This is a genomic window from Cupriavidus consociatus, assembly GCF_017814975.1.
GTDB classification, from domain to species: Bacteria; Pseudomonadota; Gammaproteobacteria; order Burkholderiales; family Burkholderiaceae; genus Cupriavidus; species Cupriavidus consociatus.
In genome coordinates this window covers 6,802-60,840 of the sequence record NZ_JAGIQA010000027.1, presented here as the reverse complement: position 1 = coordinate 60,840, position 54,039 = coordinate 6,802, and the positions used below count along the sequence as shown (strand labels likewise).

At 63.0% G+C, this 54,039-nt stretch carries 45 protein-coding genes; 28 read left to right on the top strand and 17 right to left on the bottom strand.

Translation table 11 applies throughout. The features are described from left to right. Positions 1-296 precede the first annotated feature (296 nt). Positions 297-884, top strand: a complete 588-nt coding sequence (locus J8I82_RS29030) for a TetR/AcrR family transcriptional regulator (protein ID WP_209762686.1) — start codon at positions 297-299, stop codon at positions 882-884. On the opposite strand, the gene J8I82_RS29025 is transcribed toward J8I82_RS29030, so the two are convergent. The 12 genes from J8I82_RS29025 to J8I82_RS28970 all read right to left on the bottom strand — a co-directional run bounded on the left by J8I82_RS29025 (position 870) and on the right by J8I82_RS28970 (position 14,740). Continuing rightward, positions 870-1,622 carry an alpha/beta fold hydrolase gene (locus J8I82_RS29025; RefSeq protein WP_209762681.1) on the bottom strand — a complete coding sequence of 251 codons (753 nt, stop codon included), beginning with the start codon at positions 1,620-1,622 and terminating at the stop codon, positions 870-872. The genes J8I82_RS29030 and J8I82_RS29025 overlap by 15 nt on opposite strands. A 16-nt stretch (positions 1,623-1,638) precedes the next feature. Then, positions 1,639-2,664 (bottom strand): M14 family zinc carboxypeptidase, encoded by a 1,026-nt coding sequence (locus J8I82_RS29020; protein WP_209762679.1) that lies wholly within the window; start codon positions 2,662-2,664, stop codon positions 1,639-1,641. Beyond that, positions 2,661-3,575 (bottom strand): LysR substrate-binding domain-containing protein, encoded by a 915-nt coding sequence (locus J8I82_RS29015; protein WP_209762834.1) that lies wholly within the window; start codon positions 3,573-3,575, stop codon positions 2,661-2,663. Before J8I82_RS29015 ends, J8I82_RS29020 begins: the two co-directional genes overlap by 4 nt. Positions 3,576-3,775: 200 nt before the next feature. Next, positions 3,776-5,428: a glucosamine inositolphosphorylceramide transferase family protein gene (locus tag J8I82_RS29010; protein WP_209762676.1), complete on the bottom strand. Its 1,653-nt coding sequence runs from the start codon at positions 5,426-5,428 to the stop codon at positions 3,776-3,778. 214 nt (positions 5,429-5,642) lie between these two features. Next, entirely contained in the window at positions 5,643-7,796 is a 2,154-nt protein-coding gene (locus tag J8I82_RS29005) for a phosphocholine-specific phospholipase C (protein WP_209762673.1), read from the bottom strand. 71 nt (positions 7,797-7,867) lie between these two features. Next, positions 7,868-8,056: a hypothetical protein gene (locus tag J8I82_RS29000; RefSeq protein WP_209762670.1), complete on the bottom strand. Its 189-nt coding sequence runs from the start codon at positions 8,054-8,056 to the stop codon at positions 7,868-7,870. Between the two features lie 122 nt (positions 8,057-8,178). Further along, a complete protein-coding gene (locus J8I82_RS28995) occupies positions 8,179-9,738 on the bottom strand; it encodes an alkaline phosphatase family protein (RefSeq protein WP_245180230.1) in 1,560 nt (519 codons plus the stop codon). Between the two features lie 593 nt (positions 9,739-10,331). Next, a complete protein-coding gene (locus tag J8I82_RS28990; RefSeq protein WP_209762668.1) occupies positions 10,332-10,706 on the bottom strand; it encodes a hypothetical protein in 375 nt (124 codons plus the stop codon). A gap of 250 nt (positions 10,707-10,956) precedes the next feature. Next, a complete protein-coding gene (locus tag J8I82_RS28985) occupies positions 10,957-11,679 on the bottom strand; it encodes a hypothetical protein (protein ID WP_209762665.1) in 723 nt (240 codons plus the stop codon). A 487-nt stretch (positions 11,680-12,166) separates the two neighbouring features. Beyond that, entirely contained in the window at positions 12,167-12,295 is a 129-nt protein-coding gene (locus tag J8I82_RS28980; protein ID WP_209762662.1) for a DUF2474 domain-containing protein, read from the bottom strand. Continuing rightward, positions 12,295-13,302 (bottom strand): cytochrome d ubiquinol oxidase subunit II, encoded by a 1,008-nt coding sequence (gene cydB / locus J8I82_RS28975; RefSeq protein WP_209762660.1) that lies wholly within the window; start codon positions 13,300-13,302, stop codon positions 12,295-12,297. The genes J8I82_RS28980 and cydB overlap by 1 nt, the downstream gene beginning before the upstream one ends. Before the next feature lie 4 nt (positions 13,303-13,306). Then, positions 13,307-14,740 (bottom strand): cytochrome ubiquinol oxidase subunit I, encoded by a 1,434-nt coding sequence (locus J8I82_RS28970; protein ID WP_209762657.1) that lies wholly within the window; start codon positions 14,738-14,740, stop codon positions 13,307-13,309. 409 nt (positions 14,741-15,149) lie between these two features. Between J8I82_RS28970 and J8I82_RS28965 the strand changes: the two genes are divergently transcribed. Further along, positions 15,150-15,902, top strand: a complete 753-nt coding sequence (locus J8I82_RS28965; RefSeq protein WP_209762654.1) for a sulfite exporter TauE/SafE family protein — start codon at positions 15,150-15,152, stop codon at positions 15,900-15,902. Here the strand turns inward: J8I82_RS28965 and J8I82_RS28960 are convergent. Continuing rightward, positions 15,899-16,834 carry a LysR substrate-binding domain-containing protein gene (locus J8I82_RS28960; RefSeq protein WP_209762651.1) on the bottom strand — a complete coding sequence of 312 codons (936 nt, stop codon included), beginning with the start codon at positions 16,832-16,834 and terminating at the stop codon, positions 15,899-15,901. The genes J8I82_RS28965 and J8I82_RS28960 overlap by 4 nt on opposite strands. Positions 16,835-16,978: 144 nt before the next feature. Between J8I82_RS28960 and J8I82_RS28955 the strand changes: the two genes are divergently transcribed. The 22 genes from J8I82_RS28955 (at position 16,979) to J8I82_RS28850 (ending at position 45,983) form a co-directional block, all read left to right on the top strand. After that, positions 16,979-17,995, top strand: a complete 1,017-nt coding sequence (locus J8I82_RS28955; protein WP_209762648.1) for a tripartite tricarboxylate transporter substrate binding protein — start codon at positions 16,979-16,981, stop codon at positions 17,993-17,995. A gap of 83 nt (positions 17,996-18,078) precedes the next feature. Next, complete coding sequence (locus J8I82_RS28950; protein WP_209762645.1) at positions 18,079-19,602, top strand: UxaA family hydrolase; 1,524 nt, start codon at positions 18,079-18,081, stop codon at positions 19,600-19,602. 35 nt (positions 19,603-19,637) lie between these two features. Further along, positions 19,638-21,113 (top strand): NAD-dependent succinate-semialdehyde dehydrogenase, encoded by a 1,476-nt coding sequence (locus tag J8I82_RS28945; protein ID WP_209762642.1) that lies wholly within the window; start codon positions 19,638-19,640, stop codon positions 21,111-21,113. Positions 21,114-21,185: 72 nt separating this feature from the next. After that, on the top strand, positions 21,186-22,001 hold the full coding sequence (gene hpaI, locus J8I82_RS28940; protein ID WP_209762639.1) for a 4-hydroxy-2-oxoheptanedioate aldolase: 816 nt from the start codon (positions 21,186-21,188) through the stop codon (positions 21,999-22,001). Between the two features lie 60 nt (positions 22,002-22,061). Continuing rightward, positions 22,062-23,459: an FAD-binding oxidoreductase gene (locus J8I82_RS28935; protein WP_209762831.1), complete on the top strand. Its 1,398-nt coding sequence runs from the start codon at positions 22,062-22,064 to the stop codon at positions 23,457-23,459. A 167-nt stretch (positions 23,460-23,626) separates the two neighbouring features. Further along, on the top strand, positions 23,627-24,709 hold the full coding sequence (locus J8I82_RS28930; RefSeq protein ID WP_209762828.1) for an MBL fold metallo-hydrolase: 1,083 nt from the start codon (positions 23,627-23,629) through the stop codon (positions 24,707-24,709). Positions 24,710-25,818: 1,109 nt separating this feature from the next. Then, the gene (locus tag J8I82_RS28925) at positions 25,819-26,610 is read left to right on the top strand and encodes an ABC transporter permease (RefSeq protein ID WP_209762636.1); all 792 of its coding nucleotides are present in this window, start codon (positions 25,819-25,821) and stop codon (positions 26,608-26,610) included. Next, the gene (locus J8I82_RS28920; RefSeq protein ID WP_209762634.1) at positions 26,607-27,269 is read left to right on the top strand and encodes an ABC transporter ATP-binding protein; all 663 of its coding nucleotides are present in this window, start codon (positions 26,607-26,609) and stop codon (positions 27,267-27,269) included. The genes J8I82_RS28925 and J8I82_RS28920 overlap by 4 nt, the downstream gene beginning before the upstream one ends. Beyond that, complete coding sequence (locus J8I82_RS28915) at positions 27,266-28,399, top strand: KpsE/RkpR family capsule polysaccharide export protein (protein WP_209762631.1); 1,134 nt, start codon at positions 27,266-27,268, stop codon at positions 28,397-28,399. The genes J8I82_RS28920 and J8I82_RS28915 overlap by 4 nt, the downstream gene beginning before the upstream one ends. 2 nt (positions 28,400-28,401) lie before the next feature. After that, positions 28,402-30,150, top strand: coding sequence for a polysaccharide biosynthesis/export family protein (locus J8I82_RS28910; RefSeq protein WP_209762629.1), 1,749 nt, complete (start codon positions 28,402-28,404; stop codon positions 30,148-30,150). 129 nt (positions 30,151-30,279) lie between these two features. Continuing rightward, positions 30,280-32,598, top strand: coding sequence for a glycosyltransferase (locus J8I82_RS28905; RefSeq protein ID WP_209762626.1), 2,319 nt, complete (start codon positions 30,280-30,282; stop codon positions 32,596-32,598). Further along, positions 32,585-33,562 carry a hypothetical protein gene (locus J8I82_RS28900; protein ID WP_209762623.1) on the top strand — a complete coding sequence of 326 codons (978 nt, stop codon included), beginning with the start codon at positions 32,585-32,587 and terminating at the stop codon, positions 33,560-33,562. Before J8I82_RS28905 ends, J8I82_RS28900 begins: the two co-directional genes overlap by 14 nt. Further along, positions 33,549-34,220 (top strand): motility associated factor glycosyltransferase family protein, encoded by a 672-nt coding sequence (locus J8I82_RS28895; protein ID WP_209762620.1) that lies wholly within the window; start codon positions 33,549-33,551, stop codon positions 34,218-34,220. Before J8I82_RS28900 ends, J8I82_RS28895 begins: the two co-directional genes overlap by 14 nt. 58 nt (positions 34,221-34,278) lie before the next feature. Continuing rightward, the gene (kdsA, locus tag J8I82_RS28890) at positions 34,279-35,121 is read left to right on the top strand and encodes a 3-deoxy-8-phosphooctulonate synthase (RefSeq protein ID WP_209762617.1); all 843 of its coding nucleotides are present in this window, start codon (positions 34,279-34,281) and stop codon (positions 35,119-35,121) included. A 13-nt stretch (positions 35,122-35,134) separates the two neighbouring features. Beyond that, positions 35,135-36,424 carry a 3-deoxy-manno-octulosonate cytidylyltransferase gene (kdsB, locus tag J8I82_RS28885; protein ID WP_284183207.1) on the top strand — a complete coding sequence of 430 codons (1,290 nt, stop codon included), beginning with the start codon at positions 35,135-35,137 and terminating at the stop codon, positions 36,422-36,424. A 60-nt stretch (positions 36,425-36,484) separates the two neighbouring features. Further along, entirely contained in the window at positions 36,485-37,447 is a 963-nt protein-coding gene (locus tag J8I82_RS28880; protein ID WP_209762615.1) for a KpsF/GutQ family sugar-phosphate isomerase, read from the top strand. Beyond that, the gene (locus J8I82_RS28875) at positions 37,416-39,551 is read left to right on the top strand and encodes a capsule polysaccharide biogenesis protein (RefSeq protein WP_245180226.1); all 2,136 of its coding nucleotides are present in this window, start codon (positions 37,416-37,418) and stop codon (positions 39,549-39,551) included. Before J8I82_RS28880 ends, J8I82_RS28875 begins: the two co-directional genes overlap by 32 nt. Positions 39,552-39,616: 65 nt before the next feature. Then, positions 39,617-41,032, top strand: coding sequence for a capsule polysaccharide biogenesis protein (locus J8I82_RS28870; RefSeq protein WP_209762612.1), 1,416 nt, complete (start codon positions 39,617-39,619; stop codon positions 41,030-41,032). Between the two features lie 385 nt (positions 41,033-41,417). Then, a complete protein-coding gene (locus J8I82_RS28865) occupies positions 41,418-41,864 on the top strand; it encodes a hypothetical protein (protein WP_245180225.1) in 447 nt (148 codons plus the stop codon). A gap of 44 nt (positions 41,865-41,908) precedes the next feature. Then, the gene (locus tag J8I82_RS28860) at positions 41,909-43,039 is read left to right on the top strand and encodes a hypothetical protein (RefSeq protein ID WP_284183206.1); all 1,131 of its coding nucleotides are present in this window, start codon (positions 41,909-41,911) and stop codon (positions 43,037-43,039) included. Positions 43,040-43,055: 16 nt separating this feature from the next. Continuing rightward, complete coding sequence (locus tag J8I82_RS28855; protein ID WP_209762607.1) at positions 43,056-44,417, top strand: cytochrome P450; 1,362 nt, start codon at positions 43,056-43,058, stop codon at positions 44,415-44,417. A 696-nt stretch (positions 44,418-45,113) separates the two neighbouring features. Next, positions 45,114-45,983, top strand: coding sequence for a hypothetical protein (locus tag J8I82_RS28850; RefSeq protein ID WP_209762604.1), 870 nt, complete (start codon positions 45,114-45,116; stop codon positions 45,981-45,983). Between the two features lie 63 nt (positions 45,984-46,046). Here the strand turns inward: J8I82_RS28850 and J8I82_RS28845 are convergent, their stop codons facing one another. Continuing rightward, positions 46,047-47,132 carry a hypothetical protein gene (locus J8I82_RS28845; protein ID WP_209762601.1) on the bottom strand — a complete coding sequence of 362 codons (1,086 nt, stop codon included), beginning with the start codon at positions 47,130-47,132 and terminating at the stop codon, positions 46,047-46,049. 198 nt (positions 47,133-47,330) lie between these two features. Between J8I82_RS28845 and J8I82_RS28840 the strand changes: the two genes are divergently transcribed. The 4 genes from J8I82_RS28840 to alaC all read left to right on the top strand — a co-directional run bounded on the left by J8I82_RS28840 (position 47,331) and on the right by alaC (position 50,742). Continuing rightward, on the top strand, positions 47,331-48,029 hold the full coding sequence (locus tag J8I82_RS28840; RefSeq protein ID WP_209762598.1) for a PadR family transcriptional regulator: 699 nt from the start codon (positions 47,331-47,333) through the stop codon (positions 48,027-48,029). A gap of 82 nt (positions 48,030-48,111) precedes the next feature. Next, positions 48,112-48,939 (top strand): siderophore-interacting protein, encoded by an 828-nt coding sequence (locus J8I82_RS28835; RefSeq protein ID WP_209762595.1) that lies wholly within the window; start codon positions 48,112-48,114, stop codon positions 48,937-48,939. Between the two features lie 78 nt (positions 48,940-49,017). Next, the gene (locus J8I82_RS28830; protein ID WP_209762591.1) at positions 49,018-49,410 is read left to right on the top strand and encodes a hypothetical protein; all 393 of its coding nucleotides are present in this window, start codon (positions 49,018-49,020) and stop codon (positions 49,408-49,410) included. A 120-nt stretch (positions 49,411-49,530) separates the two neighbouring features. Continuing rightward, a complete protein-coding gene (gene alaC / locus J8I82_RS28825) occupies positions 49,531-50,742 on the top strand; it encodes an alanine transaminase (protein WP_209762588.1) in 1,212 nt (403 codons plus the stop codon). A gap of 51 nt (positions 50,743-50,793) precedes the next feature. On the opposite strand, the gene J8I82_RS28820 is transcribed toward alaC, so the two are convergent. From J8I82_RS28820 to mmsB, 3 genes are read right to left on the bottom strand one after another with little or no spacing between them, the layout of a single operon-like run. Then, positions 50,794-51,939, bottom strand: coding sequence for an enoyl-CoA hydratase/isomerase family protein (locus tag J8I82_RS28820; protein WP_209762585.1), 1,146 nt, complete (start codon positions 51,937-51,939; stop codon positions 50,794-50,796). A 9-nt stretch (positions 51,940-51,948) separates the two neighbouring features. Next, a complete protein-coding gene (locus J8I82_RS28815; protein ID WP_209762582.1) occupies positions 51,949-52,719 on the bottom strand; it encodes an enoyl-CoA hydratase in 771 nt (256 codons plus the stop codon). Continuing rightward, on the bottom strand, positions 52,716-53,621 hold the full coding sequence (gene mmsB / locus J8I82_RS28810; RefSeq protein ID WP_029049551.1) for a 3-hydroxyisobutyrate dehydrogenase: 906 nt from the start codon (positions 53,619-53,621) through the stop codon (positions 52,716-52,718). Before mmsB ends, J8I82_RS28815 begins: the two co-directional genes overlap by 4 nt. Positions 53,622-54,039: the final 418 nt, after the last annotated feature.

Genomic DNA, 54,039 nt, shown 5'->3' with positions numbered 1-54,039 from the left:
ACGCAGCATCGACCCGTACACCGATGGCGCACGTGTCGGCAAGGCTGACCCGTACACCGACGGCGCATTCGCCTGAGGCAAGCGTCTGAAATACGGCCGGCAAGTTGCCGGCCCCTGTAACCACCGGGCTGCCAGCGTGCGGCCCGATTCATGGAGTCGATCATGCGTTGGCTTGACACTGCGCTGATCCTGGGTGGATGGGTAGGGCTCTGCCTGGTCAGCGGGTCCCTCATTACCCTTGTCGCACGCGCGCTGCCGGCCTGAGCCGGGCGGTGCGGAAAGAAGGAGTTGAAACCATGAAAACCCGGTCTGTACGTGAAGAACTGGTCGAACATGCACTAGTGCTGATCCGCCGTCGGGGCTTCAACGGGTTCAGCTATCGCGACCTGGCGGAGCTGGTCGGGGTCAAGACCTCGAGCATTCACTACTACTTTCCGTCGAAAGACGACCTGGTGCTGGAAGCGGTGCGCGAATACGGCAAACGCAGGCAGGCACGGCTGGACGCCATTGACAGCAGCCTGCCGCCGGCCGAGCAGGCGCGCCAATACCTGGCACCCCTGCGCGCCGGCGCCGGCGGCGACGAGGCTTGCCTGGTCGGCATGCTGGGGGCGGACGTGCTGATGCTGCCGGAATCCGTGCGCAGCGCGATGCGCGACTTTGTCTGCCTCAACGAGCAATGGCTCGCGCGGCTGTTCGAGCGCGCGGCGGCGCTGCGGCAGACGCCTTACCCGGCGCCACCGCAGCAGCTGGCGCAGGTGGCGTTCGGCGCGCTGCAGAACGGCCTGATCAGTGCGCGGCTGTTCGGCACCACGGACCGGCTCGACGCCGCCGCGGGGATGCTGACCAGCCTGATGCCGGCGGAGCGGGCGCTAGCCGTCGCCTGACCCCATGCGCGACACGGCTTCGCACAACCAGCGCGGATCGTCGTGTGGCAGGTCGTGGCCGGCCCAGTGATGCGTCAGCACCGGCGCGTCCCAGGCTTGTCCGATGCGTGCGGAGCAGGCCGGGTCGACCAGCCGGTCCGATGACGATGCAATCAGCAGCAACGGGCAGCCAGGCGCGCTCGCCGGTGCCCGATAGCGTGCCGCGGCCACCAGTTGCGCCAGCGCTGAGGCGCGGCTGACCGGCGCGTCGGCGGCAATGGCTTGCCAGGCGGCGATGTCGGCAGTGAGCGTATCCGCGCGCGCGCAGGTGATGGCGTGAATGGTGCGCTCGCAATAGGCGCGGTCGTGCCAGCGCTGCGCGATGCGCAGCAGCTTGCCCCAGTTGCGCGGCCGCAGCCGCTGCATCGGCGTGCAGAAGGGCCGCATGCTCGTATTGACAAGCACCAGCCCGCGGACTTCGTCCGGATAGCTGCTGGCCCATTCGGTGGCCACCATCGCGCCCAGCGACATCGCCAGCACGCGGTACGGCCCGCGCGCGCCGGCCGTCGACAGCTGCCGGCGCACGGCGCTGACCATGTCGCGCACGCTCCAGGGTGATGGCTGCACCGACAGCGCACCATTGCCCGGCAGGTCGGGCAGCAGCGGCCGGCCCAGCCCGGCCGCTTCCCATTGCTCAGGCAGGTGCCCCCAATGGCGCGTCTCGCGCGTCAGCCCCCGCAGGAATACCCATCGGCTCATGCCATTCCTCACCAGCTTATGGCGACGCTTGCGTCTGCCAGTGCGCGTGCGCCTGCTGCAGCAGCGCCTCGCGCTGCAGCCCGCGCGGCAGCCAGCGTTCCGGCGCAAACGCGACGCGCCCGAGGAAATCGAACAGGCTCACATGGCGGCGCAGCACGCGCGCGGTGCGGTGCGCCTTGATCGGATTGAAGATCCCCTCGCGCGAGAACAGCTGGCGCGGGTTCTTCTTGATCCACAGCCACGAGCCCAGTTCCAGCGTCATCGGCAGGAACATGCTGCCGGCCGGCGCGAGGTCATACGCATGGTCCCACAGGTCGCCGTGCAGCAGGTACTGGTGGCTTTGCGGCTCGAAGGTGTAGCCGTGGTGCGGATGCGCCTGCTCGAACAGCGTCTTGAGCAGGAACATCTCGGGCAGGTGCGCCATCGGCCGGCGCGTGCGCGCGTAGGGGAACCAGATGCTGTCGCGCCAGCCATAGCCGGAGTGGCAGTCCACCGCGAAGCTGAGCGGGCGCGGCAGCAGTTCTTCCTGCACCACGCGCAGCAGCGCGCGGCTCTCCAGCTCCATCGGTCCGCCTTCCGGGCCGCGATACCAGGGCAGCCAGGCGCCAAGGCGCTGCCCGCCGGCCAGGAACGGCACGCGCGCGTCGGCGTCCTGCGGGCCGTTGCGCATCAGGTCGACGCCGTTGGGATTGGCCCGGGTGCCGGCCCACATGCCGCCGGGATTGACGATCGGCATGAACACCAGCCGCACGGCCTGCAGTTCGCGATGCAGCAGCTCATCCCACGCCAGCCGGCCCAGCACGGAACGCAGGTAGTCCAGCACCAGCTGCGTGCCGATCCGCTCCAGCCCGTGGATGCCACCAAAGATGCCGATGGCCGGCGACTGCGGGTCGCGGCTGCCGAGGGTGGCCACATGCACGCCGAAGCGGTGTCCCTGCACCACGGCTTCGCACACCACGCGACAGTCGAGTACATGGCTGGCGGCGTCGAGCAGCGCCAGCAGCTGGTCATATTCAGGAAAGGCGTCGGCGCGCGCGGTCATGCCGCCCGCGGCTCGGCGGCGGCATCGGCCAAATCGGCCAAATCGGCCAAATCGGCCGCCGTCACGCAGGCCAGGAAGGCACCCACCAGGCGCGTGCCGCGCCGGCTCTGCAGGCAGTAGAGGTATTCGTTCAGCACAGGCGCCCCGTGCGCGAACGGCACCACCCGCAGCAGCGGGTCTTGCGGCACTTCGCCCAGCGGCATCACGCTCGCGCCGAGGTTCTGGCGGATCGCTTCGTAGATGGCCTCGCGGCTGCCGATCACGGTATGCCGTGGCAGTTGCTGCGCGCAGGCGGCGAGCGCATCCTCGGTCGCCTTGCGTGTCATCGAGCCGTGCTCGCGCACCAGCAAATGGCAGCCGCGCAACTGGGCCAGGTCCACCTGGGGCAGGCGCGCCAGGGCATGGTCCGGATGCGCCACCAGCACCATCGGCGCCGAGGCCAGGCGGATGCGTGCAAGGCGGTCGTCTTCCACCGGATGCGACGACACGGCCGCGTCGATCCGGTACTCGAACAGTGCTTCCAGCATCTGCTGCGAATTGCCGATGTCCAGGCTTACCTCGATTGCCGGATAACGCTGCCGGAACGCGGCCACCGCGCGCAGGATGTAGTAGGGACCCGTGGCGCCGAGTCGCAGGCTGCCGAAGCGCAGGTCGCCAGCGTTGCGCAGCAGGTAGTCGGCCTGGCCTTCGTGCTGCATCAGCTGCTCGACCACCGGCATCAGCGCCAGTCCCACGTCGCTCAGGTCGACCCGGCTGGCGCGGCGGTGGAACAGCTCAACGCCATACGACTCTTCGAGCTGGCGGATGCGGCCGGTGACGGTGGGCTGGCTCACGCGCAGCTGCCGGGCCGCCATGGTGATGCTGCCCTGGCGCGCCACTTCGAAAAAAGTCATCAGCAGGTCGCCAAGCATGGTCATCCGCAGTAGTTGAGGGAAGCGGACCGGACAGGTCCGGACGACCGCGCAGTCTAGCGGGGCAATATGACAAAACCGAGACGCCGGTGCTGGCCAGACCGTGTTAAATACCGGGGCGCAAGTCGTGCGCAAACGTCAACGGTTTGATTGACCGCATGGCTGATGAGTCGCCCGGACCAGCAACCGGCCGCACCTCACTACAATTCCAGAACCAGATGCAGCAAGGGTTCGTTGCAATGCTGGTAGATGCCAAGGCAAAGCAACCGCTGCGCCGCGCGGGAAATCCGGGACGTGATCCTGCGTCGCAGGACCCAATAGCTGATCACGGAGTGCTTGCCATCCACCAGGGTACGATCTCCCCAGGCCGACATCGTGTGGATACCGCGTGGATTCAACTGATCTCTTTCCGGGCTGACGATTCGAACCACCTCCTCTCGATAGAGGTGAGGCGTGCAATGCAGTATTCGATTGACGGCGATTGCCTGGCCGTATCCGCTCTTGCATACCTGCGCCACGCGCAACAACTGGTCGCCTTCCGTGACGACGGCGCCAGCGGAGCGCGATGACTGGTGATCGATCTTCACCGGATTCTGTGGATGCGCGTGCCATGGGCCGAGAAGATCGGATGCATAGCACAGGCAAAGGTTGTCGAACGCACCCAGTGATACGTCGGTGTACGCCAGCCAGAAGTATCCCTGGTGCCAGAAGATGGTGGGGTCGGCAACCTCGGTATCGTCAAGGAGTACCGCGACCTGTGCCCAGCGTCCGCTCTCGTCGCGCCGGTTCAGCACGCAGCGGCGGCTTTGCGCCGATTCCGCGACGCAATACAAGGCGCCGTCGTGAGGAAACAGATAGGGGTACGACAAGTGACCCGCCAGCCCGAGATCGACATGCTTGGGCGCATCCGGCTCGACAGAATCGCCGAGCTTCAACCTGACAATGCGGCCAATGTTCCGCTTGAGATCGAATTCCTCGCAATAGATTTCATCCTTGCTGCCGGGCACGCCGAACGGATCCGCCCAATACCGGGCTCCCTTGCGCTTGCCGATCCATCGCACCGGCAAGTGTTGTGAGCGCATGGCTTCGGTCAAGCGCATGTCGACGACGCCCACCATCCAATAGTCAACCAGCAGGCAGCCCCTGAGCAAGCGCAACAAGCGGTGGCCCAGCTCCCGCAATTTCCACATCATCCGCTGCAGCAAGCTCGCACGCTTGCCGTCCGGCTTCCACGCCGGACGCGGCTCCAGGGCGCCGAGCACGGCAATCTCGCGCACCGCGGACAGCAACAGCTTGGCCGCATAGCTGCACAAGCGCTGCGGCGATACGCGTTCGCCCGGACAGGCGAATGCCCCCGCCTTGTCGATCAGGGTGGCTCCCGACGCAGTGCTCGCAACAAGGTTCAGATGAATGCCGACGCCCGCCGCGATCGTTTCGAGTCCATGGTGCCCGTCACCCAGCACCACGCCGCGCCGATCGCAAAGGCGCCATACACCCTCGACAGCATCGCTTTGGGAATCCGCGCCGAGGCGGCCAGTGAGATCGACGATTGCAGAGACCTTGCGCAACCGCGCTGCAGCGTCAGCGCGATCAGCTTGCGTCGTGCCCTTGACGCTGCCATTGGACGGCTCGAGCTCCCGGACAAGGGTCTCGCAGATGCCGGACGCGTGGATCCGGTTCACCAGCTCGTGTTCCCACGACGCCGGATGGCGTGACTCGAGCACGAAGACAATGACGGGCAGCACGGCAGCGCCTGACACCTGGCTCGCGCTCCGGATACTACCCGTCGTCGGCTCGCAAACCAGATCGGATTCCGTGTGCATCACATCGAGTTCTGTGGCGATTTCTTGCATACGACCTCCCCCTTGCCGTCATTGTTCGTCATGCGGCCGCCGCGATCAAAGCGCAAACGGGTGTAAGGCCCGCCTGTTTTGTGCGCAGGCATACAAAAAACGCCGCCGTAGCAGCCGCAGGCCGCCGACAAGGCGGCCTTTCCGGAACATTGTCCTGTCCAGGAGAAGGCGTGGCCCGCTTGGAAAACCCGCCGCGGGCCGCCCGGGGCTGGCGTCAGCCGGTCACGCCCATGGCCGGATCCGACACGCTGTCCTTGCCGGTCTCGATACGCCCGGCAAAGCGCCGTGTGAAGCCGCCTTGCGACGCCGTCACGGTGAAGTCGTACCAGTTGCCCTGCAGACCCACCGGCCAGTGCTGCTGCAGCTGCTTGCCGGCCGGCACCTCGAAACTCCACGGGCCGTCATTGCGGTAGGCATTGGGCCGCACGGTGAAAGTGCAGGCGGCGCTGCCGGTGTTGATCAGGTCCAGGTAGACCGCGGCGTTGGCGATGTCATAGCAGACGCGGATCTCGGGCGCGCTGGCGCCCGCGGCGCCGGCCGCGGCAACGTCGCCGATGAAGGCGCGATGGAAGCCGTTCGGGCCGAGCACCCACAGGTCGTACTTGCCGGCGTCGCTGGCGAAGACATCCCAGCTGCCGTGCAGTTCCTTGCCCGGCTCGACCATATAGCGGCGCGGCACGCGGTCCAGGTGCAGGCGGTCATAGACGTGGTAGACCGCGGCGGCCTTGCCGGCGTTGGCGAACAGCAGCCGTACCACGCGTTCGCGGGCGTCCTCGCGGGCGCTGACATGCAGCTCGTACGGCAATGCGCGCGACGGACGCGTGCCGCGCTCCTGCGGCGGCATCGGCTGGGTGCCTGCCGCGGGCAGCGGCACCTGCGGCAGCACGCCCTGCGCGGTGCGGATGGCATCCGCGCTGGCCTTGTCGCGGTTGGGCAGCGAGGGCAGCGGGTTGGCGTTGGGGCTGACGAAGTTGAAGGCCGAGACCAGGTCTCCCGCCACCGCGCGGCGGAAGCTGCTGATGTTGCTTTCCACGACGCCAAAGCGGGCCTCCAGGAAGCGCAGCACCGAGGTGTGGTCGAACACCTGCGAGTTGACCCAGCCGCCGCGGCTCCAGGGCGACACCACATACATCGGCACGCGCGGGCCGGGGCCGTACGGCTGCTTGTCGACGTGGTATTCGGTCGCCAGTTCGCCGGTGGGCAGCGTGGTCGCGCCGGCAAGCGCATCGCCGTCGTAGGCGGGGGCGCACGGCGGCGGCACGTGGTCGAAGTAGCCGTCGTTCTCGTCGAAATTGATCAGCAGCACGGTCTTGCTCCAGACCGCGGGATTGGCGGTGAGCGCGTTGAGCACCTCCTGCGTGTACCACGCACCCTGCACCGGGCTGGACGGCCCGGGATGCTCCGAATAGGTGGCCGGGGCCACGATCCACGACACCTGCGGCAGCGTGCCGGCGGCAACATCGTCGCGCAGTGCCTGCAGGAAGCCGCCATCCGGCATGGTGTTGGCCACGCCCTTGAGCAGCGGGCTGATGGCGTCGTCGGCGCTGGTGTATGGCGGATAGGGGCTGCCGTTGGGCTGGTTGCCGCGCGCGGCGTTGGCGTCGCGATATTGCTTGAAACCCGCGAGCGGGTTGTCGGTGAAGTTGTCCGGCATGTTCTGGTAGACCTTCCAGCTGACGCCGGCTGCGTTCAGCCGCTCAGGGTAGGTGGTCCAGGTGTAGGGCGTGTTGGAGCCGGTGAAGGAGTCGCCGCTGTTGTCGATCACCGGGCCGCCATGCGTGCCGGCCGGATCGTTGGTGCCGGTCCAGTGGAACAGCCGGTTCGGGTTGGTGCCGCCGTGGAACCCGCAGTGGTAGGCATCGCACAGCGTAAAGGCATTGGCCAGCGCCATCTGGAAATCCAGCTCGGCCTCGGTGTAGTAGCCCATCGACTGGGTCTGCTTGTAGGTGGGCCACTTGTTCATGCGGCCCAGGTCCCATGCGGCCTGCGCATCGGGATAGGAGTGCGGCGTGCCGCTGACGCGCTGCGCATTGCCCGCGCTGCTGTCGAGGTGGTAGGGTAGCACGCTGCGCGTGGTGCTGCCGTTGGTATAGGTCTGCTGCCAGACGTTGAGGCCGCCTGCCAGCGGGATCGGGAAGCGGTCGCCGAATCCGCGCACGCCGCGCAGCGTGCCGAAGTAGTTGTCGAACGAGCGGTTTTCCTGCATCAGGATGACCACGTGCTCGACGTCGCGGATGGTGCCGGTGGCATTGTTCGCGGGGATTGCCAGCGCGCGGCGGATGGCCGGCGGGAACGCGGCCAGCGCGGCGGTGGCGGCGGCACTGCCGCCGGCAAGCTTGAGGAAATTGCGTCTGCTATGCGAATTCATTGGATCTGGGCCGGATGGGTTCAGGATAGGCGGCGAGGCGGGAGCCAAAGCGGGCGGCTGCCTGCGTCAGCTCAGGGCGCGCAGCGTAGTTGCGGCGTGACTGCGGGCGGCTGGCCGGGTTCGTTGCCGCCACCGCCCGGGGTGCCGCCGGGCGTGCCACCCGGCGTGCCCGTGGCCGGGCTGTCGCCGGAATCGCCGCCGCAGGCGGCAAGCGCCAGGCACAGCAGCAGGGCGGCCAGCGTGGAAGATCGGAGAGTCATGGTGTTGTGCTCCTGCAGGGGACGGGGGGCGCCGTGGCGCCCCGGTGAGTTGTCGGCGGATCAGGGGTTCAGGGTGGACAGCGGCTGGCGCGCGCCGGTGATCGTCTTCAGCTCGTCGAGCGTCAGCACCCGCGTCCACATCGCCGCGGGCTCAGCGCGATGTCGGCGCCGTTGTGCGCCAGCTTGTAGGCGTCGATATTGGAATCGACCCGCAGCGACTTGCCGGTGAAGTTGTCGTCCGCAAGCGAGCCGCCATCGGTGCCGGCAACCCACGGACCGAGCGTGGCGCCGCCCTTGCTGTCGGCAAACGGCTTGCTGTCCATGCTGAAGTACGTGGCCAGGCCATCGCGCAGCGTGGGCGCCAGCGTGACGGGTTTGACGTAGTGGATCTGCGCCAGGTACGACACCGGCACGTCATTGCGTACCAGCGTGTAGTTGAAGCGGTACAAGCCCGTGGGCATGTCGAAGGCGCTGTCGGTGAACTCGCGCGACCCGGGCGCCAGCGAAGCCACCACCACGCCGTCGCGCAGCACGCGCGTGGTGCCGAAGGATTCGGTGGGGTTCTGCCAGCTCAGCGTGATGGTGTCGCTGTAGCGGCCGACGCTGGCGCCGATCGCCCGTACGCCGGCAGCAGTCGCCTGCAGCGGTGCGCCATCGAGCCGGCTGGCGGCGGGGTCTGTGGCCACGCCGGCGTGCGCGAGCATCGTCGGCACGAGATCGGCCTCGGTCGGCAGCGCCGACAGCTCTGCCGCAGTGATGGGGGCGGCGGCGCCCGGCCGGGCCAGCGCGGCGTTCAGCGTCTTGTTGGTGGCAAGGAATGCGGTGCGGTTTTCCACGGTCGGCGCCGTGGTGGTGGTGCCGGTGGCATCGGGGCCGTGGCTGGTGGTGACCAGCACCAGCCAGTCTTCGCCCGGCTGCGCCTGGCGGCGCGTGGCGACGGCGGCCAGCAGCTCGCCCAGCGCCTTGTCGGTATCGACGAGGGCGCGCGCATAGGCGCCGCCGCCGAATCCGCCGATTTCCGCTGCCGCAGCCGGGGCGCTGTACTGGGCGAACACCATGCCATAACCGGACTGCAGCTGTCGCAGCGCGTTCTGCGTGACGCAGCTATCCACGCCGGCACAGTCAACCAGCGTATCGAGCGCGCCGGTTTCCTGTTCGGCCTTGAGCAGCGCCGGCAATACCGGCGAACTGATCGTGGCGCCTTGCTGCAGCACCGGCTTGCCGGCGTCGCGAAGGTGGCGGAAGACAGTGGGCGCCTGCAGCGGCGTGCTGCCGGTGTCATCGTCGACGCCGTGGCGGTTGACCCAGGTGCCGGTCAAGACCGTGGCCCAACTGGGCGCGCCCAGCGTCGATTGTGCGGTGACGGTGCCCGGCACGCCGCCGGTGGCGGCCGGCACCACGTTCAGCTGCGCCAGGTTGGGCAGCTCGCGCCGCAGGATCGCGCCCTGGACCTGCGCATAGGTGGCGCCGTCGATGCCTGCCAGCAGCACGCGCGGCCCGCCCTGGCCGGCGGGCGCCGGCGCCGTGGTCACGGTGTCGGCCGGCGCGGGCCCGCTGGCCGCGGTGTCATCGCCGCCGCACGCCGAGAGTGTCGCTGCCATTGCCGCCGCCAGCGCGGTCAGCGCCGCCCCGGCCCGCGCGCGCCCGTTGCCGTCGCCACGCGCTGCATGCTTTCCTGCCATGTGTCATTCCCCTGTCTGTCTGCGTTGTTCTGCGCCGGCGGCCGGTGCCGCGTGGCGGATTGCGCTCCCCGCAATGCGCTCGCAGAGTAAAAACAGGGGTTGTCACCGTGGTGACAGAGGGGGAAAGAATGCTGATGCCGCTATTCGGATTCTTGCGCGTATTGCGGGCAAAGGGGCTTTAGCTGCCGGTGGAGGCATAGCGGCGCAGCCCGACGCGCCATGCGCCCATCGCCATCAACAGGAACACGAACACATCGTCGCTAGATTGCCTCTCTGAATCGCCTCGCGAGCTTATGCAAACGCTCATCGTCCTCTGGTGTCCGATGACTTGCGGTGAGTTTCCACCATGCTACGTAGAGGCCGTAGGCAAGCCATGCGTCCCGGATATTGTTGCCGCGACCGCTTTCCGACTGGCTGAGGATAAGGCGAATCGATTTCTCGGTGGTGGCCGTAATTTCGTCGTAACACTTTCGAAGATTCGAACTCGGGTCGGTCGACGTGGCTGACTCGGCCAGGCTCGCCGCAGTGTGAAGGGAATGGCACATGCTCGCTTCCAATAACGCCGCCATCTTTAATGGCCCGGCCGCGCCTGACTATCGGCTCGCAGTTGGCAATGGAGCTGGCGCCGTCGCCGCCTGCGGTGTCGCCTCCGGGCATCGACGCAGGTCGCTGAGTGTCTGCAATTGACGCGCGCGATTGTCGGCGCTTTCCATGGCGCTACGCTTCTCGATCATGTTCCCGATGCCGAAGTCTCCCAGGAATGACAGAACTGAACGGCCACTGAACTCGCTCTCCTTCTCGACGGCCTGGGTAAAGCCATTTACCTTGGCCTGCTCAAGCTGAATCTCACGACAGGACATCGTCTGCCGCTCGAAGTCCGTCACCGTCCCGACCCGCCCGTAGTTCTTTGTCGCGCAGCCCTGAATTGTCAACAGGCCAAGACCAATCGCCAGAATTAACCGATTCATGAGGAACCCCCTCTTGTTGTAGTGTCAGATTAGTTCCTGCGGGGTTCGCGCAATATCGAGCAGAAGTATGTTTCAGACGTGAACATGCCGGAAGTCGCACCTGGTTTGGCCAGCGTCTACGAAACAGCCTTCCGTCTGCGAGAAGCGATTTGTCGGCGTAGAAAAGAGGCTAACCCTCATGGCCGATCATTGGTTCCGATAGGCGCGCCTCGCCTTGCATGATTGGCCTATGCGGTTGCTCCTGACTGGCCTACTGGAACACCAGCGTGCCCAGCGATTGCCCATTGCTATCGAATACCATGGATTTGGACGAAACAAAGCTGATGTTGCCGCTGGTGTCGATGCGAAACGTGGTCTCATCCTCGGCGATGCGGGCATTGCCGTTGTCGAACACCGTGTCGAGCAAGGTCAGCAGCAGGCTGTTTCCGGTATCGGTGGCAACGCTATAGGACTCGGAAAGTGTACCCACCTTCGTGGCCCGGGTGCTGTCCGAGTAAATAGTGGCGCTTGCCAGAGGTCCCGAGTCGCCGGCCTTCACTGTCGGCGGAATCGTATGGTCGGCGAACACCACGAAGGCATCCCCCTCGTCGATCACCATCACGGCATAGGTAACAGTATTGCGGAAGACGGTCCTGGTGTTCGAGAACGGCACCGAATTGCCATTCGCGACAAGCGTGCCGCTGAGGGTTTCAGTGGTCCTCAATACCGAAGTGTTATTCAGAAAGGTCGCAACGAAAGGGGTGGCGGTCAGTGTTCCGGAGCCTGATACCGGCACATTCTCTACCGTGCCGGAAATCGAGAAATTTGCGGTCAGCCCATTCGCAGCCAGACCTGCCATGGCTGTGCTGAGTGGCACCGTCAGAGGCTGCACCGGCGTGCTGGCTGCCTCGTTGCTGTCGTTGTCGTCGCCCCCGCCGCCGCAGCCTGCGAGAAAGAATGAAATTGCAAGCACAAGAAGGAATCTCTTGGACATCGCAGTCTCCTCGCCGAAGTGTCCCGGATTCGAAACTTGTCTTGGCATGCGACCCGGCGGAACGGGCAGGGCATGGCGCAAACCGCAATTTTTCCATACCCGCAACCCATGCGAAATGCCCTGCTGTCGGCAGGCTCGGCGCGCGAGGTCGTCACCCCAAAATAAGCCGCAACAAAGATGCCAACACTGTCTGATGTGTTGTTTTCATTATGTTATGGCAGACATATGGATTCGAGGCGCTGGTGAAATCGGTGCAATCTGTTTCGTTCAGGATACAGTCCGCAGTTCCTAAGCGGCGAGCCTGGCCAATCGCTTCGCGAAGCCGCTGAAATCGGCGTCTCAGCGGTGGAGTATCGAGTGACCGCAACCCGCACAACAGTCCTTGGGCTTCGGTCGGGACCGCCTCTTGATGGCCGGCAGCGTCCCACCCCGCTGCACGACCGCTGCGCTGCACGCCAGTCCCGCCAATTCCGGTTTCCTGCCCGCCTCAGCTGCGGAATCCCACGCTCTGCATGATCATCCGCAGCGCCCATGCCGCCACCCCCAGCGCCGCCACGCTGGCGAGCCAGATCAGCACCAGCCAGCCCAGCCGGCGCAGCCATGTCGGCGCCGTCATCAGTGATAGCCCTCGCCGTGGCGGACCTTGCCGCGGAACACGTAGTAGGCCCATACCGTGTACATCAGGATGAAGGGGATGATGAACAGTGCCCCGACCAGCGCAAAGCCCTGGCTCTGCGGCGGCCCGGCCGCGTCCCAGATCGAGATCCCGGGCGGGATGATATTGGGCCAGACGCTGATCGCCAGCCCGCTGTAGCCCAGGAACACCAGCCCCAGCGCATACAGGAAGGGCGCCATGTTCGGCTCGCGGCGCAGCGCGCGCATCAGCATCAGCATGCACAGCGCCACCAGGATCGGCACCGGCGAGAACCAGAACAGGTTCGGCAGGCTGAACCAGCGCTCGGCGATCTCGGCGTGCGTCAGCGGCGTCCACAGGCTGATCACCGCGATCACGGCCAGCAGCAGCCATGCCAGCGCCCCGGCCAGCCTGATCATGCGTTGCTGCAGGCCGCCCTCGGTCTTCATGATCAGCCAGGTGCTGCCCAGCACGGTGTACGCCACCACCAGCCCGACGCCGCAGAACAGCGGGAAGGGCGCCAGCCAGTCCAGCGGGCCGCCGGCAAAACGGTGGCCTTCCATCTTGATGCCGTCGATATAGGCGCCCAGCGCCACGCCCTGGAAAAAGCTGGCGGTGGCGGAGCCCAGGATAAAGGACGCGTCCCACACCGGGCGTTCGCGGTCGTTGGCCTTGAAGCGGAATTCGAACGCCACGCCGCGGAAGATCAGGCCCAGCAGCATCAGCATCAGCGGCAGGTACAGCGCGCTCAGCACGACCGAGTACGCCAGCGGGAACGCCGCCAGCAGCCCGGCGCCGCCCAGCACCAGCCAGGTTTCATTGCCGTCCCAGACCGGCGCCACCGTGTTCATCATCACGTCGCGGTCATGGCGGTCCGGAACGAACGGGAAGAGCATGCCGATGCCCAGGTCAAAGCCGTCCATCACCACGTACATCATCACGCCGAAGAAGATGATGACGATCCAGAGAAGGGAGAGATCGATGCCCATGGTGTCAGCTCCGGGTGCGCGCGGCGGGGTTGGGGGCAAGGACTTCGTCGTCGTCCACGGCGGAGAGCGGGCGGGCCGGCGTATGCTCGCGTCCCGGGCCGCCCTCCGGTCTTGGCGCTTCCAGCACCGGCCCCTTGCGCACCAGCCGCATCATGTAGGCGATGCCGACGCCGAACACAAAGAAGTACGCGATCACGAAGATCCCCAGCGTCAGCGCCAGCTCGGGCACGCCGTGCGGCGAGACCGCGTCGGCGGTGCGCTGCAGACCGTAGACCACCCAGGGCTGCCGGCCCACCTCGGTGGTGTACCAGCCGGCCAGGATCGCGATCACGCCGGCCGGGCCCATCCATAGCGCCATATGCAGGAAGGCGCGGGCGCGGTACAGGCGTTCGCCCCGGCGCAACAGCAGGCTCCAGGCGCCGAGCGCGATCATCAGCAGTCCCAGGCCCACCATCACGCGGAACGACCAGAACAGGATGGTCGAATTGGGCCGGTCCTCCGGGGCGAATTCCTTCAGCCCCTGGATCTGGCCGTCCCAGGTGTGTGTCAGGATCAGGCTGCCCAGGCGCGGCACTTCCACCGCGAAGCGGGTTTCCTCGCGCTGCATGTCGGGCCAGCCGAACAGCAGCAGCGGCAGCCCTTCGTTGCCATGGTTCTCCCAGTGGCCTTCGAGCGCGGCGATCTTGGCGGGCTGGTGCTTGAGCGTGTTCAGGCCGTGCAGGTCGCCGATGACGGCCTGGATCGGCGCGACGATCAGCAGCATCCACATCGCCATCGACAGCATCTTGCGGATAGCCTGGTTGTCGCGGCCGCGCAGCAGGTGCCACGCCGCCGAGGCGCCGACGAACAGCGCCGTGGCCAGGAACGCCGCCACGCTCATATGCAGCAGGCGGTAGGGGAAGGACGGGTTGAAGATGACCGCGAACCAGTCGGTCGGGACCACGCGGCCGTCGATAATCTCGAAACCCGCCGGCGTCTGCATCCAGCTGTTCGACGCGAGGATCCACGTGGCGGAAATCAGCGTGCCCAGCGCCACCATCACGGTGGAGAAGAAATGCAGCCCGGGCCCGACTCGGTTCCAGCCGAACAGCATCACGCCGAGGAAGCCCGCCTCCAGGAAGAAGGCAGTCAGCACTTCATAGGTCAGCAACGGCCCGGTGATGCTGCCGGCGAACTCGGAGAAGAAGCTCCAGTTGGTGCCGAACTGGTAGGCCATCACTAGCCCGGAGACGACCCCCATGCCGAAGTTGACGGCGAAGATCTTGGACCAGAAGTGATAGAGGTCGCGGTAATGCGGGCGCTTCGTGCGCAACCAGCAGGCTTCCAGCACCGCCAGGTAGGCGGCGAGGCCGATGGTGATCGCGGGAAAGACGATGTGGAAGGAAATCGTAAAGGCAAACTGGATGCGGGCGAGGTCAAGCGCGGTCAAACCAAACATATTGTTCTCCGTGGCGCTGGCCTGGCGCACGCCTGCGGGACGGGCGCGGCACTGCTGGGGGCAGGCCGGCCTGCCGGCGGGGGCGCGCCGGGGGCGCGGGCCGTAGGCGCGTGCGGTAAGCGTAGTGTACGCCGCGTGCAGCGCGATTGGCAGCAGGCCGGCCGGGTGACATTTCGCCGCAGCGGGCGGCGTGAGCCCAACCTGGGCCGACTGCCAGAGGTCATCCTACTCATCTGCCCTTGGCAATAACAGCATCACCTTCAAGAGAAAACACCGTATCAGTTTTGCGCGGTGCAACAGGTGCCACTGCTGACATGCGCGGCAAAGAAGTGCATAGTCACGCGCTTGCCCTGATGCCTTCCCTGATGCCTTGTCTGGCGCCCACAGCGGTGGCGCGCGTCTTGTCTCCATGGATTCCACCTTGCTGATCGTGATCACCGGCGCCGCCGTCGCCGGGTTTGTCCAGGGCCTCTCCGGCTTTGCCTTTGGCATGGTGGCGATGTCGTTCTGGGCCTGGGCCATCGAGCCACGGCTGGCGGCGGCGATGACGGTGTTCGGTGCGCTCACCGGCCAGCTGCTGGCCGCGGCATCGGTGCGGCGCGGTTTGTCGTGGCGGCGGCTGTGGCCGTTCGTGGCCGGCGGCGTGGCTGGCATTCCACTGGGCGTGGCGGTCCTGCCGATGCTCGATGCGCTGTGGTTCAAGGTGGTGCTGGGCGCCTTCCTGACGCTGTGGTGTCCGGTGATGCTAGTGGCGGGCCAGTTGCCGCGCATCGGCGTGGGCGGCCGCGTGGCGGATGGCGTTGCCGGTGCGGCCGGGGGTGTGATGGGTGGCATCGGCGGCTTCACCGGCGTGATTCCGACGCTGTGGTGCACGCTGCGCGGCTTCGACAAGGATGAGCAGCGTGCAGTGATCCAGAACTTCAACCTTGCCACGCTGGCGATGACGATGGCCGCCTACGTCGGCAAGGGCATCGTCACGCGCGACATGCTGCCGATGTTCCTGGTGGTGGCGCCCGCGATGCTGGTGCCGACGCTGCTCGGCACGCGCCTGTACCTCGGCATCAGCGAGGCCACCTTCCGCAAGATCGTGCTGACGCTGCTGACGGCGTCCGGCGTGGGCTTGCTGGCGACTTCGGTGCCGGCGCTGCTGGCGCGCGGCTAGGCGCCTTCCGCGGCGGCCTGGCGCAGGCAGGCCAGCATCTGCTCCGCGCTGAGCGACGGCGCGCGTTCGCGCAGCGTAATGATGCCAACTGGCGGCAGTTCCACCGGCACATCCATCGACAGCACCTGCAGCTTGCCTTCCGCCTGCATCGCACGCGCCACCGATTGCGCCATGAACCCGGCCGCGCCGCGCTGGCCGACGAAGGTCGCCAGCGCCAGGTAGGACGATGTCTCGATCACGTCCTGCGGCGGATGCAGCCCGTAGCGGTAGAACGCCTGCTCGATCTTCACCCGCAGCGATGCCCACGGTGGCGGCAGCACGCACGGCATTGCCGCCAGGTCGGCCCAGCCGGGGCGGGTCTTGCGCGCGAGCTTGTGGCCGCGCCTGACCACCACCACCATCGGCTCTTCGAACAAGGCCTCGGTCACCAGGTCCGGCGCCGCATAGCCGGGCTCCAGCCGCCCGACGATCAGGTCCAGCTCGCGCAGGCGCAGCTTGGGCAGCAGGTGCGTCAGGTCGCCTTCCTCTACCAGCACGGTGGCACGCGCATGGCGGTCCTTGAGCAGCCCCACCGCGCGCGCCAGCAGAACCGGCAGGGCGGCGCCCATCGAGCCCACCTGCACGCGCCCCGACGCGCCGCTCTGCACCGCCGCGATCTCGTCGCGGGTCTGCTCGTACTGCGCCAGCACCGAGCGCGCGAAGCGCACCAGCGATTCGCCGGCGGGCGTGGGCTCGGTGCCACGCGTCGAGCGCGTAAACAGCGCCAGTCCCAGCATCTTCTCGACTTCGGTCAGCACGCGTGACACGGCGGGCTGGCTCACCGACAGGAACTCCGCGGTACGTCCGAGGTGGCGGAATTCATCCAGCGCCACCAGCAATTGCAGATGGCGCAGCTTGATGTTGGAGCGCAGCGCGCGATCGATCTTGACCATGGCGGCAGTCTACCTAACAGAAACGTTATGAAGCAATGCCAGTTTTTGATTGGATTGTTATGTTCGGCGGAGACAGAATGCCTGGCATGACTGACGCCGGGCCCGCACCGGTCGCCCATAATCAAAACACGGAGACACCCGCAAATGACCCAAGGACTCCCCATCGACCTGAAGCGCCGCAACCTGCTCATCGGCGCTGCCGCCGGCGTGGCTGCTGGTGCCGCCGGCGTGCTGCTGCCGGGCTCGCGCGCGCTGGCCTCCGCGTATCCCGAGCGTCCCATCACTTTTATCTGCCCGTGGCCGGTCGGCGGCACGGCGGACCAGTCGATGCGCGCGCTGTGCCAGGTGGCCAGCGGCATTCTCAAGCAGTCGATCGTGGTGGAAAACCGCGCCGGCGCTTCCGGCATGATCGGTACCAAGGCGCTCGCGCGCGCCACGCCGGACGGCTACACCATCGGCCAGATCCCGATCTCGGTCACGCGCTTTGCCCAGCTCGGCATGCTGCAGCTGGACCCGCGCACCGAGCTGACCTACCTGGCGCGCACGTCGGGCCAGACCTTCGGCATCGCCGTGCCGACCAACTCGCGCTACAAGACGCTGCAGGACGTGGTCGCGGCGGCCAAGGCGAACCCCGGCAAGGTCACCTATGCGCACGCCGGCATCGGCGGCGCGACCCATGTCGGCATGGAGCAGTTTGCGCTGGCCGCGGGCGTGCAGTTCAACGCGATCGCCTACAAGGGCGGTGCCGCCGCACTGCAGGACGTGCTGGCGGGCCAGGTGGAACTGCTGGCCGATTCCAGCTCGTGGGCGCCGCATGTGGAAGCCGGCAAGCTGCGCCTGCTGGCGACCTGGGGCGAGCAGCGCGCATCGCGCTTCAAGGACACGCCCACGCTGAAGGAACTCGGCTACAACGTGGTGGTGGAAGCGCCCAACGGCATCGGCGCGCCCAAGGGCCTGCCGCCCGCGGTGGAGAAGACGCTGCGCGATGCGTTCCGTGCCGCGGTGGCGAGCAATGAATTCAAGCAGGTCGCGGCACGGCTGGATGCGCCGCTGATGTACCTGGACGGCCCCGACTACAAGAAGTACGTGGCCAGCGTCTATGCGCAGGAAACCGACCTGATCAAGCGCCTGAAGCTCAAGGAACTGCTGCAGCAAAGCTGAACGCAGTCGCATCGAGCGCAGTCGCACAGTCTGTCGCACCACCGTCTTTCGCACCACCAGCCGTCCATTCAAGCGAATCACAAGTGAAGCCCAATCCCGTCATCCGCCTGCACGCCAACGACAACGTGCTGGTCGCCCGGCATGAACTGTCGCTGGGCCAGCAGCTTGCCGAACCCGCGGTGCGCGTGCGCGCGCAGGTGCCGGCGGGCCACAAGATCGCGGCGTGCGCCATTGCGGCGGGCACGCCGGTGCGCAAGTTCGATACCGTGATCGGCGTGGCCGCGCGCGATATCGTGCCCGGCGAGCACGTGCATTCGCACAACCTGACGCTGGTCGATTTCTATCGCGATCCGGCGTTCTGCCAGGACGTACGGCCGGTCGACTACGTGCCCGAGGCGCAGCGCGCCACGTTCAACGGCTTCGTGCGCGCCGATGGCCGCGTGGGCACGCGCAATTTCATCGGCATCCTGTCTTCGGTCAATTGCTCGTCCACGGTGATCCGGCAGATTGCCGCGCATTTCACCCCGGAACGGCTGGCAGCCTATCCCAACGTCGATGGCGTGGTCGCATTCGCGCAGACCAGCGGCTGCGGCATGTCGTCGCCGAGCGAGCATTTCGACGTGCTGCGACGCACGCTGGCAGGCTATGCGCGCCATCCCAATCTGGCGGGCGTGCTGATCGTCGGTCTGGGCTGCGAGCGCAACCAGGTCGCATCGCTGGTCGAGTCGCAGGGTCTCGAGCCCGGACCCGCGGTGCATACGCTGGTGATGCAGGACACCGGCGGCACGCGCGCCACCATCGCGGCGGGCATTCGCGCGATCGAGGCGATGCTGCCCGCGGCCAATGCCGCGAAACGCCAGCCGGTGCCGGCCAGCCATCTCAAGATCGGTCTGGAGTGCGGCGGCTCGGACGGTTTCTCGGGCATCAGCGCCAACCCGGCTCTGGGCGCGGCCATGGACCTTCTGGTGCGCCACGGCGGCACCGCCATCCTGTCGGAGACGCCTGAGATCCACGGCGTCGAATTCATGCTGACGCGCCGCGCCATCTCGCCGGAAGTCGGGCAGAAGCTGCTCGACCGGCTGGCCTGGTGGGAGCGCTACACCGCCGGCCACAATGCGCAATTCAATGGCGTGGTCGGCCACGGCAACCAGCAGGGCGGCCTGGCCAATATCTTCGAGAAATCGCTGGGCTCGGCGATGAAGGGCGGCACCACGCCGCTGCAGGCGGTGTACGAATACGCCGAGCCGATCGATCAGGCCGGCTTTGTCTTCATGGACTCGCCCGGCTATGACCCGGTCGCCGTGACCGGCCAGATTGCCAGCGGCGCCAACCTGATCTGCTTTACCACCGGCCGCGGTTCGATGTTCGGCTCCAAGCCCGCCCCGACGATCAAGCTCGCCTCCAACTCCGCCATGTACCAGCGGCTCGAAGAGGATATGGACATTAACTGCGGACTCGTGCTCGACGGCGAACTGACCGTGCCCGAGATGGGCGAACGCATCTTCCAGCATATCCTGCGCGCCGCTTCCGGCGAGCCGACCAAGAGCGAGATGCTGGGCCTGGGCGACAACGAGTTCGTACCCTGGCACCTCGGCATCGTCAGCTGATTGCCGGCTGTTCCACCATTTTTTCCCGATTCCCGATGGCCCTGAACCTTGCCGAGCCCGCGCTGCTGCGCACCCAGAACCTGATTGACGACCAATGGCGCGATGCCGGCCTCGGCGCTCGCCTGTCCGTATCCGATCCCGCCACCGGCGAGGCCTTTGCCTGTGTGCCCGACAGCGATGCCGGCGATGCGCGCCTGGCGGTCGATGCCGCCGCCGCCGCATTCCCGGCCTGGAGCCGGCGCACCGCGCGCGAGCGTGCGCAGCTGATCAAGCGCTGGCACGCACTGATCCTGCAACACCAGGAAGACCTGGCTCGCATCATCTCCACCGAGCAAGGCAAGCCCCTCAAGGAAGCGCGCGGCGAGGTGCTTTACGGCGCCTCGTACGTCGAATGGTTTGCCGAGGAAGCGACCCGCATCTGCGGCGACATCGTCGCGGAAGCTGTGCCGGGCCGCAAACTGCTGGTTCTCAAGGAGCCGGTAGGCGTGGTCGCCGCGATCACGCCGTGGAATTTCCCGCTGGCGATGATCGCCCGCAAGATTGCTCCCGCGCTGGCCGCCGGCTGCACCGTGGTGGCCAAGCCCGCCGAAGACACGCCGCTGACGGCGCTGGCGCTGGCATGGCTGGCGCAGCAGGCCGGCATTCCGGCGGGCGTGCTCAACATGGTCACCGCCTCGCGCGAACATACGCCCGGCGTGGTCGATGCCTGGCTGCTCGACAGCCGCGTGCGCAAGATCACCTTCACCGGCTCCACGCCGGTGGGCAAGCACCTGGCGCGCGAATCCGCCGCCACGCTGAAGAAGCTGTCGCTGGAACTGGGCGGCAATGCACCGTTCATCGTGTTCGAAGACGCCGACCTGGATGCCGCGGTCGATGGCCTGATGGCTTCCAAGTTCCGCAACGGCGGCCAGACCTGTGTCTGCCCGAACCGCGTCTATGTCCATGAGGCGGTCCACGACGACTTTGTCGAGCGGCTGGCGCAGCGCGTCGGCGCGCTCCATGTCGGCCCCGCGACGGACGAGGCCGCGCAGATCGGTCCGATGATCAATGCGCGCGCCGTTGACAAGATCGCCCGCCACGTCGACGATGCCGTCACCCGTGGCGCGCGCGTGGTCACCGGTGGCAAGCGCGTGCGCACGGAAGATGGTCCGCACTACTACGCGCCGACCGTGCTGGTCGATGCCACGCCGGCGATGGAGCTGTCGTGCGAAGAGACCTTCGGCCCGGTTGCGCCGATCTTCCGTTTCCGCGACGAAGCTGAAGTCATCCGCGACGCCAACGACACGCCGTTCGGACTGGCCGCGTACTTCTACTCCAACGATGTGCGCCGCATCTGGCGCGTGGCGCAGGCGCTGGAAACCGGCATGGTCGGCATCAACGAAGGCGCGATCGCCGCCGAGGCGGCGCCGTTCGGCGGCGTCAAGGAATCCGGCTACGGCCGCGAAGGCTCGCGCCACGGCCTGGACGACTACATGCACACCAAGTACCTTTGCCAGGGCCAGCTCGGCTGAAGCGCCGGGCTATCGCCAGGCAATCGCCAGGTAATCGCCAGGCAATCGCCAGATCGAACAGGAACAATGCACATGCCCGCAGACAATCCCTTCAAGACCGCGCTGGCCGCGCGCCAGCCGCAGATCGGCCTGTGGCTGTCGATGGCCACGCCATACCTGGCCGAAGTCTCGGCCACCGCCGGCTTCGACTGGCTGCTGATCGACGGCGAGCACGCGCCCAACGACCTGCAGACCACCTTGCAGGCGTTGCAAGCGGTCGGCGCCTACCCGTCGCAGCCGGTGGTGCGCGCCGTGTCCGGCGACGTGGCCCTGATCAAGCAACTGCTCGATATCGGCGCCAGGACGCTGCTGGTGCCGATGGTCGACACCGCCGAGCAGGCGCGCGCGCTGGTGAGCGCCACGCGCTACCCGCCGCAAGGGATCCGCGGCGTGGGCAGCGCGGTGGCGCGGGCCTCGCGCTGGAGTTCGCGCACCGACTACCTCGACGTGGCCGATGACGAGGTCTGCCTGCTGGTGCAGGCCGAGACCGTCACCGCGCTGCAGAACCTGGAAGCCATCTGCGCGGTGGACGGCGTCGACGGCGTCTTTATCGGCCCCGCGGACCTGGCCGCATCGATGGGCCATCGCGGCCGCCCCGGCCATCCCGAAGTGCAGGCCGCGATCGAGGGCGCAATGCGCACCATCATCGCCAGCGGCAAGGCCGCCGGCACGCTGACCTCCGATCCCGCGCTGGCGCGCCACTACCTCGAACTCGGCTGCACCTTCGTGGCCACCGGCGTCGACGTGCTGGTCTATGCCAACGCCGCGCGCAAGCTGTCGGCATCGTTCCGCGAGCAAAAAGCGGCCGAGGCCGACGCTGCCGCCGACAAGCCTTCCGCCGCGTACTGACCCGCTCCAGGACAAACCATGCAAGCCGTCCCCCAGACCTCCGAAGCCACGTTGCGTGCGATGGAAGCCATCGTCGGCGCCAACGCCTGCCGCACCGGCGCAGCCGACACCCAGGCCTACGTCACCGACTACCGCGGCATCTACCGCGGCCAGGCGCAGGTGGTGGTGCTGCCGTCGTCGACCGAACAGGTCAGCCAGGTGCTGCAGTGGTGCCATGCCAACCGCGTGCCGGTGGTGCCGCAGGGCGGCAACACCTCGCTGATGGGCGGCGCCGTGCCCGACGACAGCGGCACCGCGGTGGTCGTCAACCTGAGCCGCATGAACCGCGTGCTGGAGGTCGACACCATCAATGACACCATGACCGTGCAGGCCGGCGTCACGCTGAGCGCCGCGCGCGGCGCCGCCGAAGCGGAAGGGCGCCTGTTCCCGCTGCGCATCGGTTCCGAGGGCTCCTGCCAGATTGGCGGCAACCTGTCGACCAATGCCGGCGGCACCGCGGTGCTGCGCTACGGCAATATGCGCGACCTCGTGCTCGGCATCGAAGCGGTGCTGCCCGACGGTCGCATCTTTTCGTCGCTGCGCGGCCTGCGCAAGGACAACACCGGCTACGACCTCAAGCAACTCTTCATCGGTGCCGAAGGCACGCTCGGCATCATCACCGGTGCGGTACTCAAACTGATGCCGCAGCCGCGCAGCACCGCCGTGGCGCTGGTCGCGGTCAAGGACCCGGCCGCCGCGGTGGCGCTGCTCGGCGAAGCCAAGCGGCTCTCCGGCCAGGCCGTCAGCGCCTTCGAGCTGATCTCGCGGCCCGCGCTGGAACTGGTGCTGGAATACCTCGGCAACGTCGCCGCGCCGCTGCAGGACCGCCATGACTGGATGGTGCTGGTCGAACTGACCTCCGGCACCGACGCCGAAAGCCTCAACGCCACGCTGATGGAAATCCTGGAGTCCGGCTTCGGCCAGGGACTGGTGCTGGATGCCGCCGTCGCCTCCAGCCTGTCCGACGTCCAGACCTTCTGGCGCATCCGCGAAGAGATCTCCGACGCGCAGACGCGCACCGGGGGCAGCATCAAGTGCGATGTCTCGGTGCCGCTGTCGCGCATCGCGGCATTTGTGGAGGAGGCTTCGGCCAGGGTGCTGGAACTGGTGCCCGACGCGCGCATGGTGATCTACGGGCACATGGGCGACGGCAACGTCCACTTCAACCCGCTGCGGCCCCGGGGTCAGGCTGCAAAGGATTTCCTGGCGCAGTGGTACGAGCCGGTGTCGACGCTGGTGGATGGCCTGGCTTATGCCGGCAACGGCTCGGTCTCGGCCGAGCATGGCGTCGGCGTGGCCAAGCGGGACGACCTGGTGCGGTACAAGTCGCAGGTCGAGCTGGAACTGATGTGGCAGGTCAAGCGGGCGCTGGATCCGATGAACCTGCTGAATCCGGGGAAGGTGCTGCCAGCGCCCTGAACCATCACTATTGGCAGATTCTGGCGATCACCGGCCGCAATGGCCGGGGAGGGCGCACGGCCGCCGTGGCAAGAATCTGCCGTCTCGGCTAAGGTGAGGGGTATCCAGAACGCCGGAACAGGCGCATGCCGGCCTCCGGCACACGCCCGGCCCCCGCCGAGACCAATATGAGCGCCCCCGCCAACGATACCGCCGCTGTCCCCACTCCCCTCAAGAAGCCCGAACTTGACTATCCCTGCGGCGACGCGCCCGAGCCCGGCCGCGCCAGCGAGATCGTCCCCGGCGTGCTGTGGCTGCGCATGCCCATGCCGCTCGGCCTGAACCATATCAACCTGTGGGCCATCCGCGACGGCTCAGGCTGGGCCGCGGTCGACTCCGGCTTGCAGACGCCTGAAACAGCGCAAGCCTGGCGCACGCTGTTCGGCGACGGCGGCGCGCTGTTTGACGGCCTGACGCGGCTTTTTGTCACCCACATGCATCCCGACCATATCGGCATGGCCGGCTGGCTCCGGCGCAAGTTTGGCTGCCAGCTGTGGATGACCCGGATGGAATACCTGATGTGCCGCGTGCTGGCCGCCGACACCGGACGCGCCGCGCCAGACGACGCCATCGAGTTCTACCGCCGCGCCGGCTGGGACGACGACGCCATCGAGGTCTACCGGACCCGCTTCGGCGGCTTCGGCAAATTCGTCCACGCCTTGCCGGAAAGCTTCAGACGGCTGGAAGACGGCGCCACCCTCCGCATCGGCGACCACGACTGGAAGGTCGTCGTCGGCACCGGCCATTCGCCGGAGCATGCCTGCCTCTATTGCCCCTCACTGAAGCTGCTTGTCTCCGGCGACCAGGTCCTGCCCAAGATCTCGTCCAATGTGTCGGTATTTCCGACCGAACCCGACGCCGATCCCATGGAAGACTGGCTGTCTTCGCTGGACAAAGTCAAGGCGGCCGTGCCGGACGATGTGCTGGTGCTGCCGGCCCACAACGAGCCGTTCCGCGGGCTGCACGCCCGCATCGACTATCTGCGGGCAAGCCAGATGCAGGCGCTGGATCGGTTGCGCGGGGCACTGGCTCAACCTAAGCGGGCAGTGGACGTGTTCGGCGAACTGTTTTCACGGCCGATCACGGGGGCGGGCGGGTTGTTGGGGATGGCGACAGGGGAGAGCATCGCGCATCTGAACTACCTGCTGCATCGTGGGGAAGCGGTGCGGGAGATGGCGGCGGATGGGTGCTATTGGTATCGGTTGGGGTAGCTGGCGACCGGGCGGGAGGCTTGTTTTGCCCCGATGGTGTTGCTGACGTACAACGACCATCGGCCCTCGCTGAGCACGCGATTGTCTACTGGAAGGCGGCAAATGTTTGCCGCTTTTTTTTTCGCGGATCGAGTCGATCGGACTGACTTCAGCGCGGAAGACGAATTGAGAAAACTCCGAATCCGCTGCGCGACTTTCAAGGTTTCCGCGCGACGCAGACAACGCGGCGACCAGAAAGTAGAAGCGTTCCCGCACGCGGCGTCTTAATCCACCTCAATCCACTGCCCCACCAGGCAGGCTGGCTTTTTTCATCCGCGGAAATAGGCCAGGGTTTCCGCCTACTTCTCAGTGACAAATTCCGGGAAGTCTGCGTCTGTGCGATTCCACACAGACGATAGGCAGGGCGGCGCACATAGGGGTTTCACCTAGCAGAGCGAGCAGGTGTCATCAAAATTTGGCCACGTGACTTATTCCGATCATCATTTATGGCTAATGGATTACACGCATTAACTCGTTTGACCTCGGTTGATTTATTTGAGCATTTTTTGTGTTTATTTTTCGGGCTGCAAATTTTTTAGTCATTCATTTATCTGACGATTATCTTGAACCTCCACCGCAGAATAGGATTGGTCTGATTTTGCAGTGCAACAAAATTGTGGTAAGCAGCCGCAAGATCCAAGCCGGGCGCGGATCTCAGCAGTGTCGAGTGGGCCACTCGTCCCCTGTTGAGTGGATTGAGATGCATCTAGTTGCAGCCAAATGTGCTGTCATCACCCTTCTGGGGGGCGGGTGTGGGAAATTGTTACCAGATGTTGCCTTCGCTGCGGCTGACCCGTATTATTGCGCGCTGCAAAAGTAGCGGTGGCGTAAAACGCCATCCGGTCAGCAAAAAAACACAAACGAATAATGCGTGGAGCAAATCGGGAAGCGGTCGCCAGCATCATGCTCGTGGCCCGTGGGTCATTGGCTTGCCGGCCGCCTCGCACCTCGCGGCTGGCGACGCCTCAGTGGGCCGCTATCCCCCCATCGTGCAAGGCTGGCGCGCGTGCAGTAATGCGCACTTTTGGCGCCCGGGGCTTTGATGCCTTCACCCTGAGCGACATCCAGCAATGAACCGGACCTCGGTCCGGTCGGACGTCTCTGTCGCGGTTTCCGTCTGGAAGGCGCTTTTCTTGCGCGAGGCCACTGGTCGCCTGGCGGGGGGGCGTACGGCCTGGCTGTGGCTCTTGCTCGAGCCTGCTGCGCATATCATTTTCATGATGGTGGTCTTTGGCGTAATCCGGCATCAGGTACGGCACGATGCAAACATAGAAGTTTTTGTGCTCGTTGGCGTCTGGGGGTTCTTTCTGGTGCGAAACGTCGCGCAACGCGGCATGGAAGCCATCAGCGCAAACCAGGCGTTGTTCTCGTACCGGCAAGTGAAGCCGGTCGATACCGTTTTAGTTCGTGCCACCGTTGAAGCGTTCCTGAACACCATCGTCGGGGCTGTGCTGTTGGCCGCGCTGGCGCTGTTGCAAATTGATGTACGACCACATGATCCGCTGCTGGTTATGTGGTCGGCGTTCCTGCTGTGGTCCTTCGGATTGGGCCTTGGTTTGATGTTTTCCGTTGTGGGCACCCTCCTGCCGGGGCTGGGCAAGCTCATCCGGATTGCCTTCACGCCGCTCTACTTTCTTTCTGCGGTCATGTATTCGGTGTCCGGGTTGCCCCGGGGCATGCGCAGTGTAGTGCTAATGAACCCGATCGCTCATGGGCTGGAAGCCATGCGTAGCGGCTGGTTCGCGGCCTACCGTGGCGAGACGCACATCAGTCTGGAATTTTTAGCCTTCTGTGCAGCGGTCACTGTTTTCCTCGGACTGGCTTTGTATATGCGTTACGCAACCAAGTTGGCGGCGCAATGATTGAGATCACCGACGTCCATAAGCGCTATCGCACCGCCCATGGTTCCAAGTGGGTGCTGAAAGGCGTGTCGCTCTGTATTCCGACACAAAGTCGGGTGGCGCTGATCGGCGCGAACGGTGCCGGCAAATCCACGCTGCTGCGGTTGGTCGGCGGTATCGATCAGCCTAACAGTGGACGCATTGAGCGCAACTGCAAGGTTTCTTGGCCACTGGGGTTGACCGGTGGGTTCCAAGGTTCTCTTAGCGGTCGGCAAAATACGAAGTTTGTCTGTCGCATCCATGGGGTCAGCGACGACCTTGCCGACAAACTCGAGTTCGTGCGCGAATTCTCGGAACTGAACGACGCTTTCGAGGACCCGGTCAAGACCTATTCCTCGGGCATGCGATCCAGGCTAGCGTTCGCCATGTCGCTTGCTTTTGATTTCGATACCTATCTGGTCGATGAACTCACGGCAGTCGGTGATGCCGCATTCAAGCACAAGTCGCAGAAGGCTTTTCAAGATCTCGCTGACCGCGCAGGACTTGTGATGGTCTCGCACAGCGAATCCACGCTTAAGAGCTTCTGCCAATCGGCAGTCTGGCTGCATCAGGGTCGCGCGCATTGGTTCGATTCCGTCGAGGAGGCCCTGCGCGAGTACAGGGAAAGCATCACAGCATGATGAAGACGATCACGTCGGGCGCCGCAGGGCAGATTGGCCGCCTGACACGCATGAACAGCCTGAACCGTATCTGGCAGGTGGCTATCGCCGCCTGCCTTGTCGCCGTTGCATACTGGAGCGTGATTGCGTCCGACCTCTATGTGTCGGAAGCGCGCGTTGTCATCGAGCGCAGCGACGGCGTGGGTGCCAGCGCGACCGACTTCACTTCGCTGCTGGTCGGCAATACCGCGCCACAGGACCTGCTGCTGCTGCGGGAATACCTGCTCTCCGCTGACATGCTCAAGAGGCTGGACGAGCGCTTGGGCCTGCGCAAGCATTACGCGGACAGCGGCCGGGACCCGTTGTCCCGGCTTTGGTTCGAGGATGCGTCGCTTGAGCGTTTCCATGATTACTATCTGAAACGCGTGAGCGTCGAATACGATGACTTCGCCCGCGTTTTAGTGATCAAGGTCCAGGCGTACACCTCGGAAATGGCCCACGCCATCAGCACCGAACTGGTCCGGGACGGCGAACGCTTCATGAACGAAATGACGCACCGCATCGCCAGCGAGCAGGTGGTCTATATCGAGAAACAGGTACACGATCAGGGCGAACGCCTGAAGGCGGCACGTCAGGCGCTGGTTGCCTACCAGAACGCCAATGGCCTGGTATCGCCGCGCGGCGAAGTCGAGAGCCTCTCGACCGTGGTGGCAAACGCCGAGGCAACCCTTGCCGAACTGCATGTCAAGCGGAATTCCCTGAAGGACGTCTTTACGCCCCAGTCCCCGGCAATCCAGCAGATCGACGCCCAGATCGCCGCGGTCGAGCGCCAGATGGCAGAGCAGCGCGGCCGGATGGTCTCCACGAAAGGCCGTGGCCTGAACCGCGTCGTGGAAGAGCATGACCGCCTGCAAGCTGCAGCGGAATTCGCCTTCGATATCTACAAGACCGCTATCGGCGCGCTGGAAAAAGCGCGGATCGAGGCAACGCGCAAGCTCAAGAACGTGGCCGTCGTGCAAAGCCCGACGCGCCCGGAATATCCGCTTCAACCCAGGCGCATTTACAACATCGTGGTCTTTGTCCTGATGACGTTGATGCTTGCTGGCGTCGTGCAACTGATGAGCGCCATCATCCGCGACCACCGGGACTAGAAATGCTTAGAAGAATCATCACCCTTGCAGTGGCCGCCGCAGGACTCGCGGCCGTGAATAGTGCGCTTGCGCAGGCCGGAACGCGCATGGCGCAGTCGCCAGCCATCGGGCAAATGGATTATGCGGTCATTGCAGCGCAGGGCGGCACGTCACCTGCTGGCACCACGTTCAGCACGGGCACCGCTGCCGCGCCCATGGTCCCCGCGCGAGCCGAAACGTCTCTGCCTGAGAGCGCTCCGCAGAACAACGACTACACCGCCAACATGGCGAGCGACGCCTTTGGCGCGCAGCTCTTCACCGGCGCGTTCAGCCGCGACAGCGCATCCATCTTCAATCCCAGCCACGTCATCTCCGTCGGTGACCGGATTCAGCTGAGGATCTGGAATGGCTACAACGTCGACACGGTGCTGACCGTAGACGCGGGCGGCACCATCCTGTTGCCCGAAATCGGCCCGTTCCGCGTGCAGGGCATCACAAACGGCAACTTGCAGACGGCAATCAGCAATGCGCTGCGCCGGGTGTTTGCCAGCAAGGTGTCGATCTATGCCAGCCTGCTGGCAGCCCAACCGGTGCGCGTGTATGTGACCGGCGCTGTGCGCCGGCCCGGCATGTACGATGGCACGTCGAGCGACAGCGTACTCCGCTATCTCGACCAGGCCGGCGGTATCGATCCGGACCGCGGATCATTCCTGGATGTCGCGATCAAGCGGGGCAACCAGACGCTGGAAGTCGTCAATCTGTATGACTTTCTGCTGAAGGGCGATCTCACATCGCGGCAACTGAACAATGGCGATGTCATTTTTGTCCAGTCCCGCAAGAAGACCGTGAAAGTCAGCGGTCTGGCAGAAAATGCGAAGCGATTCGAGTTTATGGGCGACCAGGCCCGCCTTGACCAGCTTGTCCGCCTGGCCAAGCCGCTGCCTGAAGCCACCAACGTGCGGGTGGTGCGCAATACCGGAACTGTACGGAACGTCGAATACTTCCCCATCTCGCAAGGCAACCAGATCGACCTGCGAGATGGTGACGAGATTGAATTTACGGCTGACAAGCGGCCGGGGACCATCACTGTCCGCGTGGAAGGCGAACACACCGGACCTCAGGAATTTGTTCTTCCTTATGGCACGCGCATGGGCCAGTTGCTCAGTCAGGTCCAGTTCACGCCGGAATCGGATTCCGAAAGCATCCAGCTGTTCCGCCAGAGTGTGAAGGCACGACAGAAGGCATTGCTCGGTGCCACGCTGAAGACCCTGGAGTCCAGCGTATTGACCGCTCGCTCTGGGACGGCGGAGGAAGCTCAGTTGCGCAAGGAGGAAGCCGCACTGATGCTGCAGTGGGTGGAACGCGCAAAGAAGATTGAGCCCACCGGCCAGACATTGATTGCGAAATCCGAGGCTCGCAACGGTCTGCTTCTTGAAAATGGCGACATTCTTCGCGTGCCAGTGAAGGATGGTCTTGTGCTGGTCAGCGGCGAGGTGCTCTTTCCCAACGCCGTTGCCTATGACAGGAGCATGGACTTGGATGAATTCATCCAGCAGGCCGGCGGCTTCTCACAGAACGCTGACACGTCGCGCGTGATTATCGCGCATCGGGACGGCAGTTTCTCGGATGGTAAGAAGGATGACGCGGTACGAGCGGGCGACGAGATCATGGTGTTGCCGAAGGTGGACTTCAAGACGCGTCAGTTTGCGAAGGATGTGTTCCAGATTCTTTATCAGATTGCGATCAGCGCAAAAGTTGTTCTGGGCCTGTAGGAACCTGTCTAGCTCAGGCAGCTTGCAAGACAAACAACACAATGAGAAGTAACGTAAGCCATGCTCCGCGTTTGCTCTCCCTGGCAATCATACTATCAAACATCGCATGCTTCGGGGAGCGGATGAGGAATGATGCAAGAAGAACGGATATACGTTTTTGCAGATCCCTTCAATTCGGTCACGAGTGGAGTAACCGCGTACATTCGAGAAGCAACACACGTATTGTCGGCACGTGGATGGAAATCAATCGTCATCGGAATAAAGCCTTCCGAGTCGATTGAAGCGTTTAGAAAGCGGTTGGCGAAGGAAGTACACCTTCTAGGGAAGCGTATATGGATGGTAGAGGCGCCGGAAAGTCTTGCAGCCAGTGTAGGCATCTCGTCCGAGTTTCCTATACACATACGTCTGCATCTTTCGCGACAAGTCGGAAAGCTTCTCCAAGGTCATCGAGCCGAGATGCGTGAGTTGAGGCTTGAACAGCGCGAAATTGCAAGAGCAACGTACGTCTCCGCTCCTTCACAAAGCGCGGTCGCTTTATCACGGGTCGCTTTTCGATTGCCAGATTTCGTCATCATCTACGGTAATCCTCTAGCAATTTTGTCATGGACCACAAAGCAGAAGCGCTTTGAAAGCCTATTCATTGGAAGATGGCAGTCCTTGAAGGGCGTCCACTTGCTGCACGAATTAGCCGCATACCTCAAGGGAAAGAAAATTGGAGTACTAACCGATCGCAGTATCGAACGGACGTTGCCCGACGAATTCCAGCTTGTGACTGCGGATACGGTCGATGCAAAGAGAGAGCTGATTCGCGAAAGTCACTGCGTGATGGTTCCAAGCCTTTTCGAGACAGCAAGCATGGTGGGGCTCGAGGCATTAAGCGTAGGTACGCCGGTAGTGACGTGGAGCCATGTGGGTCTAACCGAGTATGCATCCAGTCCCATGGTGTGTGCCGTAGAACCGTTCGATCTCGGTAAATTCGCATTAGCATTGGGCGAGGTCGCTGGACTACCAAGAGACCAAGCAGGATGGAATAAGCGTGTAGTGGAAATTAATGACGGCTATCTGACAGTCATAAGGCGAATGATGCATAAAACGCCATTCGGCGGTACATTTGGACTGTTGCCTCCACCAAATACAGAATGGTTGAAAATTATAGAAAATCATCGGGAAGGAACCATGAATAAAAATGAAAGAAGTGGTTTTTCTAGGAAGTTTAGGAAACTTCGTCGAGACCCTGTGGCTTTTTTTAGGGATTCCTGGATTGCGGATATATTTGTGCCTCCTGGCTCTAAATTGAATGCGACGCTAAATGCTCCGTCTGGAACGAGAATTGCTGTAGGCCCGAAGCAACAGAATGAGGAAGGTGGCAACCAAAAAGGCCGTGTGAATATTTTGACGCAAGGTGAACCGCCATCCATCGTGTCGGAATTGTTGCCTGCATTAAAAGACGTCGGAACCCAAATCATTCTGAACGAAAAAACGGATAACGAAATTAAAAAATTATCCTACGTTGACCCTATCACCCTAGCTGTTTCGGAGGTAGCAGCCGTCGATTCGGATACAAACGTAACCGCAGAGCCGGTTGATACTGACCCAGAGGAGCAACGCGAAAAGTTCTTTGCACCTTTGTTTGCTGATATCAGAGAAGATCAACGCATTTCATTCGGAAACGTAGAAAACAGACGTATCGGGTGGCGCGTCGGCTTCTTCTACTCCGAAACGGACAGGGATCTTGCGGAGGAACTATTCCGTAAAATGAACGAGTTCGAGGATTTTCGACCACTGAGAGCAGAAAATATTTATGTTGGCAGATTCGAAATCTCTGATTGCGTGTCTACATTATCTTTGATCAATAAAATCGATGTCGCAAATAAAGCGAAAATTTCTGCGGTCGATCACATTATTTTACTGAATGCGCCGCCGAATCTTCAGGAGGCGCTAAGAGTCTGTGGCACAAGGCAGAGAATTATCGCCATTGATACTTTGGGGAAGGGGGCGGAGGCCACTACTCCCGACGTCGATGTATTGATTAGGGTTGCTACCGGGAAATCAGTTTCTGGCTTCAAAACGCTGCGAAAAGAAATCGTCGTCAGTGACGAGCGACTGATCGTCTTCGCCATTCGTCGTGCTGTTCAAGAGGGTGGTCCGAAGAGTCCAGATATGCTCATCCCTCTTGTTGGGGGAGGTGAGTTTAACCCGAATTTTTTTAGTTTTGATTCGAGTCGATATCAAGGAGTTATTGAGATTGACGGGCAAGTAGACTTTCAGGTCGAGTCGTTAGAAGAGTTTTGCGATAACTTCGCTGAGTCGATTAAGTCTATGCACATCCTTGATTCGGTTTACTGCCAATACCGCTCTTTGTGTGAAGATGTAGAACGTGGCACAGGGTTGGCCGCTCTTCTCTGTGCAGCTCTTAAGGATGGGATTTTGTTCGATGTCCGACATTAAAGTTGTCCATATCTCTCAAACTCCACTTGTTGGGGCGCCTTCCAAAATTGCTGCCGCGACACGGATGGCAGGATATTACGCGCACGCGATCTGCATGGTGGACTATCCGGCAGGAGGCGGCTTGGCTGGTAAGTTCGTCAATGATTCAATCGTAATGCATGGTGCGCCTCCTGTAATCGAACAACTTGTGGACCGCATTATCGGTGAGGCTCATATCGTCCATGTGCACAACGAAATCCCCTTGGAAAAGGCGGAGTGGCTATTGGATCGAGCGACGAAGGCTAGATTCGTATACCAAGTTCATTCACCCGTACGTGAAGGTCCACTTTATATTCCACGAGCCGATGAGCTTGGCTTACCTTTTACTGCTCACCTGGTAGTTGGACAATATCAGCCCCGGCACTATCCATCATATAAGCCGGTTCCGAATATAGTGTTAGATGCACCTAGCTGTGCTCCTCGGGAGGAGGGGCAGAAGTTGCGCGTCATGTTTAGTCCAACACATGCACGCAGCGGACGCTGGAACGCCAAATACTCGAAGAAATTAGAAGTGGCGATCGAATCGCTGACCAAAATGGGTTTGATCGAAGCGATATGGCCGGAGCAACCAGTGTCCCCCAATGTCTTAATGGCGCTTCGACGAACTTGTCATGTCAGTATTGATGAGATTGTTACCGGTGCTTTCCATCAAGTTTCGATGGAAGGACTTTGTGCTGGCAACGTCGTAATAAATCGTGCGGATTATTTTTCAAAGGCTATGATGGCCACCTGCGCCGGGGCATCGGAATTGCCACCATTCGTCTACGCAGACGATGAAAACATTGCAGGCGTGCTGGTCGATCTCGCACGGGACTGGAAGAAAACAGCTGAATTACAGGCCGAGAGTAGTGCGTATTTCATGAAGTATCTCCGACCTCAATCTATAGTAAAGTCCTTTGTGAAAGCATATCGTGAAATTATTTAACCGAGTTTCCACCTTGCGCGGGGCTAGCAAAGGTCGACGTGCGTTTATATTGGGAAACGGGCCGTCGGTAAATCGCGAAGATTTATCCTGTTTAGCTAATGAGATGACTATTGGGATGAATGCATCAACGTTGCTGGAGCAGCGTTTTGCGTTTGTACAAAATTATTATGTCGTCTCAGATCGACGATTTCTTCTTCATCCGACGAAACGTGAGTGGGGAACAACTCAACTTCACAGTGAAACGGTAAGAGTTATTCGACGTGATCTAAGAGATGTCGACGATCCAAGTTTGGAGTCTCGAACGAAGTATGTTCGGGCCTTGAAACGCGATGGTTATTCACGTGACCTAGCCGCAGGTTACCACTTTGGTTGTACGACAACTATGTTGGCGATTCAACTGGCAGGCTATTTAGGGTGCAAGGAAATCTATCTCTTAGGAGTTGATTTGCGATATAGCCCACAGCAGCCCCGTTTCTACTCGGAGGACGAGCCGCAGTTGGAGGATTCGTTCACAAGCGTCCAGATTTGGAATATTGCGAACGCGCAGCGAATACTTCAGACGACCGGGGTGAACCTATTTAACTGTAGCCAGGATTCGCTTCTGCGACCATATGTACCAACCGTCGCATTTTCTTCCTTGTTTTGCGATGAAACTTGAGCGAAACGAGTGGCTACTAGTGACAACCAGGCTCCTTGAAATTTTTTATTGAAATTCAATGCTTAAGATCGCGAACACGATTCATGTCGGGAACCAGATGCCTATGGTTCTTTTCGGGGGTATCAATGTGCTCGAATCTACCGAGCTCGCACTTCGCTCCTGCGAGGAGTACGCTCGGGTAACGGCGAAATTCGAGATGCCATTAGTCTTCAAGGCAAGCTTTGATAAGGCGAATCGCTCGTCAATTCATTCCTATCGTGGTCCGGGCCTAGAGGTTGGTCTGAAGATATTGAAAGAGGTGAAGGCTAAGTTTGGGATGCCGGTGATAACAGATGTCCACGAACCTTGGCAGGCTGAGTCCGTCGCTGAGGTTGTGGACGTACTGCAACTCCCCGCCTTCCTGGCCCGCCAAACAGATCTCGTTGTCGCCCTTGCCAAGACTGGCAAGCCGGTGAACATCAAGAAGCCGCAATTCCTGAGCCCCTCGCAGGTCGTGAACATCGTCGAGAAGTTCAAGGAAGCTGGTAATGACCAGCTGATCCTATGCGATCGTGGCACGTGCTTTGGCTACGACAACCTTGTCGTCGACATGCTTGGCTTTGGCGTGATGAAGAAAGTAACGAACGATATGCCGATCATCTTCGACGTGACCCACGCCCTCCAGCAGCGCGATCCCGGTGGCGCAGCATCGGGTGGACGCCGGCAGCAAGTTGCGGAACTGGCGCGTTCGGGTATGGCCGTTGGCCTGGCCGGCCTGTTTCTCGAAGCGCACCCCGATCCGGCCAATGCCAGGTGCGATGGGCCCAGTGCCTTGCCACTCGACAAGTTGGAGCCGTTCCTTGCGCAAGTAAAGGCGATCGACGACCTTGTGAAGTCGCTGCCACCGTTGAACATCGATTGATGGAGCTGATCTCGTGTTGAGCGGGGAAAAGGATCGAGTCGCCATCGTTATTCCGGCACGCTATGGATCAACGCGCCTGCCGGGAAAGCCGCTTGCGGATATTCTGGGCAAGCCTATGGTTCAGCACGTCTACGAACGTGCGTGCCAGGTGTCGGGTGTTCATGCCGTCTTGGTAGCCACCGACGATGCACGCGTGGCAGAGGTGGTGAAAGGCTTTGGCGGCCAGTGTGTCATGACCTCGCCTGACCATCCATCGGGCACGGATCGTCTCGCGGAAGTGATGGCGCACGTGCCTGCGGATGTCTACATCAATCTGCAGGGCGATGAGCCGCTGGTTCGGCCCGAGGACATTGCCAGGCTGGCCGCGGGCATGCGCGACGACGCATCGGTGCAGGTCGGTACGCTCTGCCACGGCATCGATGGAGACGAGGCGATCAACCCGAATACAGTGAAAGTTGTCCTGGCCTCGAACGGCGATGCGCTGTATTTCAGCCGGTCGCCTATCCCATACCCGCGGGATGCGGAGGCGGCCACGTACCTCAAGCACGTGGGCGTGTACGCGTATCGCCGCGAGGTACTGGCGGCGTACGCGGAGTTGCCCCAGCCGATGGTCGAGCAGGCAGAGAAGCTCGAGCAACTGCGATTGCTGGCAGCAGGCATGCGTATTCGTGCGTTCGAGGTTGCCCCTACCGGCCCGGGCGTGGATACGCCAGAGTGTCTTGCGCGCGTGCGGGCGCTAATGGCGGGAGAGCAACCCGAATTGCCGCCCTCGCTGGCCGATGTTCGTCTTGTGATCACCGACGTGGATGGCGTGCTGACCGACGGAGGCATCTACTACGACGCGACCGGTGAGTGCCTGAAGCGCTTCCATGTGCGCGACGGCCTCGGTATCCGTCTGCTGGAAGAGAACGGCGTGCGCGTGGCAGTCCTGTCCGGCCGCGACTCGGAAACGTTGCGTAAACGTGTGGCTGACCTTGGCGTCTCGCTTTTCCAGTTTGGTGTCAAGGACAAGTTTGCCGCTTGCCGCGCACTGATGGCTCAGGCGGACGTAGGGCCCGAGCAAACCGCTTGTATCGGCGACGATAGCATCGACCTGCCCGCCTTTGCCGCATGCGGTCTGTCGTACGCGGTCGCGGATTCGGCCAGCTATGTGAAGGCGCGTGCGACGCGTGTGCTGTCGACCGCTGGTGGAGAGGGTGCGTTCCGTGAACTGGCTGATGCCATTCTTCTTGCGCAAGGGAAGGCGCAGGTTTTTGGTACGGCCGAGGGTTTTGCCACGGTGATGTCTGGCGTCGCGCAATAGTCGAAGCCCTACTGACAAGTAGAAACGAACAGAAACAAAAACAAGCAGGGAATGAGAGAAATGACTGGGGTCATTACATTGGCACGCAATGTCGTTGCCGCGGAAATGCAGGCACTCGATCGCATGTCGAGCCGTATCGACGCAGCCTTTGAGAAGGCGATCGACATTATCCTGGGTGCCCGCGGCCGGGTGGTTGTCGTCGGCATGGGCAAGTCGGGCCTGATCGGCAAGAAGATCGCTGCCACCATGGCATCGACCGGAACGCCGGCATTTTCCGTGCACCCGGGCGAAGCATTCCACGGCGACCTGGGCATGATCAAGCCCATCGATGTGGTGCTGATGATCTCCAACAGCGGAGAAACGGAAGAGCTGATCCGTATTCTGCCGTTCTTGAAGCATCAGAAGAACCCGGTGATCGCGATGACGGGAAAGGTCAGTTCAACATTGGCCAGGCATAGTGATGTTGTGCTGGATATCTCGGTCGAACGGGAAGCCTGCAACAACAACCTTGCGCCCACCAGTTCGACAACGGCAACGCTGGTTATGGGCGATGCCCTTGCCGTTGTGCTCTCCGTGAACCGTGATTTCCAGCCGGAAGATTTCGCGCGTTTTCACCCCGGTGGGAGCCTGGGACGGCGTCTGCTGACTCGGGTCGCCGACGTAATGCACAAGGAAAATCTGCCGATCTGCAAGCCGGAAGCTTCTTTCCGCGATGTGGTGCATGTCATCAACCGCGGCCGTCTTGGTATGGCATTGGTGATGGAGGGCGACACGCTCCATGGTGTCGTCACGGACGGAGATGTCCGCCGCGCGTTCGATTCGGATTGCGACTACAAAGCGATCCGCGCCAAACAAATCATGTCGACCGACCCGAAGCTGGCTTCCCCCGATGAGCGCTTTGCCGACGCGGAAGCGCGGATCCATGCAGCGCGGATTGGGGCACTGGTAGTCAAGGATGATTCGGGGCGCGTAGTCGGCATCCTGCAGATTCATGACCTGGGGACCGATGAGCCTTCCGTCTGAGGGTGCCATCGGCATTCTTTCCCACGGCATTCGCCGCATTGAACACCTCTCCGCCTTTCTTGGCGAAGCGGTGATTGCGGTGCATCCGCTGCAGGGTGAACGTGCGCCGCTCACAGGCATTGCTGCCTGGGGGCGGCGGCCGACCGCACGCAAGGCGCAAGTGTTCGCTCGCTCGCGCGGCATCAAGCGCTTCCTGTGCCTGGAGGATGGATTCCTGCGATCGCTGCATCCGGGGGCGTCGTCGCAGACTTGCTCGCTGGTCGTGGATGACCTTGGCATCTATTACGATGCATCGGGGCCGTCCCGGCTTGAGGCCATGGTCTCCATGCCCGTCACGCAAATGGAGCGGGCAAGGGCGCAACGTCTGATTGAGCGTTGGCGTGCGGGCAGAATTTCCAAGTACAACTATGCGCCGGCGTCTGCAAAGTTGCCGGCGGAGCCGTACGTCCTGGTTATCGACCAGACCGCCAACGATGCCTCTGTCCAGTTTGGCATGGCTGGTGGCAGCAGCTTCCGGCGCATGCTGGAGTCTGCGCTGTCGAATTACCCGGACTGCCAGATCGTTGTCAAGGAACACCCCGAGGTCGCACTCGGACGCAAGCGGGGCTATCTTGGCAGCATTCTCGACGTGGGCAATTATCCGCGCGTGGTGCGGTTGCAGGAGGACGTACACGTCGTTCCGCTGATTCGGCAGGCGCGGGCGGTGTTTGTTGTCACATCGCAAGTGGGCTTCGAAGCTCTCCTTCACGGCAAGACCGTACATACCTTCGGTATGCCGTTCTACGCTGGCTGGGGACTGACCAACGACGATCTGCCGGGGCCGTCCAGGCGTCATCCGGTATCGCTGGAGCAACTGGCATTTGCTGCCCTGGTCCGGTACACGCGCTATGTCCTGCCGTATTCCGGCAAACGCTGCGAGGCGGAAGATGCGATCGACTATCTGGCGTTGCAACGCCGGATGCGCCAGCAGTTCCCTGCGCAATTGCATGCGGTCGGATTTTCGCGCTGGAAGCGCCCGATCCTGCGGGATTTCCTGCAAGGGAACGAGATTGTCTTTCATCGGAACCTGGGCGCGGTTCCCCACGGCACGACCGTTGTGCGTTGGGGCCGGACGATCGACACGTCAACTCGCCCCGACCTTTCCGTGATTACCGTGGAGGATGGCTTCCTGCGTTCTGTCGGATTGGGCGCACAGCTGATCCGGCCACTGTCGTGGGTGTTCGACCGCACCGGCATTTACTACGACGCAACCAGGGAGTCCGACCTGGAGCAGTTGTTGGCGAGTGCGGAATTCGATGCCGAAACGCGTTCCCGCGCAGCGCGCCTCCGGGAATCGATCGTCAGCGCTGGCCTGACCAAGTACAACGTTGGTGCGGGAACCTGGAGCCGTCCGGCGGCGGTCCGCAAAGTCATCCTGGTCGCAGGTCAGGTGGAAGCGGATGCTTCTCTCCGGTTCGGAGCCCCCGGCATCCGCACCAATCGCGCGCTGCTTGAGGCTGTACGCGCAGAAGCGCCAGATGCCTACATCGTCTACAAGCCGCATCCGGATGTCATGACCGGTTTGCGCGGAGACCGCAATGCCGAGTCCGGGCTGGCGGCGCTTTGCGACGAAGTCGTGTCCGATTGCCCCATGGATCGTTTGATCGCGGCTGTCGACAGCGTGCACGTGCTGACTTCGCTGGCGGGGTTCGAGGCCCTGTTGCGTGGCAAGCCAGTCACGACGCACGGTGCGCCGTTCTACGCTGGCTGGGGCTTGACCGACGACAGGTGCGAAATGCCTCGTCGGCGCCGCCAGCTTTCGCTCGATATGCTCGTGGCGGGAACGCTGATCCTGTATCCGCGCTACGTTTTGCGCAATGCGCGAGACAGCTTTGCCACTCCCGAGCAGGCGGTTGACCACATGTTGTCGTGGCGCAATGAGTCGCCAACGACGGGTGCGCGATTGTTGCAACGCTGGATGCAGCCCATGCTCAGGCCATGGACTCGCTGGCGCGATGCGGCCGCGGATGGCGAAACGCGGCGGAGCAGAAGTCACGGCGGAGCCGGGCAGGCCCAGGGCGATAGTGGCGGACGGCACCGGTCTGTACCTGCGCCAGAACAATAGGGCGGCAACGGGCAAGAATCAAAAAAGGCATTGGCGGAAAACAAGCGCAGCGTGAGGGTCGGGAAATGTTGTCGTTCAGGAAGACAGCTGGAAGCATTGATATACCGAATCTGACGAGAGTCAGCCGGGATACGGCTTCACAGGATGTTGCAGCGCCGGTCGGGACCGAGCAGGCAAGCATCGACCAGATTGCCAGGCATCGGCGCATCCTTCTACTGCAAGGGCCGAACGGACCGTTCTTCTCACGTCTCCGCGACCTGCTTGTCGCCAAAGGTAGCAAGGTCACCAAAGTCAATTTCAACGGTGGGGACGATTTCTTCTACCGGGCGGGCGATGTTGTCCGCTTCACGCAGCCGATGGTGCTGTGGGAGTCGTTCCTGCGCGACTTGCTGGCGCAGCGTCGTATCGATGCGGTCGTCGTGTTCGGAACCAGCCGGCGTCAGCATCGGATTGCCGCTCGGGTGGCGGCAGCGCTGGGCATCGCCTTCTGGGCCTTCGAGGAGGGCTATGTGCGGCCGGACTACATCACGCTGGAGCGCGGTGGTGTCAATGCCGATTCTCCGATCGCACCGTTGGCGACGGGAGACGTCCCGAAGGTGGCTGGGCCTGCCAGGCCCCGCAAGTTCCGGCACCCATTCCGGAAGATGGCGCTGCACTCGTTCTGGTACTTTGCCGGCGGTATGGCTGACGCACGCCGCTATCCGCATTACCGGCATCACAAACCGATCGGCTTGCATGAACTGGGCCGGTGGATTCGGGCGGCATTTCGCAAGCAACTCTACCGCTGGCAGGAACGAGATCTTCGCGAGCTGCTACTGGCAAGCGAGCATCCCCATTTTTTTCTGGCGCCGCTGCAGGTCTACAACGACAGCCAGATCCGCGTGCATAGCCCATGGCGGCGTATTGAGGACTTTATCGAGTGGACGGTTTTTTCGTTCGCTGCTCATGCGCCGGCCGACAGCGTACTCGTGTTCAAACATCACCCGATGGATCGCGGGCATATGGACTACGCTGCAACCATCGACGCATGCGCTGCACGTTTTGGTGCGAGCGGACGCATTCTTTATATTCACGATGCGCACCTGCCATCACTGCTGCATCGTTGCATGGGCCTTGTGACCGTCAACTCGACCACGGGGCTGCAAGCCTTGTTTCACCGAGTACCCGTCATTGCACTTGGCCGCTGTTTCTACGCCAAACCGGGATTGACGTATCAGGGGCCGCTGGATGCCTTCTGGAACGATCCGGGCGCGGTGGACATGAAAATCTTTACACGGTTCCGGAATTACCTGATCCGTGTCTCGCAGATCAATTCGTCGTTTTATGCCGACGACATGCTGGTGCCGGTTCCAGAGCGGCAATGCTGGAGTATGCGGCGGCGCCTGGGCCGCGTGCTTTTTGCCGTAGGGCTGGTCACAGCGGATGCCTATAGCGGACGAGTGTGGGACGTCACGGCCACCGTAGCCGCACTACTCGGGTAGGCAGCTTCGCTTGTCTGCACTGCGCCCGCGCTTAAATATGCTCATCCTCCAAATCCTTGGCGGCGGATTCAACGACGGCTACGGCCAGGGAAACAACAGACAGAAAAACAAGACTGATGGTCAGCATGCTAGTCCTTTATCGAGCCGGCACGGCTATTGGTTATTCAACGGCCGACAGGACCCTGGTACAAATAGGAGGAAACCCGCATGTGCGTGGTTGTCTGGTATGGACGGTTGCATCGAACCGGGCGCAGCCACGTGTGAGTCGGGGCCAACCCTGTGTTTCAAAACTACAACATGCAAACCGTAACGCCGTCTCGCGTGATTACTCCGCTGGCTGACACACCGATATAGCGGTCGTCTCTCGTTATACTAGGGGGCTGGCTTGCCAGCGCGCCTGCTGCCCTTTCGACACAGCAGGCTGGCTGACTGGCCTGCCACAGCCGCCCCCACCCCAATCGCCCCAATCATCAACCTCGCCCCCGCAGTCATGAGAGAACGCATCGCCGGCTTTCTGCTGATGATCTTTATTGTCCCGCTAGCCGTCCTCGGATACCTGCTGATCGTCTACATCGGCTTCTTCGGCAAGACCGAACGTGGCCGTGCCGGCGTGCGTGCATTGGATCATTTCGTCAACGCCACACTGCTCAACGGCTATGCCTGGGAGTCAGTGTCGTCGCACGCCTGGCGCGAGCAGCACCGCTGGTGGGCGCGCTTCATCATCTGGTTCACTGACAAGTTCCAGCAGGACCATTGCCGCCGTGCCAACAAGCGTGAGCAGCCAATCGTGGACCTGGTTCTGAAGAAAAAACTGCATCACCGGACGCAATGATGGGTGCAATGGTTCAGCAGACGGCTGCACCAGTCGCGTCGGACGTGAAGCGTCGCAAGGTCTATTACGTCAGCGGTTTTGACCCTCGCGGCGCGGCCTACTATCACCGCTTGTATCGTGAGGAATCGGCCAGGCAAGCGGTCCACCATGGCGGCGAGGTTTCCGTCGGCAAGCGGTTGCGGCTGGGTGAGCATGTGAGTGCCTGGAGCGTGGATGGGGAGTGGGATGGCCATGCGGTGTCCACGCAATACCAGTTCCTGCATTGGGACGATCTGGTGCGCAGACATTGGGAATCCAGCTTGCCCAGATTGGTGTTCTCGACGTTGGGCAGGTATGCGCGCTATATCGGATGTGGCGCATTTGGCCGGCTCAGCAAGACATTCCGCGGGCCTTTCTACAGTGCCCTGTATCCGCTGATTTTCCTGTTGCTGCTGGTGCTGCTGTCGGCAGCTTGTGGTGTCGGGGTCAAGGCGATGCTGTCGGCCGCAGGCGGCAATGCGTGGTTCGCTCTGGCGGGAGGAGTTGCTGCGGCCGCCGCGCTGTTTAGTGGTGGCATTGCGCTGGCGAACCGGCTGGCGGTGTTCTGGCTGCTGCAGATCTATCGCTTCGTGCAGGGATGGGGCGAGCGGGAGCCGGAGGATATCAAGGCACGAATCGATACCTTTGCTGACTGGATCCGGAAGGACCTGGAGGCATCGGACTGCGATGAAGCATTGGTGGTTGGCCACAGCGTCGGCTCGATCGTCAGCGTCGCGCTGGCAGCAAGGCTGACGGATGCGCTGGCGCCCGCTCAGCGTCGCCGCGTGACGCTGATCACCCTCGGCCAGTGCATTCCGCTGCTCAGCCTGATGCCTTCGGCCAAGCCCTTCCATCAGGACCTGAAGCGTCTTGCCGAAGACCGCGACATGCAGTGGCTCGACATGAACGCGCGTGCCGATTCCCTGTGTTTCTCGCAAGCGAATCCGCTCGACATTTCCGGCATCAAAGGCGCCAAGGCCGGCCGCCCGATCCAGCAGGTGGTGCGCCCCTTCCGCATGTTCAGCAAGCAGGAATACGCACGCATGAAGCGCAGCAAGCAGCGCCTGCATTTCCAGTACCTGATGGCAAGCGCCTTGCCGAACGAGTACGACTATTTCCGGATGACGGCCGGTCCGAGCCGCGTCCAGCCTTATTGATTTCGCCTCCATTGCAATGAATTTCCAGCCGCCTTACCCCAAGCCGCATACGCGCAAGAGTTCGTTCCTGTTGCGCTTCCTGCGTGGCTGGAATTCGTGGATTGACGTGCTGTTCGAGCGCAGCTATTCGATGAAGATGGGCAAGATCTCGCAACCCGGCATGGACATCTTCATGGTGAACGATGCCGACTGGGTGCGGAAAATCCTGGGCGATACGCATGCGTATCCCAAGCACAAGCTGATGCACCGGATGCTGGAGCCGCTGCTGGGCACCAGTATTTTTACGACCAACGGCAAGGTGTGGGAGCGGCAGCGCCGGCTGGTGGAGCCGGCGTTCGCGCAGGCGCGGCTGAAGCTGGTGTTTTCGCTGATGGCCGATTCGGTGGCGGGGATGACCCGGCGGCTGGATGCGGTGGCGGACGGGCGGTCGTATGAGGTGGACGGCGAGATGACTTACGTGACCGCCGACATCATTTTCCGGACGATCCTGTCGGAGAACCTGGAGGAGTCCGCGGCGAAGGAGATCTACGACGCGTTCCTGGAGTTCCAGCATCACGCGCAGCGGGCAATGATCCTGATGATCTATCGGCTGCCTCCGGTGATCTCTGCGTGGAAGAGCAAGCGCGCGGCCAGGAAGATCCGTGTGATCCTGTCGGAGATCATTGCGCGGCGACTGGCGGAGCGAGACGGCGGGCAGGGCAGCGCAAAGCAGGACATCCTGGCCGGCATGATGGACGCGGTCGATCCGGTCAACGGCGACCGTTTCACCTATGAAGAGCTGGTGGACCAGGTGTGCATGCTGTTCCTGGCCGGCCACGAGACGTCGGCCAGTGCGCTGACGTGGGCGCTTTACCTGATCTCGCAATGCCCGCACCTGCAGGACAAGATGCTTGCGGAGATCCGGGAAGCGGTTGGTGAGCGCGACTTCGAGCTGAGCGATATCAAGAGCCTGCCGGCGGTCGGCAATGTGTTCCGCGAGACGCTGCGGCTGTATCCGCCGGTCGGGTTCTTCGTGCGCGAGGCGGCGCAGTCGCAATGCATCCGCGACAAGTCGGTGAAGGAGGGTTCGCCGATCCTGATTTCGCCGTGGCTGTTGCATCGGCACCGTACGCTGTGGGAACGCCCGGACGAGTTCGATCCCGACCGCTTCGATACGCAGGCCGGCAAGGAGTCGTCGAAGTGCGCGTATATCCCGTTCAGCAAGGGGCCGCGCGTATGCATAGGCGCGGCCTACGCCACGCAGGAAGCGGTGCTGATCCTCGCCAGCATCGTGCGCCGTTATCGTGTCGAAGCGGACCCCAGTCATGTGCCGAACGTGGTCGGACGCGTGACGATCCGGTCCGGCAACGGCGTCCGGGTCCGATTGCATCGCCGCTGAGTCGCGCAGTTTTGCAAGATGATTTCCAGAACTAAAAGATTTCGGGGTACTGACCGATATTGGGCAAAAGCTAGTCGGTCCGGTAGCTGCGATCGGCGCGGCAACTCAAAAATAGGAGCATGAACTTTTCAAAGACGATCGGGGACAGATCGCCGTAGTGAGGCAGACAGATTGATGAATGGTTTCGCTATCGGCATCCGGCTTGCGCATACTTGTTAGATGTTGCATTTCCGTCTTTCCGGCAGCACATAGATTGGCGCTGCGGTGGTTAACGACATAGGAAGACAGGCCTTGGGATCTCTCTATTCCTTCTGCACTTTTCGAACCTATTCAAGCTCGGTGATACAATCTTGGGTCTTTCCGGGGAATATCCATTTCCTTAGGTAAGCTTGGCCTTATGCAAGGAATGAATGGTCGCAATAGGAGGCTCCCCTTATGAAGGCCTTGGTAATACAAGAGTTCTGGCCCCTGAAAACATTAAGGATTACGATTGTAGGGGCATTCTTGTGTTAATCGGATATCATTTATGATATGTGACGATGTGCCATGTCTTGAACTCGGATGATTCGGCATCGATAGGCGCGGCGACGATACTGCCTGTTTTGATGGTTTTCATGTTGAAATTTGTTGTAATATGCTTTATGCCATCGAAGAAATGGCGGGTGGCTAATCTATAGTCCGCAGAGGCTTGCTGATATGAAATGGGATTCGAAATACGTTCGGGAAAAGTATAAAGTACACATGCTGGGTCAGCATGGTATCTACTTTCCATGCGAAAATGCGAAACGTCTAGTGGTTTTATTTTCGTCTATGGGAAAGGACCGGTATGACCGATACAGTTGGTTTTGGCAGGAGGAAGAGCGCTGGGCCGAAACGGCTTATCTATTTTTGAAAGATGACTCGTTTAACTACTTCCTCGGTAATGACGAGAAGCCTCTGACACAGTCTTTCCGAAAGATTATCCTGCACCATATGACGCTGGCAAGTGTCAAGGAAGACCGGGTCTTCACCGTCGGGGGTTCGATGGGTGGCTATGCGGCGATCTACTACGCCAGCCTGATGCAGTTGAATGGAGCGATCGTGTCCAATCCGCAACTGGACTATGCCAGCACGCGCGCCCATAGTTTTTCAAATTGGGAACGGCAGATCAGGCAGGTCGGCTCTCAATGGTATGACCTTGGAGAGTTCATTTTCAAGTGGCCACGGATTCCGAATATATACATCGAGTATGGAAATTATCGCGCAGATCGGCTTGCTGCGGAAAAATTTATCGATGCCGCTCTTGAGGGGCCTAGTCTAGTTATAGCTCGTAAGGCCGATTGGGATGGGCATACCGTGGATAGCTTGTCAAAGACAACCATCGAGAGTTCCATTTGTTTTTTTGAGAATCACGGCTTTGGCGAAGTGCGACAGCGTCCGGATGCCGCTGTAAGTCAGCCTGAGAAGCTAATGACAAAGAGCGTGATCGTGCAAGAGGCTCCACGCCAAGATCATACTATTGAAGGCGTCGCCAGAGCGGGCCAGCACGAATCCGCCGAAAATGACGAATCAATGGGTGCCTTGTAGTTGCACGGAGCTGTGGACGGCCGCCTGCATCGCCGCTAGCCGGCGCGCCGCCAGAACCGGCCGCTAGAACCCGCTGATGCGCAACCCGATCGAGAACAACGCAAATGACCGGTCCAGCTTGCTCGCCGTGACCGGGTTGTAGAGCATCGGCACATATCCCATCAGGCTGTTCTGCACGCCCTGGCCGCGCACGAATACGTCGACGTAGCGGTTGATCGCGTACGACGCCTGCAGCAGGATGGTCTGGTTGAACTGCGACTTGGGCGCGCCATAGGCCGTGTAGCGGTCGTCCAGTTCACGGAAGAAGTACTGCGCGTGGTAACCGGCCACCAGGCTCCACGCGCCATAGCGCCACCGCCATGAGCCGCCGGCGCCGATGAATGCGCCGTCGTCGTTGAAGCCATCGCCCGCGTCCAGGCCGATCTGCCCGGCGTTCATGCGAAAGCCCCCATTGGAGATGGTGGCGCGGCCGACCCGGCACGGCGCCGCCAGCGTGCCGAGAGCCATGTTGTCGGAGCCGACCCTGACGTTGTACAGGCAAGAGCCCTGTTTCAGCGTGCCCTGGATATCGCCGGCGCGAACCCAACTGTAGCCGGCGCTGAGGAAGCCTGTCAGGAAGTGGTTGGTCCAGGGCTGGCCTGTGTAGATCACGTCGGCCTGCACCTGTGTATCGTTCGGGTGCGCGATGGTGAAATCGCTGAACTTGCCGGACGAGGCGGAGCCACTCTTGCTCAGGCTGCCGGTGTAGTTGCCCCAGGCGGACAGGCGCAAGGTCAGCTTCCTCCCTGCATCGGGCGTCGTCACCAGGCCATAGCTGGTGGACGCCAGCCAGCTGTCGATGCCGGCGGAATCGTCGCCATAGGAGACGTGCCGGCGCCAGTAACCTGCCTCCAGCGACCATGCGGGCGACAGCTTGTATCCCGTGCGGAAATGCCCGCCCTGGTAATGACCGCCTCCGTCATAGGCCGCTTCCGCGAAAAACCCCCGCGCTGCCGGAACCACCGGTTCCGCGCTCAGCAGCGCATCCTCCATGGCGCCGTGCGCCATTCCCCATGACGCCAGCATCATGGCGCCGAGACAGATTGCAGTGAGCCTGCGCTGCGTGTTGGCGCCCATGTTGTCTCCCCGGTAGGACTTGTTGTTGTTCAATCCATCTCTGTTCGGGCGCCGCGGCGTCTGTCGCGCTGCTTGGCGTTAAATGAATGTTGGAAAGCGGAGCGGGGATAAACAACCTGGGTTGGTGCGGTAAGGCACGCAACCGGGCTGCAAACGTGGCCATATCCGGGGTTGACTTTAGATCGTACGATATATATCGTACGATCTATCTAGCGATACATCGGAGGACTTATGCGCCACCATCATCACCATTCAAGCCACCCCCACGCCTCTCACGGCAAGGTTCGGGACGCTTTCGTGCGACTCGCTCCGCACCTCATGCGCCATGCCATGGGCCGAGGTGGCGCCGGCTTCTGGGGCAACCGGGACGACGACGGCTTCGGCGGCGACGGCCCCGGCGGCTTCGACAACGAAGGCTGGCGCCGTGGCCGCAAGTTCAGCGCCGACGACCTGCAACTGCTGCTGCTGAGCCTGCTCGACGAAAAACCCAGCCACGGCTACGAGCTGATCAAGGCGCTGGAGACGCGCACCAACGGCTTCTACAAGCCGAGTCCCGGCGTGGTCTATCCCGCGCTGACCTATCTGGAAGAGGTCGGCTACGCCACGGTCGACACCGAAGGCAACAAGAAGCGCTACCAGTTGTCTGAAACCGGCAAGGCGCATCTCGCCGCGAACCGCGAGCGTGTCGATGTGATGGTGGCCAAGCTGCGTCACGTCGCCCGCAAGATGGAATGGATGCGCCGGGCCATGAGCGGCGAGCCGCAGCCGGAGCCGGAGCAGGGCGGCTGGGTGCCTGAACTGATGCAGGCGCGTGCCGCCATCAAACGCGCGATGGTGATGCGCAGCGAAGCCGGCGCCGACGAGCAGCGCCGCATTGCCGCGATCCTGATGCGCGCGGTGGCCGAAATCGAAGCCGGGCCCAGGGCCTGATACGCCGGTGGCGCTGACGCTGGCATCCGTCATCGGCATCCGGACCCGGCCAGTGTCGGGTCCGCAACCAAGGAATACCTCAATGACTGCAAACGCTCCTGAATCCAATCGCGATCTGTCCGTGCAGCGCGTGCGCCATCCGCTGAAGATGCGCCTGCTGCAAGTGGTGCGCACCACGCAGGTCACGCCGCAATTGCTGCGCGTCACGCTGGGCGGCGCGGGGCTGGAAGACTTTGTCTCGGCCTCGTTCGATGACCACGTGAAGGTGTTTTTCCCCGTGGACGGTGCCGACAAGCCGGTGTTGCCGCAGGTGGGCCCCGACGGCATCAGCTTCCCCGAAGGCCAGCCGCGTCCGGCCGCGCGCGACTATACGCCGCGCCGCTACGACGCTGCCGCGCAGGAGCTGGATATCGAGTTCGTGCTGCATGGCGATGGCCCTGCGTCGACCTGGGCGGCGCAGGCGCGGCCGGGCCAGTACCTGGGCGTGGGCGGGCCGCGCGGCTCGTTCGTGGTGCCGACGGGCTTCGACTGGCATCTGCTGGTCGGCGACGATACTGCGCTGCCCGCAGTAGGCCGCCGCCTGGAAGAGCTGGGCGCGGAGTCGCGCGCCATCGTCGTCATGGAAGTGGGCGATGCGGCCGCGCAGATCGCGCTGCCGAGCCGGGCCACTGTGGAGGTGCGCTGGCTGCATCGCGGCGATGCGCCGGAGGGCAGCCTGCTGGAAGCGGCGCTGCGCCAGGTCACGTTGCCGCAGGGCGAAGGCTATGTCTGGGCGGCGGGAGAAGCTGCCGCGATGAAGGCGGTGCGCCAGTACCTGGTCGGCGAGCGTGGCATCGACAAGAAGCGCATTCGCGCCTCGGCCTACTGGAAGCGCGGCGACGCGGCAGTGCACGAGACGCTGGACGACTGAGCCACGGCGGCGGCATGGTGTACGCGGGCGCAGCGTTGCCATAAGATGGCAGGCAACGTCACCGCCGGGAGGACTGCCGTGCTGCCCGCATCCAAGCCGTTGCGCATCATCGCCGCTTCTGCGGCATCCGTTGCCATCCTGGCCGCCTGTGCGCCGGACGCCGTGCGCAGCCGCCAGGCCACCGACTTCAATGCGTATCTCGATTCGCTGCGGACCGCGTGCCCGAACATGATGGTCGGGACGAACAATATCAGCGAGTGGCTGCGCACCAGCGGCAGCCGCAGCGACGACGACTACGTCTACTGGCTGGACCAGACCTCGCGCCTGTACTACCAGCGCATCTCTGCGCAGCAGTACCGCGATTCGGTCAGCGCGGCGCTGGGCGGGCGCTCCGATTCTCCCGCGCTGGACTGCATCGTGCGCCATCTGCCCGCGAAGCGGCCGACAGGTCTGCCGGGAGGCAGGCTCTAGGCATCTGCACACGCCGGTTGTGCAACGGCCGCATCCCCGCTAACATAAGTTCCCGGCAGCTGAGACAGCAGTTGCCAGCGTCGCTCGGACGGTTCCGGGCGCTTACGTAAAGGACTCCACATGACTGCCGCTTCCTCCGGCAAGCGCCGCTTCGCGCGCATCGATCGTCTTCCCCCGTACGTTTTCAATATCACCGCCGAGCTCAAGATGGCCGCCCGCCGCCGTGGCGAGGACATCATCGACATGAGCATGGGCAACCCGGATGGCGCCACGCCGGCGCATATCGTGGCCAAGCTCACCGAGGCGGCGCAGCGGCCCGACACGCATGGGTATTCCGCATCGAAGGGCATTCCGCGGCTGCGGCGCGCGATCTCGCACTGGTACCGCGAGCGCTATGACGTCGAGATCGACCCGGATACCGAGGCGATCGTCACCATCGGCTCGAAGGAAGGCCTGGCGCACCTGATGCTGGCCACGCTGGACCGAGGCGACACGGTGCTGGTGCCTGATCCCAGCTATCCGATCCATATCTACGGCGCGGTGATTGCAGGGGCGGATATCCGTTCGGTGCCGCTGGTGCCGGGCATCGATTTCTTTGCCGAGCTGGAACGCGCGATCCGGGGCAGCTATCCCAAGCCGAAGATGATCGTGCTGGGCTTCCCGTCAAATCCGACCGCGCAATGCGTCGAACTTGATTTCTTCGAGCGTGTGATCGCGCTGGCGCGCAAGCACGATATCTTCGTCGTGCATGACCTGGCGTATGCGGACATTGTCTTCGACGGCTATCAGGCGCCTTCGATCATGCAGGTGCCGGGTGCCAAGGACATCGCGGTGGAGTTCTTCACGCTGTCCAAGAGCTACAACATGGCGGGCTGGCGCATCGGTTTCATGGTCGGCAACCCGGACCTGGTGGCGGCGCTCACGCGCATCAAGAGCTATCACGACTACGGCACTTTCACGCCGGTGCAGATCGCGGCGATTGCCGCGCTGGAAGGCGACCAGCAATGCGTGCGCGAGATTGCCGCGCAATACCAGTCGCGCCGTGACGTGCTGGCCAAGGGGCTGATCGAGGCAGGCTGGCCGGTCGAGATCCCGAAGGCGTCAATGTATATCTGGGCGCGAATCCCGGAGCCATACCGCGCGCTGGGCTCGCTGGAGTTCGCCAAGGAGTTGCTGGCAAAGGCCAGGGTATCCGTGTCGCCGGGTATCGGTTTTGGCGACTACGGCGACGAGTACGTGCGCTTTGCGCTGATCGAGAACGAATCGCGCATCCGGCAGGCGGTGCGGGGCATCAAGGCGATGTTCCGCGCGGACGGGCTGGTCAAGGCCTGATGGCGAGGTGACCTGCGCCCCGGATGCGGCGCAGGTCCTGGCTTGATGCGTTCAGGCCGGAAGGACCAGCGGCAATGGCTGTTCGCCAGGCGCCCACCATGGCTGGAACAGTGCCTGCACATCTTCCGGCGCCACAGCCTCATAACTGGTGGTGCGCCAGCGCGGCGCGTTGTCCTTGTCGACGATCAGCGCGCGCACGCCTTCGATGAAATCCCCTTGCGAGAAGGTGTTGACCACCACCGCCAGCTCCATGCGGAAACAGTCGGCGAGGTCCATGCGCCGGCCGCGCAGCAGCAGTTCACGTGTCGCACAAGCCGACAGCGGCGAGCGCGTACGCAGCACGTCGATGGTGCGCGTGGCCCACGCGGTGTAGCGCGGGTCGTCCTGGCACGCCAGGCCGGCCAGGATGTCCGGCAGGGTGGCATGCGCGGGGAAATGGCGCAGCAGCGCGGGCAGCACCTCTAGCAGCGGTGCGTCGGCGGCGCCTGTCGCGGGTTCGTGCACCAGTGCCTGGCGCAGGTCGGCGAGCACGTCACTACCCCAGGCGATGCCGGCCAGTGTTTGCTCGAGCCCGGCCAGCGTGCCGCTGTCGACGGCGGCATCGGCCAGGCCGCACAGCAGCGCGTCGGCGGCGCCGATGGTGACGCCGGTCAGGCCGAGATACAGCGCCAGCTGCACCGGCAGCTTCGACAGGAAATGGCTGGCGCCGACATCCGGCACCAGGCCGATGCCGGTCTCGGGCATGGCCACGCGCGAGCGCTCGGTGACGATGCGCAGGTGCGCGGCCTGCGCCAGGCCCATGCCGCCGCCCATGACGACGCCATCCATCAGCGCCACCAGCGGCTTGGGATAGCGGTGCAGGCGGTAGTCAAGCGTGTATTCGTCGATAAAGAAGCGGCGGTGCAGCGGCGTGCCGTCGCGGTAGCTGTCGTACAAGGCGCGGATATCGCCGCCGGCGCAGAACGCCTTGGGACCGGCACCGCGCAGCACCACGGCGCGGATGGCGTCGTCATGCGCCCAGGCTTCGAGCTGAGTGCCCAGCGCGACGATCATCGGGTAAGACAGCGCATTGAGCTGGCGCGGCCGGTTCAGCGTGGCAATGCCGACGCCGTTGATGACATCGAACAGGGCCTCGGGCTCGGCGTCATCCTGCGTGCCGGCACTACGCGGCGAGATAGCCGATTCGGTCAGGCGCATGGCAGGCTCCTAGGCGTTGCGCCATTGCGGCGCGCGTTTCTCGAGGAAGGCATTGACGCCTTCGCGCTGGTCGGCGCCGTCGAACAGGTCGACAAAGCGCTCGCGCTCCAGCGCCAGCGCGGCCTGGCGCGGCACGCCCTGGCGTGCCAGGTGCACCAGCTGCTTGCTGTAGGCGGCGGCGCGCGGGCTGACCTTGCCGGCGCGTTGCGCCATTTCCAGCGCGGTGGCCAGCGCCTGTCCGCGCGGCACCACTTGTTCGACCAGGCCGATGCGCAGCGCGGTGGCCGCGTCGACGCGTTCGTTGGTCAGGATCATGCGCTTGGCCCAGCCTTCGCCGACCAGCCACGGCAGCGTCTGCGTGCCGCAGCCGCACGGCAGCAGGCCGACGGCGGCTTCGGGCAGCGCCATCTGCGCGTGTTCCTCGGCGAAGCGGATATCGCAGGCGAGTGCGCATTCCAGGCCGCCACCCATGGCATAGCCGTTGATGGCGGCGATGACCACGGGGCGCGCATTCTGCAGGGCTTCGAAGGCGCTGCCGAATTGCTGCGCCATCGCGCGCGCATGAGCACGGTCGCCGTCAGCGAAGCCGTTCAGGTCGGCGCCCGCGCTGAAGAATTTCTCTCCGGCGCCGGTCACGACAACGGCGCGGATCTCGGGGTTGGCATCGATCTTGGCCACCAGGTCGCGCAGCTGCTGCAGGCCATCGGCGGTAAAGGCGTTGGCGGGCGGGCGGCTTAGCGTCAGCGTGGCGACGTGGCCATCCAATGCAAATTCGATCATGGCTGGCGCTCCTTGTCGGTGGCGGACAGGTATTGGCGGATCACGCCGGAGAAATCGAGCTGGCCTTCGCCGGCGTGGCTCATGGCCTGGTAGACCTGCTGAGCCAGCGCGCCGAGGAACAGCGGCTGCTTCACGCTGCGCGCGGCATCGGCGGCCAGGCCCAGGTCCTTGAGCATCAGGTCGGCGCCGAAGCCGCCGCTGTAGCCACGTCCGGCCGGGGCGGTTTCGATCACACCGGGCCACGGGTTGCAGGTATCGGAGGCCCAGCAGCGTCCGGTCGAGGTGTTGACGATGCCGGCCAGCACATTGGCGTCGATGCCCAGCTTCACGCCCAGCGCCATGGCTTCCGACACGCCGATCATCGAGATGCCGAGAATCAGGTTGTTGCAGATCTTGGCGACCTGGCCGGTGCCGGTGCCGCCGCAATGGACCAGGTTGCGGCCCATGCCGGCCAGCACCGGGCGCACCTGCTCGAACAGCGCTTCGGTGGCGCCGACCATGAAGGTCAGCGTGCCGGCCTGCGCGCCGACGGTGCCGCCGGAAACGGGGGCGTCGGCCAGCGCATTGCCCTGGGCCTGCGCGGCGGCGGCCAGTTCGCGCACGGTGGCCGGATCGATGGTGCTGGAATCGACCAGCGGCACGCCGGGGCGCACGCCGGCGAGCACGCCGTCTTCGCCAAGGTAGGCGCTGCGCACGTGCGCGGCGGCGGGCAGCATGGTGATGACGAAATCAGCTTCCGCCACGGCCTTGCGCGCGGTATCGGCGCTGGCGGCGCCCTCGGCGCACAGCGCGGCGACGGTGGCGGCATTGAGGTCGAACACGGTCAGGGTATGGCCGGCCTTGAGCAGGTTGCGCGCCATGGGCGCGCCCATGTTGCCCAGGCCGATGAAGGCGATATGCATGGGGTGTCTCCTTCCTAATAAGTCCCAAATCCCACTTGTTTTCTCCCCTCTCCCGCTCGCGGGAGAGGGTCGGGGGAGAGGGCGAGGGTGTCAATGGCTACAGCGTCAGATCAGTTTTGCATGCGGTTGGGTGCCGGTGGTTTTGCGGGGCGGCTCGGGTACTGCAGGCGCTGGCCCTCACCCCCGGCCCCTCTCCCGCAAGCGGGAGAGGGGAGCAAACCGGCGGAAGGTCTAGGCGCTGCGGCCCTTGCTTCAGCATGGGGTCTCCTTCTCGATAAGTCCCAAATCCCACTTGTTTTCTCCCCTCTCCCGCTCGCGGGAGAGGGTCGGGGGTGAGGGCAAGGGTGTCAATGGCTACAGCGTCAGATCAGTTTTGCATGCGGTTGGGTGCCGGTGGTTTTGCGGGGCGGCTCGGGTA

Coding starts and splice junctions, on each gene's coding strand:
- J8I82_RS29030 (WP_209762686.1), top strand. CDS start 297: ATGAAAACCCGGTCTGTACGTGAAGAACTGGTCGAACATGCACTAGTG.
- J8I82_RS29025 (WP_209762681.1), bottom strand. CDS start 1,622: ATGAGCCGATGGGTATTCCTGCGGGGGCTGACGCGCGAGACGCGCCAT.
- J8I82_RS29020 (WP_209762679.1), bottom strand. CDS start 2,664: ATGACCGCGCGCGCCGACGCCTTTCCTGAATATGACCAGCTGCTGGCG.
- J8I82_RS29015 (WP_209762834.1), bottom strand. CDS start 3,575: ATGCTTGGCGACCTGCTGATGACTTTTTTCGAAGTGGCGCGCCAGGGC.
- J8I82_RS29010 (WP_209762676.1), bottom strand. CDS start 5,428: ATGCAAGAAATCGCCACAGAACTCGATGTGATGCACACGGAATCCGAT.
- J8I82_RS29005 (WP_209762673.1), bottom strand. CDS start 7,796: ATGAATTCGCATAGCAGACGCAATTTCCTCAAGCTTGCCGGCGGCAGT.
- J8I82_RS29000 (WP_209762670.1), bottom strand. CDS start 8,056: ATGACTCTCCGATCTTCCACGCTGGCCGCCCTGCTGCTGTGCCTGGCG.
- J8I82_RS28995 (WP_245180230.1), bottom strand. CDS start 9,738: ATGGCAGGAAAGCATGCAGCGCGTGGCGACGGCAACGGGCGCGCGCGG.
- J8I82_RS28990 (WP_209762668.1), bottom strand. CDS start 10,706: ATGAATCGGTTAATTCTGGCGATTGGTCTTGGCCTGTTGACAATTCAG.
- J8I82_RS28985 (WP_209762665.1), bottom strand. CDS start 11,679: ATGTCCAAGAGATTCCTTCTTGTGCTTGCAATTTCATTCTTTCTCGCA.
- J8I82_RS28980 (WP_209762662.1), bottom strand. CDS start 12,295: ATGACGGCGCCGACATGGCTGCGCCGGCTGGGCTGGCTGGTGCTGATC.
- cydB (WP_209762660.1), bottom strand. CDS start 13,302: ATGGGCATCGATCTCTCCCTTCTCTGGATCGTCATCATCTTCTTCGGC.
- J8I82_RS28970 (WP_209762657.1), bottom strand. CDS start 14,740: ATGTTTGGTTTGACCGCGCTTGACCTCGCCCGCATCCAGTTTGCCTTT.
- J8I82_RS28965 (WP_209762654.1), top strand. CDS start 15,150: ATGGATTCCACCTTGCTGATCGTGATCACCGGCGCCGCCGTCGCCGGG.
- J8I82_RS28960 (WP_209762651.1), bottom strand. CDS start 16,834: ATGGTCAAGATCGATCGCGCGCTGCGCTCCAACATCAAGCTGCGCCAT.
- J8I82_RS28955 (WP_209762648.1), top strand. CDS start 16,979: ATGACCCAAGGACTCCCCATCGACCTGAAGCGCCGCAACCTGCTCATC.
- J8I82_RS28945 (WP_209762642.1), top strand. CDS start 19,638: ATGGCCCTGAACCTTGCCGAGCCCGCGCTGCTGCGCACCCAGAACCTG.
- hpaI (WP_209762639.1), top strand. CDS start 21,186: ATGCCCGCAGACAATCCCTTCAAGACCGCGCTGGCCGCGCGCCAGCCG.
- J8I82_RS28935 (WP_209762831.1), top strand. CDS start 22,062: ATGGAAGCCATCGTCGGCGCCAACGCCTGCCGCACCGGCGCAGCCGAC.
- J8I82_RS28930 (WP_209762828.1), top strand. CDS start 23,627: ATGAGCGCCCCCGCCAACGATACCGCCGCTGTCCCCACTCCCCTCAAG.
- J8I82_RS28925 (WP_209762636.1), top strand. CDS start 25,819: ATGAACCGGACCTCGGTCCGGTCGGACGTCTCTGTCGCGGTTTCCGTC.
- J8I82_RS28920 (WP_209762634.1), top strand. CDS start 26,607: ATGATTGAGATCACCGACGTCCATAAGCGCTATCGCACCGCCCATGGT.
- J8I82_RS28915 (WP_209762631.1), top strand. CDS start 27,266: ATGATGAAGACGATCACGTCGGGCGCCGCAGGGCAGATTGGCCGCCTG.
- J8I82_RS28910 (WP_209762629.1), top strand. CDS start 28,402: ATGCTTAGAAGAATCATCACCCTTGCAGTGGCCGCCGCAGGACTCGCG.
- J8I82_RS28905 (WP_209762626.1), top strand. CDS start 30,280: ATGATGCAAGAAGAACGGATATACGTTTTTGCAGATCCCTTCAATTCG.
- J8I82_RS28900 (WP_209762623.1), top strand. CDS start 32,585: ATGTCCGACATTAAAGTTGTCCATATCTCTCAAACTCCACTTGTTGGG.
- kdsA (WP_209762617.1), top strand. CDS start 34,279: ATGCTTAAGATCGCGAACACGATTCATGTCGGGAACCAGATGCCTATG.
- J8I82_RS28880 (WP_209762615.1), top strand. CDS start 36,485: ATGACTGGGGTCATTACATTGGCACGCAATGTCGTTGCCGCGGAAATG.
- J8I82_RS28875 (WP_245180226.1), top strand. CDS start 37,416: ATGACCTGGGGACCGATGAGCCTTCCGTCTGAGGGTGCCATCGGCATT.
- J8I82_RS28870 (WP_209762612.1), top strand. CDS start 39,617: ATGTTGTCGTTCAGGAAGACAGCTGGAAGCATTGATATACCGAATCTG.
- J8I82_RS28855 (WP_209762607.1), top strand. CDS start 43,056: ATGAATTTCCAGCCGCCTTACCCCAAGCCGCATACGCGCAAGAGTTCG.
- J8I82_RS28850 (WP_209762604.1), top strand. CDS start 45,114: ATGAAATGGGATTCGAAATACGTTCGGGAAAAGTATAAAGTACACATG.
- J8I82_RS28840 (WP_209762598.1), top strand. CDS start 47,331: ATGCGCCACCATCATCACCATTCAAGCCACCCCCACGCCTCTCACGGC.
- J8I82_RS28835 (WP_209762595.1), top strand. CDS start 48,112: ATGACTGCAAACGCTCCTGAATCCAATCGCGATCTGTCCGTGCAGCGC.
- alaC (WP_209762588.1), top strand. CDS start 49,531: ATGACTGCCGCTTCCTCCGGCAAGCGCCGCTTCGCGCGCATCGATCGT.
- J8I82_RS28820 (WP_209762585.1), bottom strand. CDS start 51,939: ATGCGCCTGACCGAATCGGCTATCTCGCCGCGTAGTGCCGGCACGCAG.
- J8I82_RS28815 (WP_209762582.1), bottom strand. CDS start 52,719: ATGATCGAATTTGCATTGGATGGCCACGTCGCCACGCTGACGCTAAGC.
- mmsB (WP_029049551.1), bottom strand. CDS start 53,621: ATGCATATCGCCTTCATCGGCCTGGGCAACATGGGCGCGCCCATGGCG.